The 52,556-nt window shown below is 60.9% G+C and carries 51 protein-coding genes and 2 tRNA genes (1 of these 53 cut by a window edge); 28 read left to right on the plus strand and 25 right to left on the minus strand.

Annotated features, from left to right (window positions below; translation table 11 throughout):
- From NKH63_RS25835 to ggt (NKH63_RS25845), 3 genes are all read left to right on the plus strand, one after another.
- A protein-coding gene (locus NKH63_RS25835; RefSeq protein ID WP_352919187.1) for a bifunctional rhamnulose-1-phosphate aldolase/short-chain dehydrogenase crosses the window boundary here: on the plus strand, nucleotides 1-1,366 show its 3' portion. The gene continues 737 nt to the left of window position 1, outside the view; the window shows 1,366 of its 2,103 coding nt (coding positions 738-2,103); its start codon lies beyond the left edge, outside the window; the stop codon is at nucleotides 1,364-1,366.
- A 173-nt stretch (nucleotides 1,367-1,539) separates the two neighbouring features.
- On the plus strand, nucleotides 1,540-2,832 hold the full coding sequence (gene rhaI, locus NKH63_RS25840; protein WP_023719463.1) for an L-rhamnose catabolism isomerase: 1,293 nt from the start codon (nucleotides 1,540-1,542) through the stop codon (nucleotides 2,830-2,832).
- 360 nt (nucleotides 2,833-3,192) lie between these two features.
- A complete protein-coding gene (gene ggt / locus NKH63_RS25845; protein WP_352919190.1) occupies nucleotides 3,193-4,923 on the plus strand; it encodes a gamma-glutamyltransferase in 1,731 nt (576 codons plus the stop codon).
- A gap of 68 nt (nucleotides 4,924-4,991) precedes the next feature.
- Here the strand turns inward: ggt (NKH63_RS25845) and NKH63_RS25850 are convergent, their stop codons facing one another.
- The 3 genes from NKH63_RS25850 to NKH63_RS25860 all read right to left on the minus strand — a co-directional run bounded on the left by NKH63_RS25850 (nucleotide 4,992) and on the right by NKH63_RS25860 (nucleotide 6,386).
- Entirely contained in the window at nucleotides 4,992-5,336 is a 345-nt protein-coding gene (locus NKH63_RS25850; RefSeq protein ID WP_198030499.1) for a hypothetical protein, read from the minus strand.
- 176 nt (nucleotides 5,337-5,512) lie between these two features.
- The gene (locus NKH63_RS25855; RefSeq protein WP_352716940.1) at nucleotides 5,513-5,953 is read right to left on the minus strand and encodes a hypothetical protein; all 441 of its coding nucleotides are present in this window, start codon (nucleotides 5,951-5,953) and stop codon (nucleotides 5,513-5,515) included.
- Between the two features lie 133 nt (nucleotides 5,954-6,086).
- On the minus strand, nucleotides 6,087-6,386 hold the full coding sequence (locus NKH63_RS25860) for a DUF1236 domain-containing protein (protein ID WP_023719460.1): 300 nt from the start codon (nucleotides 6,384-6,386) through the stop codon (nucleotides 6,087-6,089).
- Between the two features lie 424 nt (nucleotides 6,387-6,810).
- On the opposite strand from NKH63_RS25860, the gene NKH63_RS25865 reads away from it, so the two are divergent.
- The 11 genes from NKH63_RS25865 to NKH63_RS25915 all read left to right on the plus strand — a co-directional run bounded on the left by NKH63_RS25865 (nucleotide 6,811) and on the right by NKH63_RS25915 (nucleotide 17,479).
- On the plus strand, nucleotides 6,811-7,002 hold the full coding sequence (locus tag NKH63_RS25865; protein WP_023719459.1) for a DUF3606 domain-containing protein: 192 nt from the start codon (nucleotides 6,811-6,813) through the stop codon (nucleotides 7,000-7,002).
- Nucleotides 7,003-7,106: 104 nt separating this feature from the next.
- Nucleotides 7,107-7,373 carry a DUF6894 family protein gene (locus NKH63_RS25870; RefSeq protein WP_352493800.1) on the plus strand — a complete coding sequence of 89 codons (267 nt, stop codon included), beginning with the start codon at nucleotides 7,107-7,109 and terminating at the stop codon, nucleotides 7,371-7,373.
- Between the two features lie 798 nt (nucleotides 7,374-8,171).
- A complete protein-coding gene (locus tag NKH63_RS25875; protein ID WP_031194161.1) occupies nucleotides 8,172-8,522 on the plus strand; it encodes a VanZ family protein in 351 nt (116 codons plus the stop codon).
- Between the two features lie 510 nt (nucleotides 8,523-9,032).
- Nucleotides 9,033-9,704, plus strand: a complete 672-nt coding sequence (locus NKH63_RS25880; protein ID WP_352482437.1) for a GntR family transcriptional regulator — start codon at nucleotides 9,033-9,035, stop codon at nucleotides 9,702-9,704.
- 86 nt (nucleotides 9,705-9,790) lie between these two features.
- A complete protein-coding gene (locus NKH63_RS25885) occupies nucleotides 9,791-10,636 on the plus strand; it encodes a transporter substrate-binding domain-containing protein (RefSeq protein ID WP_352919193.1) in 846 nt (281 codons plus the stop codon).
- A gap of 69 nt (nucleotides 10,637-10,705) precedes the next feature.
- Nucleotides 10,706-11,419, plus strand: a complete 714-nt coding sequence (locus NKH63_RS25890) for an ABC transporter permease (protein ID WP_023719453.1) — start codon at nucleotides 10,706-10,708, stop codon at nucleotides 11,417-11,419.
- Nucleotides 11,416-12,135, plus strand: coding sequence for an ABC transporter permease (locus NKH63_RS25895; protein ID WP_352919246.1), 720 nt, complete (start codon nucleotides 11,416-11,418; stop codon nucleotides 12,133-12,135). The genes NKH63_RS25890 and NKH63_RS25895 overlap by 4 nt, the downstream gene beginning before the upstream one ends.
- Nucleotides 12,136-12,156: 21 nt before the next feature.
- The gene (gene ggt, locus NKH63_RS25900; protein ID WP_352919197.1) at nucleotides 12,157-13,749 is read left to right on the plus strand and encodes a gamma-glutamyltransferase; all 1,593 of its coding nucleotides are present in this window, start codon (nucleotides 12,157-12,159) and stop codon (nucleotides 13,747-13,749) included.
- A gap of 1,068 nt (nucleotides 13,750-14,817) precedes the next feature.
- Nucleotides 14,818-15,348 (plus strand): hypothetical protein, encoded by a 531-nt coding sequence (locus tag NKH63_RS25905; RefSeq protein WP_352919200.1) that lies wholly within the window; start codon nucleotides 14,818-14,820, stop codon nucleotides 15,346-15,348.
- Nucleotides 15,345-16,412, plus strand: a complete 1,068-nt coding sequence (locus NKH63_RS25910; protein ID WP_352919203.1) for a serine/threonine-protein kinase — start codon at nucleotides 15,345-15,347, stop codon at nucleotides 16,410-16,412. Before NKH63_RS25905 ends, NKH63_RS25910 begins: the two co-directional genes overlap by 4 nt.
- Before the next feature lie 29 nt (nucleotides 16,413-16,441).
- Nucleotides 16,442-17,479 carry a serine/threonine-protein kinase gene (locus NKH63_RS25915; RefSeq protein ID WP_352919206.1) on the plus strand — a complete coding sequence of 346 codons (1,038 nt, stop codon included), beginning with the start codon at nucleotides 16,442-16,444 and terminating at the stop codon, nucleotides 17,477-17,479.
- Nucleotides 17,480-17,801: 322 nt separating this feature from the next.
- Here NKH63_RS25915 and NKH63_RS25920 read toward each other — a convergent pair whose 3' ends face one another.
- Nucleotides 17,802-18,566, minus strand: coding sequence for a hypothetical protein (locus tag NKH63_RS25920; RefSeq protein ID WP_352919209.1), 765 nt, complete (start codon nucleotides 18,564-18,566; stop codon nucleotides 17,802-17,804).
- Between the two features lie 154 nt (nucleotides 18,567-18,720).
- Nucleotides 18,721-19,404 (minus strand): hypothetical protein, encoded by a 684-nt coding sequence (locus tag NKH63_RS25925; protein ID WP_352919212.1) that lies wholly within the window; start codon nucleotides 19,402-19,404, stop codon nucleotides 18,721-18,723.
- 517 nt (nucleotides 19,405-19,921) lie between these two features.
- Here NKH63_RS25925 and NKH63_RS25930 point away from each other — a divergent pair.
- From NKH63_RS25930 to NKH63_RS25950, 5 genes are all read left to right on the plus strand, one after another.
- Entirely contained in the window at nucleotides 19,922-20,713 is a 792-nt protein-coding gene (locus NKH63_RS25930) for a hypothetical protein (RefSeq protein WP_352919215.1), read from the plus strand.
- 39 nt (nucleotides 20,714-20,752) lie between these two features.
- On the plus strand, nucleotides 20,753-21,061 hold the full coding sequence (locus NKH63_RS25935) for a gamma-glutamyltransferase (protein WP_352919217.1): 309 nt from the start codon (nucleotides 20,753-20,755) through the stop codon (nucleotides 21,059-21,061).
- Nucleotides 21,062-21,523: 462 nt separating this feature from the next.
- Entirely contained in the window at nucleotides 21,524-21,979 is a 456-nt protein-coding gene (locus NKH63_RS25940) for a hypothetical protein (protein ID WP_352791676.1), read from the plus strand.
- Nucleotides 21,976-22,731, plus strand: a complete 756-nt coding sequence (locus NKH63_RS25945) for an AAA family ATPase (RefSeq protein WP_023719449.1) — start codon at nucleotides 21,976-21,978, stop codon at nucleotides 22,729-22,731. Before NKH63_RS25940 ends, NKH63_RS25945 begins: the two co-directional genes overlap by 4 nt.
- 217 nt (nucleotides 22,732-22,948) lie before the next feature.
- Nucleotides 22,949-23,563 carry a class I SAM-dependent DNA methyltransferase gene (locus NKH63_RS25950; RefSeq protein WP_352482429.1) on the plus strand — a complete coding sequence of 205 codons (615 nt, stop codon included), beginning with the start codon at nucleotides 22,949-22,951 and terminating at the stop codon, nucleotides 23,561-23,563.
- A gap of 213 nt (nucleotides 23,564-23,776) precedes the next feature.
- On the opposite strand, the gene NKH63_RS25955 is transcribed toward NKH63_RS25950, so the two are convergent.
- The 10 genes from NKH63_RS25955 to NKH63_RS26000 form a co-directional block, all read right to left on the minus strand.
- Nucleotides 23,777-23,852, minus strand: a tRNA-Phe gene (locus tag NKH63_RS25955).
- A 375-nt stretch (nucleotides 23,853-24,227) separates the two neighbouring features.
- Nucleotides 24,228-24,419 carry a DNA gyrase inhibitor YacG gene (yacG, locus tag NKH63_RS25960; RefSeq protein WP_023719447.1) on the minus strand — a complete coding sequence of 64 codons (192 nt, stop codon included), beginning with the start codon at nucleotides 24,417-24,419 and terminating at the stop codon, nucleotides 24,228-24,230.
- The gene (locus tag NKH63_RS25965; protein ID WP_023719446.1) at nucleotides 24,416-25,045 is read right to left on the minus strand and encodes a Maf-like protein; all 630 of its coding nucleotides are present in this window, start codon (nucleotides 25,043-25,045) and stop codon (nucleotides 24,416-24,418) included. Before NKH63_RS25965 ends, yacG begins: the two co-directional genes overlap by 4 nt.
- A 25-nt stretch (nucleotides 25,046-25,070) precedes the next feature.
- Entirely contained in the window at nucleotides 25,071-25,289 is a 219-nt protein-coding gene (gene infA / locus NKH63_RS25970) for a translation initiation factor IF-1 (RefSeq protein WP_006200926.1), read from the minus strand.
- Between the two features lie 89 nt (nucleotides 25,290-25,378).
- Nucleotides 25,379-25,789, minus strand: a complete 411-nt coding sequence (locus NKH63_RS25975) for an arsenate-mycothiol transferase ArsC (RefSeq protein WP_023719445.1) — start codon at nucleotides 25,787-25,789, stop codon at nucleotides 25,379-25,381.
- 58 nt (nucleotides 25,790-25,847) lie between these two features.
- Nucleotides 25,848-26,333 carry a UPF0262 family protein gene (locus NKH63_RS25980; RefSeq protein WP_023719444.1) on the minus strand — a complete coding sequence of 162 codons (486 nt, stop codon included), beginning with the start codon at nucleotides 26,331-26,333 and terminating at the stop codon, nucleotides 25,848-25,850.
- 2 nt (nucleotides 26,334-26,335) lie between these two features.
- On the minus strand, nucleotides 26,336-27,628 hold the full coding sequence (hisD, locus tag NKH63_RS25985; RefSeq protein WP_023719443.1) for a histidinol dehydrogenase: 1,293 nt from the start codon (nucleotides 27,626-27,628) through the stop codon (nucleotides 26,336-26,338).
- Nucleotides 27,629-27,632: 4 nt separating this feature from the next.
- On the minus strand, nucleotides 27,633-28,067 hold the full coding sequence (locus NKH63_RS25990) for a DUF2948 family protein (protein WP_352482425.1): 435 nt from the start codon (nucleotides 28,065-28,067) through the stop codon (nucleotides 27,633-27,635).
- Between the two features lie 93 nt (nucleotides 28,068-28,160).
- Entirely contained in the window at nucleotides 28,161-29,453 is a 1,293-nt protein-coding gene (gene murA, locus NKH63_RS25995) for a UDP-N-acetylglucosamine 1-carboxyvinyltransferase (protein ID WP_352919219.1), read from the minus strand.
- A gap of 160 nt (nucleotides 29,454-29,613) precedes the next feature.
- The gene (locus NKH63_RS26000) at nucleotides 29,614-29,796 is read right to left on the minus strand and encodes a hypothetical protein (RefSeq protein ID WP_352493808.1); all 183 of its coding nucleotides are present in this window, start codon (nucleotides 29,794-29,796) and stop codon (nucleotides 29,614-29,616) included.
- Nucleotides 29,797-29,956: 160 nt separating this feature from the next.
- Between NKH63_RS26000 and NKH63_RS26005 the strand changes: the two genes are divergently transcribed.
- Nucleotides 29,957-30,031 (plus strand) — tRNA-Thr (locus tag NKH63_RS26005).
- Between the two features lie 203 nt (nucleotides 30,032-30,234).
- Nucleotides 30,235-30,498 carry a hypothetical protein gene (locus NKH63_RS26010; RefSeq protein ID WP_023719439.1) on the plus strand — a complete coding sequence of 88 codons (264 nt, stop codon included), beginning with the start codon at nucleotides 30,235-30,237 and terminating at the stop codon, nucleotides 30,496-30,498.
- Between the two features lie 1,370 nt (nucleotides 30,499-31,868).
- On the opposite strand, the gene NKH63_RS26015 is transcribed toward NKH63_RS26010, so the two are convergent.
- A complete protein-coding gene (locus NKH63_RS26015) occupies nucleotides 31,869-32,486 on the minus strand; it encodes a cupin domain-containing protein (protein WP_352919222.1) in 618 nt (205 codons plus the stop codon).
- Nucleotides 32,487-33,585: 1,099 nt separating this feature from the next.
- A complete protein-coding gene (locus tag NKH63_RS26020; RefSeq protein WP_352482421.1) occupies nucleotides 33,586-33,771 on the minus strand; it encodes a hypothetical protein in 186 nt (61 codons plus the stop codon).
- 134 nt (nucleotides 33,772-33,905) lie between these two features.
- Here NKH63_RS26020 and NKH63_RS26025 point away from each other — a divergent pair, with 134 nt between their 5' ends.
- Nucleotides 33,906-34,457, plus strand: coding sequence for a group I truncated hemoglobin (locus NKH63_RS26025; RefSeq protein ID WP_352547877.1), 552 nt, complete (start codon nucleotides 33,906-33,908; stop codon nucleotides 34,455-34,457).
- Between the two features lie 127 nt (nucleotides 34,458-34,584).
- Here the strand turns inward: NKH63_RS26025 and NKH63_RS26030 are convergent, their stop codons facing one another.
- The 7 genes from NKH63_RS26030 to NKH63_RS26060 all read right to left on the minus strand — a co-directional run bounded on the left by NKH63_RS26030 (nucleotide 34,585) and on the right by NKH63_RS26060 (nucleotide 40,415).
- On the minus strand, nucleotides 34,585-35,436 hold the full coding sequence (locus tag NKH63_RS26030; RefSeq protein WP_352547875.1) for a transglutaminase-like domain-containing protein: 852 nt from the start codon (nucleotides 35,434-35,436) through the stop codon (nucleotides 34,585-34,587).
- Nucleotides 35,437-35,524: 88 nt separating this feature from the next.
- Nucleotides 35,525-36,406 (minus strand): transglutaminase family protein, encoded by an 882-nt coding sequence (locus tag NKH63_RS26035; protein WP_352919225.1) that lies wholly within the window; start codon nucleotides 36,404-36,406, stop codon nucleotides 35,525-35,527.
- Between the two features lie 73 nt (nucleotides 36,407-36,479).
- A complete protein-coding gene (locus tag NKH63_RS26040) occupies nucleotides 36,480-37,073 on the minus strand; it encodes an SOS response-associated peptidase (RefSeq protein ID WP_352493814.1) in 594 nt (197 codons plus the stop codon).
- 78 nt (nucleotides 37,074-37,151) lie between these two features.
- Nucleotides 37,152-37,409 carry a hypothetical protein gene (locus NKH63_RS26045; RefSeq protein WP_352493815.1) on the minus strand — a complete coding sequence of 86 codons (258 nt, stop codon included), beginning with the start codon at nucleotides 37,407-37,409 and terminating at the stop codon, nucleotides 37,152-37,154.
- 278 nt (nucleotides 37,410-37,687) lie between these two features.
- Nucleotides 37,688-38,326, minus strand: a complete 639-nt coding sequence (locus tag NKH63_RS26050) for a hypothetical protein (protein WP_352919228.1) — start codon at nucleotides 38,324-38,326, stop codon at nucleotides 37,688-37,690.
- A gap of 410 nt (nucleotides 38,327-38,736) precedes the next feature.
- Nucleotides 38,737-38,937, minus strand: a complete 201-nt coding sequence (locus NKH63_RS26055; RefSeq protein WP_023677416.1) for a CsbD family protein — start codon at nucleotides 38,935-38,937, stop codon at nucleotides 38,737-38,739.
- A 194-nt stretch (nucleotides 38,938-39,131) separates the two neighbouring features.
- Nucleotides 39,132-40,415: an ROK family transcriptional regulator gene (locus NKH63_RS26060; RefSeq protein WP_352592370.1), complete on the minus strand. Its 1,284-nt coding sequence runs from the start codon at nucleotides 40,413-40,415 to the stop codon at nucleotides 39,132-39,134.
- Nucleotides 40,416-40,609: 194 nt separating this feature from the next.
- On the opposite strand from NKH63_RS26060, the gene NKH63_RS26065 reads away from it, so the two are divergent.
- The 4 genes from NKH63_RS26065 to NKH63_RS26080 all read left to right on the plus strand — a co-directional run bounded on the left by NKH63_RS26065 (nucleotide 40,610) and on the right by NKH63_RS26080 (nucleotide 46,049).
- Nucleotides 40,610-43,168 (plus strand): ATP-binding cassette domain-containing protein, encoded by a 2,559-nt coding sequence (locus tag NKH63_RS26065; RefSeq protein WP_502896361.1) that lies wholly within the window; start codon nucleotides 40,610-40,612, stop codon nucleotides 43,166-43,168.
- Nucleotides 43,165-44,154 carry an ABC transporter permease gene (locus tag NKH63_RS26070; protein ID WP_352919234.1) on the plus strand — a complete coding sequence of 330 codons (990 nt, stop codon included), beginning with the start codon at nucleotides 43,165-43,167 and terminating at the stop codon, nucleotides 44,152-44,154. The genes NKH63_RS26065 and NKH63_RS26070 overlap by 4 nt, the downstream gene beginning before the upstream one ends.
- Nucleotides 44,155-44,199: 45 nt before the next feature.
- Nucleotides 44,200-45,201, plus strand: a complete 1,002-nt coding sequence (locus NKH63_RS26075; protein WP_352919237.1) for a rhamnose ABC transporter substrate-binding protein — start codon at nucleotides 44,200-44,202, stop codon at nucleotides 45,199-45,201.
- 86 nt (nucleotides 45,202-45,287) lie between these two features.
- Nucleotides 45,288-46,049 carry a glutamine amidotransferase gene (locus NKH63_RS26080; protein WP_352919239.1) on the plus strand — a complete coding sequence of 254 codons (762 nt, stop codon included), beginning with the start codon at nucleotides 45,288-45,290 and terminating at the stop codon, nucleotides 46,047-46,049.
- 114 nt (nucleotides 46,050-46,163) lie between these two features.
- Here the strand turns inward: NKH63_RS26080 and NKH63_RS26085 are convergent, their stop codons facing one another.
- A complete protein-coding gene (locus tag NKH63_RS26085) occupies nucleotides 46,164-47,045 on the minus strand; it encodes a YihY/virulence factor BrkB family protein (protein WP_023719423.1) in 882 nt (293 codons plus the stop codon).
- A 222-nt stretch (nucleotides 47,046-47,267) separates the two neighbouring features.
- Here NKH63_RS26085 and NKH63_RS26090 point away from each other — a divergent pair, with 222 nt between their 5' ends.
- A complete protein-coding gene (locus NKH63_RS26090) occupies nucleotides 47,268-51,113 on the plus strand; it encodes a caspase family protein (protein WP_352919242.1) in 3,846 nt (1,281 codons plus the stop codon).
- Between the two features lie 99 nt (nucleotides 51,114-51,212).
- On the plus strand, nucleotides 51,213-52,529 hold the full coding sequence (locus tag NKH63_RS26095; protein WP_352791931.1) for an NAD(P)H-dependent oxidoreductase: 1,317 nt from the start codon (nucleotides 51,213-51,215) through the stop codon (nucleotides 52,527-52,529).
- The last annotated feature ends 27 nt before the right edge of the window (nucleotides 52,530-52,556 follow it).

Genomic DNA, 52,556 nt, shown 5'->3' on the forward strand with positions numbered 1-52,556 from the left:
GCTCGATGCGCCGGCGCGTCGCGCCGTCGCCGCAAAACTGATGCCGAGGATCCGTGGCCTGATCTCGGAGAACAGCCACAAGCTCGGCCATTTCGACGATTCTCCTGCCGTGCTCGAATTCGTCAATTCCAGGGATTTGCGGCCGCTGGCGGCACTCGGCACGTCCTGCCCGGACCACTTCCTGCGCACCAAGATCCGGCCGCTGGTTATCGAGTTCGACCCCAAAAATCCCGACGTCGATGCCGTCATTGCCCGTCTAGCCGACGACGTGGCTGAGTATCGCGTCGGCTATCAGGCTTATTATGATCGCTGCAAGCACGCGGATTCGCCGCCCGTGCGCGATCCGAACGCCGTCGTCTATCTGATGCCCGGCGTCGGCATGTTCACCTTCGCCGGCGACAAGGCGACGGCGCGCATTTCAGGCGAATTCTACGTCAACGCCATCAACGTCATGCACGGCGCCTCGACGGTGTCGACCTATGTCGGCCTGCCCGACCAGGAAGCCTTCGATATCGAATACTGGCTGCTCGAAGAGGCAAAGCTGCGGCGCCTGCCGAAGCCAAAAGCCCTTGCCGGCCAGATCGCGCTGGTCACCGGCGGCGCCGGCGGCATTGGCCGCGCGACCGCCAACCGGCTGCTGCGCGAGGGCGCCTGCGTCGTGGTGGCCGACATCGACGAGGCAGCTCTTGCCAGCGCCAATGACGAGCTTGCGAAAGCCTATGGCAAGGATTTCGTGCGGCCCGTCGTTATCAACGTCACATCCGAGGATCAGGTGGTCTCCGGCTTCGCCGAGACGGCGGTCGAATTTGGCGGCATCGACATCCTCGTGTCCAACGCTGGCCTGGCCTCCTCGGCGCCGATCGAGGACACCACGCTGGCGCTGTGGAACAAGAACATGGACATCCTGTCGACGGGATATTTCCTGGTTTCGCGGGAGGCGTTCCGGCTGTTTCGGGCGCAGAAGATCGGCGGCAATGTCGTCTTCGTCGCTTCCAAGAACGGTCTTGCCGCATCGCCCAACGCCGCCGCCTATTGCACAGCCAAGGCCGCCGAAATCCATCTGGCACGCTGCCTGGCACTGGAAGGCGCGGAAGCGCAGATCAGGGTCAATGTCGTCAACCCCGACGCCGTGCTGCGCGGCTCGAAGATCTGGACCGGCGAATGGAAGGAACAGCGCGCCGCCGCTTACAAGATGTCGACCGACGATCTCGAAGAGCATTACCGCTCGCGCTCGATGCTGAAGCGGTCGGTATTCCCCGAGGACATCGCCGAAGCGATCTATTTTTTCGCCTCCGACATGTCGGCAAAATCGACCGGCAACATCATCAACGTCGATGCCGGCAACGCGCAGAGTTTTACGCGATAAGCGACCGTCTTTGAGGGTTGCGCTGCCCCTCATCCGCCTGCCGGCACCTTCTCCCCGTAATAGTGACGCCGAGAAGGGAAGCGCTCCAACGCCGGTGATCTCCCCGTTCTTTACGGGGAGAGGGGTAAGGGTGAGGGGCAGCGCCGACCAACGCAAATTGGGAGGAAACCACCATGTCCGAAACCATCATCTCCGCCGACCTCGTCGACAGGCACAATGCCGCGCGCAATGCCGACCTCAAGCGCGACTACGAGTCCCTCGGCGAGCGCCTCGACCGCCGCGGCATCGCCATCGATGCCATCCGCGACAAGGTCGAGAAATTCGCCGTCGCCATCCCGTCCTGGGGCGTCGGCACCGGCGGCACCCGCTTTGCCCGCTTTCCCGGCGCTGGCGAGCCGCGCGACATTTTCGACAAGATCGAGGACTGCGCCGTCATCCGCCAGCTGACGCAGGCGACGCCGACCGTCTCGCTGCATATTCCCTGGGACAAGGCCGATCCGAACCGGCTGAAGCAGGCGGCATCCCGCTTCGGCCTCGGCTTCGACGCCATCAACTCCAATACCTTCTCCGACGCCAGGGACCAAAAACTTTCGTACAAGTTCGGCTCGTTGTCGCATGCCGATGCCGCAACACGCCGGCAGGCGGTCGAGCATAATCTCGAATGCATCGAGATCGGCAGGACGCTGGGCTCGAAAGCGCTGACGGTGTGGATCGGCGACGGCTCGAATTTTCCCGGCCAGGTTAATTTCGCCAAGGCGTTCGAGCGTTATCTCGACGCGATGAAGGAGATTTATGCCGGACTGCCGGACGACTGGAAGCTGTTCACCGAGCACAAGATGTACGAGCCGGCCTTTTATTCGACCGTCGTGCAGGATTGGGGCACCAACTACATCATCGCCAAAGAGCTTGGCGACAAGGCGTTCTGCCTGGTCGACCTCGGCCATCACGCCCCCAACGTCAACATCGAGATGATCGTGTCGCGGCTGATCCAGTTCAAGAAGCTCGGCGGCTTCCATTTCAACGATTCGAAATATGGCGACGACGACCTCGACGCCGGCTCGATCGATCCCTACCGGCTGTTCCTGGTCTTCAACGAACTGGTCGATGCCGAGCTTTCCGGTGCCGAAGGGTTCGATCCGGCCCACATGCTCGACCAGAGCCACAACGTCACCGATCCGATCGAAAGCCTGATGCTGTCGGCGGTTGAAGTGCAGCGCGCCTATGCCCAGGCGCTGCTGGTCGATCGCAAGGCGCTCGAAGGCTTCCAGGACGCCAATGATGCGCTGATGGCAACGCAGACGCTGAAGATAGCCTATCGCACCGATGTCGAGCCGATCCTCGCCATGGCACGACTAAAGACCGGCGGCGCCATCGATCCGGTCGCAGCCTACCGCGCCGCCGGCTACCGGGCGAAGGTCGCAGCCGAACGGCCGGCGGTGGCGAGCGTCGGCGGCGGGATTGTTTGATGTCGGGGTGAAAATGAAAAACCCGCCAGAGGCGGGTCGTTGGAGCCAATTAGCACCACACCCAGATTAGTAGCATAGCTGCCGGCACAAAGCAAGAACAAAGTTGCTCGCCAGCGTTGAATCGCGCCTTCATTTCAGCTTGGATTCCTCGCCCCCACGAAAGTGGGGGAGAGGTGGCTCGGCGAAGCCGAGACGGAGAGGGGGAGCCGCGCTCTACGAAGGCCCCCTCTCCGGCCGCTTCGCGGCGAGGAACCTCAGGTGTTGATAGAAGGTGCAAGCCTCGCCGATCCCATTATTGTCAGTAGACTCAACCGCTCCAAGCGCGTTTCCTAGGCTCACCTCAAGCCACGGAGAACGGCCATGCACCGCCGAACCCTAATCGCCGTCAGCCTTTCCCTCACCCTGACCTTCGTGCCGTTCCTCGCCTTCGCCGCTTCGCCGCAGCCGGCGAAGGGCGAGCACGGCATGGTGGTGACCGCCCAGCATCTTGCGTCTGAAGTCGGCGTCGAGGTGCTGAAGAAGGGCGGCAATGCCGTCGATGCCGCGGTCGCCGTCGGCTATGCGCTGGCCGTGGTCTATCCGACCGCCGGCAATATCGGCGGTGGCGGCTTCATGACCATCCGCTTCAAGGACGGCCGCTCGACCTTCCTCGATTTCCGCGAGCGCGCGCCGCTCGCCGCAACCAAAACCATGTATCTCGACAACGACGGCAAGCCGGTAAAGGGCGCCAGTCTCGACGGCTATCTGGCCGTCGGCGTGCCGGGTTCGGTCGCCGGCTTCGAGATGGCGCGGGAGAAATACGGCACGCTGACGCGGCAGGACTTGCTGGCGCCGGCCATCCGCTTTGCCAGGGAAGGCTTCGTACTGGAGCAGGGCGATGCGGCCTCGCTCCAGGGCGGCGCGGAGCGGTTGGCGAGGGACCCGGCGGCGGCGGCCGTTTTCCTCAAGCCGGACGGCAAGCCTTACACCGTCGGCGAGCGCCTCGTTCAGCCCGATATCGCGGCTTCGCTTGCCGCCATTTCCGAACGCGGTGCGGATGCCTTCTACAAAGGCGCGATCGCCGACGCCATCGTCAAGGCGAGCGGCGAGAAGGGCGGCATTCTGGCCAAGGCGGATTTCGAAAACTACGCGGTGCGCGAGCTCAAGCCGGCGACCTGCAATTATCGCGGCTACGAGATCACGTCCTCGCCGCCGCCGAGCTCCGGCGGCGTCATCATCTGCGAGATCCTCAACGTGCTTGAGTTCTATCCGCTGTCCTATCTCGGCGCTGGTTCGGCCGAGACGGTTCACGTCATGGTCGAGGCGATGCGCCACGCCTATGTCGACCGGAATTCGGCGCTCGGCGATCCCGGCTTCGTCGACAATCCGGTCGCAAAACTGCTCGACAAGAATTACGCCAGGGAAATCCGCGAAAAGATCGATCCGTTCCGGGCCGGCGTGTCGCAGGAATTGATGCCGAAGGGTTTTGGCGAGAGCAACGAGACGACGCATTATTCGATCATCGACAATGACGGCAACGCCGTCGCGGTAACCTACACGCTGAACGGCTCTTTCGGCGCCGGCGTCGTCGCCGACGGCACCGGCATCCTGCTCAACAACGAGATGGACGACTTCACCCAGAAACCCGGCGTGCCCAATCTCTACGGCCTCGTCCAGGGCGAGGCGAATGCGATCGCGCCGAAAAAGACGCCGCTGTCGTCGATGAGCCCGACCATCCTCGCCAAAGACGGCAAGCCGTTCATGGTCATCGGCAGCCCTGGCGGTTCACGCATCATCACCATCACGCTGGAGGCGATCGTCAACGTCATCGATCACGGCATGAACATCCAGGAAGCGATCGACGCTCCGCGCATCCACCACCAATGGTTACCCGACACGGTCTATATCGAACCCTTCGGCCTGTCGCCGGATACCGAAAAGCTGCTTACCGGCATGGGCTACCGCCTCGATCTCGCCGAGGCGAATTGGGGCCAGGCGGCCGGCATCCTGGTCGGCGGCAAGAGCCTGGCGGAAATCGAGAAGGGCGGCGGCGCCCGCTACAACGGTGCCATCGACAGCCGCGCCGCATCCGGCGAGGCTATCGGGTATTAGACCATGGTCCCAAAAGGTGGAACCGGTTTTCGGATAAGGTCACGGTCAATAGGAAGATTCGCCTTGCTTCAGGTGACCAGCGCGATGGTCGACGCAATCAGCATCAACGCCGCGACGCCGACGAACAGGGCGTAGATGCGCGGCCGATCGAGCAGGAGCGCGTTGCCGGATATCCATGCCGCGGTGGCGCCGCCAAGCGCGAAAAAGAAGGTGCTGCGGCGCCCGAAGCTCAAGCCGGCGGCCATCAGGCCGCCGATGATCAGGGCGCCGAATACGATGATCACGGCTACCGCGTATTTTTCGAAATCGTTGCTGCCGGCGCTCGGGCCGATCGCGTTCAACCTCGACAGATCGTCCGGATCGAACGGGCTGGTCGACCCATATTCGTCTTGACCGACAGGCTCATGCATCATTCGTTCTCCGCAAACCGACAGCAAATCATCAAGCCTCGCCGAGCGCAACCGCTCGCCGAATGTGATCGGCACGGTGTTCAACACTTTCTGGCGGCGACTTGCCAGAGATTTTTGGGTGCGTGCTTTGATCGCCCTGCTGCTCGGTCTGATCAAAGTGCTTTGCCCGAGCTTGATCTTCAAGCCGCCCTGGCCAAAGACTGCGTCGCCTGAACGGAAGCTCCAAGCACCGCCTGTGCGGTGTCGGCCTGTCTTTCATCGACATGCGCCAGCACCAGGATCACACCTTGTGCGGCATCCGGCTGGCCCGGCTGCTTGCCGATACGGGACAATGTCGCGCCGGCAACGCCGCCCAAGACTGCACCGACGACGGCCGATGCCAGCCATCCCGCGCCGAGGGGATCGATGCCGGGCATATCAAAGGCGCCGAGGCCGGCCAACAAACCGGCTGCCGCGCCAAGGACGGCACCCGTACCTGGATCGCGCAAGACGGCGCCGATTTCATCATCGTAGGGTCCGATGACGCTGATCTCCTGGCGAGCAATTCCTGCTGCCTGAAGCGTTTCGACGGCACGCGCCGCCTGGTCATGGGAATCGAAAAGTCTGCTGATTGTTCGCATTGAAACTGCCTGTGAGGCCCCCCGGCCCTCGACGGTAAGGCGGGTCCCAGCTGAGCGCCGAGGAACCGCCTGACGCAAACGTCACCCGCCGCTCATTTCTGAGCGACGGGCGACGGCTGCCCGAGTTTTCACGTCACTCGATGACCTTGATGACCTTGCGCGTGCCTGGGTCCACGACAACGGTGCGGTTGTCAATGACGACATAACGATATTTGACGTTCGGGACCTCATGAAGCTCGACGGTGTCGGGGAGCGTCGAGCCGATGTTGAGCTCCACCCCAGGGATTTTCACCGAGGCCAGCGGCTGCTTTTTCACATACTCCCTGATGACGGTTTCCTGCTGCGGTTCGATGACAACGTCTTGCGCCGCAGCGGCGCCGACGCCTGCCAGCAGCAAAAGTCCCGCCGCCGCGGTGGAAAGATGCATTCTCATGGTCGTCTCCTTTGCGAACTCGGTCCGCTCTTCGCGCCAAGGCTCATTCGAACGGAAGCCAGCTGAAAACGTTCCGTCGACGGGGCTTCGGTCCCACCCGGCGGGGACCAATCGACGTGTTGCCGCAGGACCTAAGTCTGATCCTCGCGGGCAAAGGGTAGGTTTGTCGCGAAGCCCGGAACCGCCGCCGCTCAAACTCGTTGCTGGCTGCACGTTCCGGGAGGATTCTTTGGAAAATGTCGACGGTTGCTCGCACCGATCTTGGCTGTTTCCATTCCGATCGAACCTGGCATCTGCGCAGCCCTGTCCCTTCCTGCGCCGATAGGGTTCGCGCGTCACTTTTGTGGCGGGCGAACCCTCAATTGCAGCGTGCTTCTGACCAAAGTTGACCCTGAGGCGAGGAGAAGAGACGAGGAGAAGAGAAATGGCCGATGACAAGAGCAAGCGAGACTTCAGCGACCGCAACCGCGTGTCGGCGGATGAGTATTATGAAGTCGAATATTTCGCGCGGGAAAATGGTGTCTCGCCCAGCCAGGTGAGCAAGCTGATCAAAAGGACCGGTGGCGACCGGATGATCCTCTCGCAAGCGGTGAAAGCATTGCGCGAGCGCAAGTGAGACGGCGGCGGAGCCGGCGGTTGGAAAGGCACTGATCACAATCTGCCGAGAATTCCGGTCAGCTATCGACAACGTGCCCGGATCCCGCTGCTTCGGCCAAGCCAATGCCCCTTTATTTCTTCGATTCCGATGAAGACGGAATCGTCTATTCCGACGATCAGGGAACGTCATGTGACGATTTCCCGCTGGTCAGGAAAGAAGCCCTTCGCACATTGGGCGAGATGGCCAGGGATGGCCTTCCTCACCGAAGGATCACAGTCAAGGTCCGGAACGACCATGACGGTCTGGTGCTTGAAGTGGCTTTGACCTTTGCCGTCGAAACGCGGCATTTCGACGAACGGATTTTCCAGATCAACATGCGCATGAGTTGACGGCCCGATCGTTGTCGTGCCGACCATGAGATTTCTGGAGCAGCCGGCATCTTCCCCAAGGGAACATTAGAAGTCTCTAATTGTTATCTTAAGCAGCGGGAACCTCCCGGGTTTCTGCTGCAGATCGGGGTGCAACCCGGTCGGCCCGCGCCCTCCGCCAGAGGCGCGGGCTTCGTTTGTTTAGCCGATGCGCAACGCCATGCGGCGGCAGCATATTGGAAACCTGCGGGAGCATAAGCAGCAGAAGTCGCTACCGCGGCGCCCTGGCGCCCAGGCAACGGAGCCCGTCGTCCGACAGGGCGGCGGGCTTTTTGATGCGGGCCGGGTCATCGCGCAACCGGTGGAAATCCAATGCATGTCGCGCAAAAGTGTGAAGCGGTTTTGCGATAACGACATGCATCAAGACAAGAACTTTAAGCACGTCGCATGAGGCCGGTCGAACGCGACGCGCTTTAGCTGGGAGAGATGGCCGGCGCTGCTTCGTGAGGCGTGGGGTAAGGTGCCTGATGCAGCGCCGGCCAAGCGGAAATCAGGTCCGCCGCAGCCAGATAGTAGCTGCGTTGGCGCGGCGGGTAATTGCGTGATCGCGGAAGCCACACCATTGCAGGCCACTTGCCACGAGCCCGGCCTGTGCAGCGGCTGACCCGAAGCATTCATTCATTCTGACGATGCACCGGACGCCCGGACGGCGGAAATTGGACGCCGCGTTCGCTCTCGATTCAGCGGCCAGCGGTGTTCCCTGCAGATTTCGGACGAAAGGCCATTTCACCCTTGTTGCGCCTGGATTCTTATCAGATCGTGGCAAGGATTGCTTTTCCCGCCGCGTTTGCCGGCGTTCTGCTGTTTGCCCTTTTGCCGGAGCAGCTCCTGCAGGGTCTTGGCCTGGCTTTCACGTTTGGTCACGACAAGCTCAATCACGCCGCCGCCTTCGTCGTGCTGGCGGCTCTCGGAAGTCTCGGCTGGCCGGAACACAAGGCGAAGCTGATCGTCCTCCTCGTGCTCACGGGCGCGGCGATCGAGGGCCTTCAGGCCGTGCAGCTGATAGGGCGCCACCCGGATCTATTCGACTGGGTGGCCGACTGCGCCGGAATGGCCTTCGGGCTGACAATTGCAGGCTGGACAAAGCGGCTCGCCGGCGGATTGCCATAGCTCGAAAGCGCATAACGGAATCGGCGCGCCCGTGCTGCAATATGGGGAAAATGGCCGGCGTCACTTGGGGGGGCGCGTTGGGGTAAGTTGCCTGACGGACGCCGGCCAGGCGGAAAAATCAGGTCCGCCGCAAAGTAATGTAGCAGCAATGGCAAAGCGCGGCAGTAGCGTGATCGCGGAAGGTCCGCCTTCTTGCCTCCGATGCGGTGACCCGTTTTGGGTCAATAATTCTGGCACCTGAATTGCGCTGTAAGCAATGCCGGGGAACACTCCGGCGATCGTCCCCGAATATGGGCCTCGCCGCTTCGCAAATGGAGCGGCGGGCCTTTTTGCCGGACGTTGAAAGCGGCCGATCAGCGGCTTAGCTGATCACGGTGTGCTTGCCCATTTTCCCGTCCAAGTGGTTATTCTCACAAGAGAAATTCTAACGCGCACAAGCTTCGATGCTTGACACAGGTCGCGACAACTGGATAAGTGGATACACAGATACGCTCTGATTGGACCAAGGACATGGCAGCAGACGCAATCGAGCCGCTGGGCATCACGACCGCCGAGGAGGAGGCTTATCGCCACATTCAGCGTGCCTTGAGGATGGGGCGCTACCGCGCCGGGGACCGGCTTATCCCGGAAGAGATCGCGACCGAAATCGGCATGAGCCGCATGCCGGTTCGCGAAGCATTCCGCCAGCTGGCCGCGGAAGGTCTTGTGGTCATTCGCCCGAACCGTGGCTGCATCGTCGCCGGCCTTACCCTCGATGAGATATACGAAACGTTTGAAATGCGCTCGGTGCTCGAAGGGCTGGCGGTGAGGCTTGCCATGCCGCACATCGATATCGAAGTGCTTGAAGAACTGGAACGCCAGCTCGACCGCATGGAGCGCGCCAGCCAGACCGGCAGCAGCGACTGGGTCGTGCGCCATCAGGCCTTCCATTTGCAGATTTGCCAATTGAGCAACCGACCCAAGCTGGTCCGGCAGATTGCCAGCCTGCACGTCGTGATCGAACCCTACCTGCGCATCTGGTTCGACTATGTCGACAAGCCCGCCAGCGCGCGCGCCGAGCACGAGATCCTGATTGAGGTGTTGCGGTCAGGTGATGCCGGCAAGGCAGAGATCGTCATGCGGGATCATATCGTCGAGACAGCGCCCCTTCTGGCCAACTTCGCAAGTCCCGGCCGCCGCTAGAAAACGCCATCTAACTCGTTGAAGCCGGAAGATAATCCGGCACGACGAAAGGGAACTGCCATACCGGCAAAAAAGAGGAGAATGACATGAAAATTAGCCGCATCGCAGCCATTGCGTCGGTCCTGTTCGGCCTGGTCCAGGCCGCCGTCGCACAAGAAACACCAAAGGCAATTACCATTGCCACCGAAGGAGCCTACGCGCCCTGGAATTTCACAACAGCCGACGGCAAACTGGACGGCTTCGAAGTCGATCTCGCCAATGATCTGTGCGGGCGAATGAAGATCGAGTGCAAGATCGTCGCACAGGACTGGGACGGCATGATCCCCGCGCTGACCGTCGGCAAGTTCGACGTGATCATGGCGAGCATGTTCATCACTGAAAAACGTCTGAAGATCATTGACTTTACCCAGCCATATGCGGTGGATCCCTCAGGTTTCGCGGTCGCAAAGGATAGCGAACTGGGCAAGGTCGGCATTTCCAACGAGCGGTTCAAGCTGGAGAATGAAGCCTCTGCGCAGGCGGCAATCGACAAGCTCAAGCCATTGCTGAAGGGAAAGATCATTGGAGTTCAGGCTGCAACGGCGAACCTGGAATTTGTGAAAAAATACTTCTCGGACGTCGCCGAGATTCGCGAATACAAGACCACCGAGCAACACGATCTCGATCTTGCCGCGGGTCGCATCGACGCGCTCTTCGCACAGCAGACAGCGCTGGCCGCCACGCTGAGCAAGCCGGAGTTCAGCGACTATACGCTTGCCGGGCCGGGATTTGTCGGGGGGCTCTTCGGTCTTGGCTCCGGTGCCGGTATCCGCAAAGAGGACATCAAGCTGAAAGATATGCTCAACGGGGCCATCGACGCCGCGATCGCCGATGGCACGATCAAAACCCTGTCGCTTAAATGGCTCAAGAGCGACGTCACTCCAGTCAAGTAGGCGCTTGTCGGCGAACGGCCATTCCTGACCCGTTCCGGAGCTGAGCCGTTCGCCCTGCCGGGGGTATCGATGGTTGACGCATTCCGGCTACTTGGTTTCCAGCACGGAGGTTGGGGGGCTGCTCTTCTCATGGCGGCCTCGGTTACAGTGCTTCTGTCTGTGCTGGGCTTTGCGCTTGGCGCTGTATTCGGTGGGCTGGCAGCGGCCGGCCGTCTCCGCAACTCCAAGGTGTTGAGGTTCTTGGCCCTTGGCTATTGCACGGTTTTCCGAGGCGTGCCCGACCTTCTGACCATTTATCTGCTTTACTATGGAGGAAGTGTCGCCCTGACCTCGCTTGGTCATAGCCTGGGCGGATCCGGATTCGTCGGCGTTCCGGCCTTTGCCACTGGAACCCTGGCCATCGCCATCATCTCGGGCGCCTATCAAGCCGAGGTCTATCGGGGGGCTTACCTCGCCATCGACCAGGGACAGCACGATGCCGCTTGCGCGCTTGGTCTCAACCGGCTGCAGCGGCTGCGACAGGTTATTTTCCCCCAGCTCCTGAGCTACGCGCTGCCAGGTCTCGGCAATGTGTGGCAGTTGGTTCTGAAGGACTCGTCGCTGATATCGGTAATCGGCCTCGTTGAACTGATGCGCCAGGCACAGATCGCTGCCGGTTCGACCCGTGAACCATTCATCTTCTACATTGCTGCAGCCTTGCTCTATCTGGCTATCGCTTCCGTCACCGGCCATGCCTTTTACCGTCTGGAACGAAAGGCGCCGTGGCGCGTCCGGTCGGCATGATAGATTTCAGTTTTTTCCTCGAAATCCTGCCGAAGCTCCTCGCCGGCCTGCCGCTTACGATAGAACTGGCCCTGACTTCCATTGTTGCCGGCTTCGTTCTTGCCGTCACATTGGCGCTTGCCCAGCAATCGGAATCGCCCTTCGTCGTTTTGCCGATCCGTGGCTTCGTTGCCGTCTTCAGGGGCACGCCCCTGCTGGTGCAGATTTTTCTGACCTATTATGGCCTCGGTCAGTTCCGGCACCAACTGTCGGCAATTGGATTATGGGCCGTTTTCCGCGAACCTTACTGGTGCGCAATCATCGCGCTGACACTCAACACCACCGCCTACGGCAGCGAAATCCTCCGCGGCGCGGTTCAGTCGGTGCCGCGCGGCCTTGTCGAGGCGGCCCGGTCTGTCGGCCTGTCCACCTATCTGACCTATCGGCATGTTATCCTGCCGCTGGCCTTTCGCCAGGCCCTGCCGAGTTACGGCAATGAAATCGTCCTGATGATCAAGGGCACGTCTCTGGCCTCCATCGTGACCTTGATGGAGGTGACTGGAATTGCCCAGGGATTGATCTCCCAGACTTACCGCGCCTTTGAAGTCTTCATCTGCGCGGGCGCCATTTATCTCACTTTGAATTTCGCGATCATCCGTGCCTTGGCGGCACTCGAATACTGGATGTCGCGGCATCTGCGGCACCGTCCCTCGACGATGAGGGACGCCGCCTCTTGAGCACGATCAGAAGGGCATAGCATGCGAAATTTTGAGAAACCAACGCGCTCGGTCGTCGTTTCACGCGAGGCCATGGCCGCCACCTCTCATCCGTCTGCGACCCTGACGGCGGTAGAGATCATGGCCGCCGGCGGCAACGCCATGGATGCCGCCATCGCAGCCTGCGCGGTGCAATGCGTCGTCGAGCCAGCCTCGACCGGCATTGGAGGCGATTGCTTCGCTCTTCTGTCCCGAAACGGATCCGGCGAGGTCATCGCCTACAACGGATCGGGTAGGACACCCGCCGCCCTCACAATTGACTGGTTCCTCGAACGTGGCATGGCGGAGGTAGTTCGCAATTCTCCTGGCTCCGTCACCATCCCGGGAGCGATCGATGCCTGGACCAGATTGCACGCTGATCACGGGCACATGCCCTTCGATCAAATCCTAGCCCCTGCTATACGCTTCGCCGAGGAAGGCTACGCCATTTCACCGCGGGTCCATCGTGACTGGGCGTTGGAGGAAGAACTTCTGGCCTCCGATGTTACGGCGAAACGGATTTTCCTGCCAAACGGTCGCGCGCCAGGCGTTGGCGAAGTGCATCGCCAGCCTGAGTTGGCTGCAACGCTGCGGCTGATCGCAAGAAAAGGACGAGAGGCTTTCTACGCTGGCCCTGTGGCCGAAGACATGGTCGCCTATCTTCGTGGGCTCGGCGGATTGCACACACTCGAAGATTTCGCCTCGGCAACAGGCGAGTACGTGACCCCGATCAGCACGGCGTTTCGAGGCTGCGATGTGTTCGAATGTCCGCCGAATGGCCAGGGTGTGATCGCGTTGCTGATTCTAAACATCCTCTCGCGCTTCGAAGCCAACGGCGACCCGCAATCCGCGGACCGGCTTCACCTGGAAATCGAAGCGACACGCCTCGCTTACGCCGCGCGTGACCTGCTCGTCGCCGATCCTGATGCGTCCGAGGTCCCGGTGGCCGACATGTTGTCGAATGCTTGGGCCGATCGTCTGGCCGGCATGATTGACCTAAAGCGCGCCCGCGCGGACCTGCCGGCGTTCGATATGCCGCTGCACAGCGACACGGTCTATATTTCCGTTGTCGACAAGGATCGCAATGCGGTCAGTTTCATCAACTCGGTCTTCGACAGCTTTGGCTCGGGCCTGGTCTCGCCACGCTCCGGTGTCGTCTTGCACAATCGCGGGCAAAGCTTTTCCCTTGACCCCAGGCACCCCAATGCAGTGGCGCCGAACAAGCGACCTCTGCATACCATCATACCCGGGATGCTTGCGAGAGGCGGCCGGGCAGAGATGCCTTTCGGCGTTATGGGTGGCTACTACCAGGCAATGGGCCACGCGCACCTGCTGACGAAGGTGCTCGACTTCGGGATGGACCTGCAGGAGGCGATCGATCTGCCGCGGGTCGCCCCCGTCAGCGGCACGATGAAGGTCCAGGCCGAACACGGGCTCGCTCGCGAAACCGTAGCTGAACTTAGCCGGCGCGGTTTCGAAATTATCCCTGCGACGGACCCGATCGGCGGTGCGCAGGCCATCCGCATCGATTGGGCAAACGGGACGCTGCTGGGTGGTTCTGAACCGCGCAAGGACGGCTGCGCCCTCGGTCTTTAGAGCGGTTGTGGCCGGAGCGGAATCCAAGATGCTGAAGGCGTTCTTCATCGCCATTTGGCCGGCGAGCAGGAGCCTCTGGCGCCATGGTCCAGATAATTCTTGCACGCCATCGACAATCCGCTCGGCGCGAGATTGTCGCCCATGTCTAGGTATAAACTGTTACCTATGTCTCCCGGCCGTACAGGGAAAAAATGGTGCCCAGAGGCGGCTTAGGGGACCAAAATCGAACCGTAGGCGAAAGCCCGAATTTCTCTTGGATTTACAGGCGATTAGCCTGAACCTATGTTGCGGCCAAATTCCGCTGTTGTGGACCTCTCGCGGCGCGAATGTGTACCGCGAAATTGACGATAGGACAGTGAGTACGTGTTGCCAAGAGACAGTGGATACACGCGACCGATTGGTTCGGGAGGTCCGGGCTCATATTGAATAATGCACTCCGGAAGAACGGGTAGATTCCGCTGGTTGTAGCAAGCCGCAATTGTGGCTACTACCTAAGGGCTATCATCCCGCGCCATTGGAGCACTTGTGACAACAGGACTTATCAAGCGCATAGAGCTCTTCCTTTCTGGAGAGTTCCCAGGACGAAGCACCCAAACGAGCCCCGGATTGGCTCTTGGGACATTGAAGGGGCCGGTCCGGGAAGATAACCAAGATCGCGGAGTGGTAGCGACTCTCTCAATGCCATCCGGTGAAACATTTCTTATTGCTCTGCTCTGCGACGGAATGGGCGGGATGACGGCGGGAGGTGAGGCGGCGGCCTGTGCCGCTAGTCACTTTCTTGGCCAATTCGTCTCCGGCCCGCGCGGGGGCCCCATAGAACGGACTATATTTGAGGCGGTTTCCGCCGCGAACGGGGAGGTCTTTCGCCGCTTCCGGGGCGGCGGCGGAACCACTCTCACGGCTATCGTCGCGACAGGCATGAAAGACGCTTGGGCGGTTCACGTGGGAGACAGCCGCCTTTATGAATGTGGGATTTCGGAAGGGCTTAACCTTCTCACTCGAGACGATACAATTGGAGGGCAGTTAAGCCCACCTAGTAATGTTGACGAGGATACCCTTGACAACCGATTGCTCCAGTTCGTCGGGATCGGGGCGCCCATCGAGCCGCATATTTTTCGCCTCCCGAAAGGCGTGAGACCAACCTATCTCCTAACATCCGATGGCGCACACAGCATCGGGAAGAAGGCGCTGGATGGGATAGCCAAACGATCCCGCAATCCGGCGGAGTTGGTGCGTAAAATTATCTATGTGGCAGAAGCGATTGGCGTAGAAGACAACTCAACAGCAGTTTCGGTAACGGGGTCTGATGTGATTTGGGCGCCCCCTTTTGGTGACGGGATCGAACTGACGCTATGGGGGCTGGGCGACAAGCTTGTGATGTGGTTGGAGGGACATCAATCACGCCAGCCGGTGGTACCAAAAACGCCCAAAGACAGCAAGTTCGCCGTCACAGCAGAAAAGCCGAAGAGACCACCCCGTGTCCGCCCAAAAGCAGGCAAAAAGGCCGACAGCAGTGTCGCGAAAAAGAACGATGGCGACGTAGGAGTTAAGCCGCAGCTAAACATTGAATTTGGAAGCCAGGACAGCGAAGAATCATGATCAAGCTTCCAAGTCGGTACGCCACCGTCTTGCAGACTCTGTCCGGCGGTGGAATGTCGGATACATTGGTTTGTCGCGACGCAAATCTTCAGCGCAAGGTAGTCGTCAAGTCGCTCAAAGCAGGTATCGAAAAGCACCGCCTGATGGATGAGCTATCTGCGCTTGCAGATATAAGGTCCAAGTACGTTGTGCAGGTGTTGGACGTGTTACGGGATGGAACAGATATTGTTGGGTTCGTTGAGGAATTTATCGAAGGCAGTGATTTGAAGCCCTTGGAAGCTTCGTCAGATGAGGTGAGATGTCTGGGGAGCCTGTATTCGATTATTTCCGGAATTCGCGACATTCATGCCGCCGGCCGAGTGCACCGCGACATAAAGCCGGACAATATGAAGCTCGATATGGCCGGAGTATTGAAGATATTCGACTTCGGGTTAGCTAAGATTCAGAAGAACGCTAAAACAAAGCAGCTGTATTTCACACAGTTTTATACCGCGCCTGAAGTATTTAAGCCGGACAAAGACGGAAATCATAATTTTACCACTGCAGTTGACGTGTACGCATTTGGTGCGACGGCGCTATGGCTGCTCAACGGGGGTAATCTTCCCCCCGAACTGGGCTACGTACCGCCCGCCGTTCCTGCCCTGCCGACGGCCTTTGACACGATACCGCTGAAGGTATCCGCCAGCATAACTGCTTTGCTTAACCGTTGTCTAAGCTGCGATCCGCCTGCCCGGCCGTCTTCCGAAGAGTTGAAACTGGCGATAGGGAAACAGCTCCTTTTTGGCAAGCATCGTATGCTTCTAACCCATGCCGGTGCCGACCATGTGGTGGACGCCACGAAGAAGCAGGTAAAGCTAAGCTCCGGTTCAGATACAGTGACAATAAGTTACAATGGCCTCGATTTTGTTGTTACTAATTTCTCCGGACATGTCCGGCACAACAATAAACAGGTAGTCGTCGGCTATATTCTGCGTGGATCATCCGTTATCGTACTGGGTGATCCGTCATCGCGCGGACGGACATCGATTACAGCCGATATATCCCATCCGGAGGTGATGAATTGAAAGGCCCAATTTCGACAGGGATACCTCCATTGGCCGGACGTTATGCACCGAAGGGCTGGATCGGTGCAGGGGGCATGCAACACGTATATCTTGCATTCGACATTTTGTTTGAACGCAATGTGGCTTTGAAGACGCCCAAAGATGATGCCGGTGCCAAGCGATTCAAACAGTCGGCGGCTGTTAGCGCCAAGGTCAATCATCAAAACGTGGCGAAGACACTTGATTACTTTGAAGAGGGCGGTAGGCCATATCTCGTTGAAGAACTGGTCCCCGATACTGATCTATTTTCGGTAATGAATGGTAAGCTACCATATCTGCCACCCTCCACCTGTGCACGAATTTTCCATCAACTGGCTAAAGGCTTGGCTGCTTCCCATGCGGCCGATGTTGTCCATCGAGATTTGAAGCCCAGCAATATTATGGTTGTCGGAGGGCCGGAGTTTCACGATGTGAAGATCACCGACTTCGGCATCGCGAAAATGGCTGAAGACGAAATCGGACAGTGGGCGGAGGTTGGCGGTGCAACCTCATCCAAGACCGTTCTCGGCGCGATACCTTACATGTCGCCAGAGGCCATCCACGATTTTAGGGTCGCCAAGAAGTCGTCTGACGTATGGGCGATCGCTGCCATTATCTACGAGCTGATGTCCGGCGAGCTTCCTTTCGGAACAGGACTTAAGTCGATACCAAAGATTGTTGAAGCAGCTCCCCCAAAGAAGCCCAGCTTGGTGAACGCGGCGCAGTTCAAAACTCTTGGTGGCCAGATATATGAGATTATTTTGCAGTGCTTGGATAAGGAGGTTGCCAAACGTCCAACTGCCGAGCAGCTAGTCAAGTTATGTGAGGCGCTCTGCTACGGGACATCACATTACAGCTATGGAACAGTGACGGACCTGCCCGGCATCACGGGACGCATCCAAGACGACAAAGGCAAGACCCTGATGTGGCATCCTAAGTGCTTCTATGGGGCGTCGTTGGTAAAAGTCGGCTCCCGCGTCTGGTTTGGGCGGGATTCCGGCCAACCTTGGGATCGCGCTTTTCCGATTGTGAAAGCCCTGGCCAAATAGCCAGCCCATCTCCGGGTAACGACGCGGGCAAAGCGAGACGACTAAAATATACCAAAAAATATGAGCCCTCGACCTCGACAAGTTGAGCGGCGAGATTCCCCTGTGCCCCTCCCGTCGTGATAGGCCTTGGGCTCCGTCGTGAAAGACCGCAAGGCCACGGTGCACTCCCTTCGGCACAACATGAAGGACCGCCTCCGCATTGCGGGAGTGCCGAAGGCCACCCAAGACATGATCCTCGGGCATGCAAGCGGGGGTGTGGGGGAGACCTATGGGAGCGACGAGGCGCGGCTTAGGGTGGCGATGGGTGCCATGACGAAAACGATCAATTAGGCGGTTCACTCGGCCTCGGGACGACGGCGGGGGTATCGCCCGTCAAATCGACAAAGAACGTAAAGTCCCTATAGGCGCCCACGAAAATCCAAACAGCCAGAAAGTTGGCTAGGGAGACGACGCCGAAATAGATTATGTAAACGGCGCCCATATCACTGTGCACGTAGGTTTGGTTCAAGGACATTGCTGTCAGAATGAAATGAAGAATCGGAAAAAGGATGCACAACGCATTGAACAGTATGGCCGTTATCCACGCGTATGTGGAAAATGCTCGTCCGGGCTCATGAAAATCCACTCCCCAAATATTAAATTTCTTCCTAAGTAGTTTCATAGTCAATTCTGTCTGCTTTTCAGCGGCCTGTATAAAATCAGGATCTATAAATGTTGGCTGGGCGTCCCGAATTGCAAATTGGTTTAGAATTGTATCATAAGAAGCCCAGTTAATGAACGCTATGACCACAAATACTGCGGCGATTGCGCCTGTCGCAGTGACTATTTCTAATATGGCCGGAAGATCGGAGGTCGCTATGTCAAAAAATGGCACCTTTAGCGATTTACCGGAAACCAATATCGCAAGCGCAGCATCAATATAAAACAAAGACCGAATCGTTGCATCGCGCTTCTGCTCGGCGACAACCAGTCTCTCAATGAATTTTCCTCGCAGGTTGTTTAGAGTGCCCTGCTTGTCGATCTCTAGTTCGAGGTCGAACGTGGCATAGAGCCGCGTCATCGGCGATAGCCGAATTTTCGTTTTCATATGACCAGACCCCAATGCCGGGGGCGCTATTTCTTCGAGCCGCCGCTCGCCGTGGTCGGTCTTGCTACTGGCTGCTTGGCCCCCGTTGCGCCGTTCTGGACGATGACCTGGGCAGGACGAGTTGTGGAGATGATGGGCTTTTTCATTGCGTTGCTCACTTCGGTTTAGAGGGGTCGACTGGATCAACAACTGTGGGAGGGGGGCTGCCGGGGCGAGTCGCCGGCGGCTTCGACCCTGTTGCTCCGGCTGGGTCCAAAGGCGCCGGCGAGTTCGGCGTAGCCGGGACGGGCTGCATGGGGCCGCTGGAATCGGCCGGCTTGGCTACCGCCTCGATAGCGGCGGCCGGCACGGACCCGCCGGAGCTAGCCGAGGAGTTGGCGGGCAGTTCGGCTTGAGAAGCCCCTATCGCGTCCTCAAAAGCAAAAATGAGAAGGAATACCACGCCGCAGATGAACGCAAGCACACCGCCGCCCGTTAGACGAAATGCCCACGCCCTTACCCAGTTCAAACCCGGTACACTTTTTCCTTCCATTTGGGCGTCTAGGTCGTCCATATCAATCTCGATTGACTTGGCAGCCACCCAATACGAAAGCAAGTTTTGAACAATCGCAACCACGAAAAAGGCCCACGCGATCCATAGCGGCACGATACCAACAGGATTGTGAGCCTTTACAAACGTGGTGAATAGAACAATCGAAAATCCGATGGCGCTGCTGCTAAGTGTTAGGACGGCCCTGTCCAGCGTCCCAAGTTGCTCAATCCGAAGTTTATCGAGACCCTCGCGGTGCTTAAGGTAGTCGTCATATTTGGCGTTTTCTAATGCAGTCTCGATGTCCACGATGATTCCCCGCCGTACAACGGGACGATATCACAATCCACAAACTCGACCTATCGACCTTCCTGCCGGGCTTGTGATGTGCCTGGCGGTGTAGGAACATACTCCTAGGTGGGGCGATTCTCAAAGGAGGTCGCAGTGGTCAGATACAAACATCCTAAACAGCTACCGCAGGCAGATTTGCAGCGGTTCCTAGAGGCAGCCGAAGGGCTACATAAGAGCATCGCGCAGCCGCTGATATCGCCGCAGTGCGATCACTGCAGGTCCATGCAGAGCCTCCATGAGGCGCTTTTGAGGACGGTGCGGGAAGTCACTGGGAAGGAAGTGGCGTTCATCCAGTGGAACGGGATGGGGCCTGTGAAAAAGATCGGAACATGGGTGACCCGCTTATCACCGTGACACGGGATTTGGCGGTCAAGCCTTCCCGGCGAGAGGCATTCGAGATGAAGGACCCTTGCTATTTACCCATACCGTCAAGGGTCCCTTTTGGTATAGCTTCGCGGGAAGGGGATCGCCAACCATGTCTCTTTTTTCTCGCTTGTTTCGATCCAAGGCGCAAAAGGCAGTTGACGCACTTCAGGATGGACTGAACCGTCGTCTGTTGGCGATCCAAGCCGGCCTTGAACTGTTCACAAGGACGAACAAGGCATTCGCGGTGTCTGGCATCGACGAGGGTTCATCGGAGGCCACATCGTTCAAACTTGCTCAAGGGAAACACGGCTACTTCACAAATGCGCTTATTGACGACCTCACAGGTGCGGAGGAACTCATCAAGGCGATGCACCGTGCGCTTGAGTTCAACAATGGGCGCCCAAGTCCCGGCTTTGAGAGAGAAGCGATCGAGGCCGAGCAGGCCCTTGAACGCACTGATGCCAATATTGATCGGCTAGCGGGCGTATGCCGGCAATTGCTCGATGTCGTAGGCGATATTTCCCCAGAACTGGAGAAAGACCGCGCGACTCTCAAAATGCTCCTCGACCATGCAAAGGTTCGCAAGGATGAACTCGATGACACGCTATCTCAAATGGACAAATCGCTGGATGACATGATTGCTCAAGCGGAGGCGGGCACGTTCTCAGACTTCGATCTAGCGCAGAAAGCGTCATCCTTTATGAAGGCAGGGACGGCACTTTCATTGGCAGAGGGCGAGTGGATCGACTTCCTTCAGAGGGCCATGAGAGCCCCTTCGCTTGATCCGTACCGAGCAGAGTTGCCGCGTAAGAAGGCGTGGATGGACGAACGTTTCAAAGTGTATGAAGACGCTAGGGCAGAGTTGCGGGCTATCACCGTAGACGGCGGCGGCGCGGCATAGCGACAATTCAGCGACCGTTTGTGGTGCAGAACCCCCCGCGTGAGATCTCGTGGAGGCTCACACACCCGCGCCCACGCGCACCTGCTGACGAAGGTGCTCGACTTCGGGATGGACCTGCAGGAGGCGATCGATCTGCCGCGGGTCGCCCCCGTCAGCGGCACGATGAAGGTCCAGGCCGAACACGGGCTCGCTCGCGAAACCGTAGCTGAACTTAGCCGGCGCGGTTTCGAAATTATCCCTGCGACGGACCCGATCGGCGGTGCGCAGGCCATCCGCATCGATTGGGCAAACGGGACGCTGCTGGGTGGTTCTGAACCGCGCAAGGACGGCTGCGCCCTCGGTCTTTAGAGCGGTTGTGGCCGGAGCGGAATCCAAGATGCTGAAGGCGTTCTTCATCGCCATTTGGCCGGCGAGCAGGAGCCTCTGGCGCCATGGTCCAGATAATTCTTGCACGCCATCGACAATCCGCTCGGCGCGAGATTGTCGCCCATGTCTAGGTATAAACTGTTACCTATGTCTCCCGGCCGTACAGGGAAAAAATGGTGCCCAGAGGCGGATTCGAACCACCGACACGCGGATTTTCAGTCCGCTGTCGGTGATTGATATTGTTCAGATTTTAGGCCGAATGTCGCGTTTGTGTCGCGTCAAGCCAAAACCGCCCGCTCGGCCTGAACTCGTTGCCCTGTTCAGCGCCCAAACGCGCGTGCCGTGGTGCCGACAGTCATTCAGATGGATGATGGTATGGTTCGGCACTCATAGTAAGCACTGATCCCCAGGCAATTTAGAGACTTTCTGAGGTCCATGTTCCCTATGGGCGCAAGCGGCGCGACGACGGAGGTGTTGGCGCAGGCGGCGGGGTCGGCGTCGTCGAGGCTCGCACGCCTGGAAGCCACGACGACCGACGTCGACCAACGGGCAACCGTGGGGCGCTCGATCGATCAGGAGATGGCACGGGCGACGAGCCAGTTCGACAGCGACAGGCGTGTCAACCAGCCGCAAGCGCAGGCGATCGAGAAGCAATTGCAAGTTCTCAAGTCAACCGGCAACGCTGTCGCGGCTCAACAGGCGGGACTGCACGCCATGGAAAGGCAGTCTTCCACCGCATCGCATCTCCTCCAAAGCTTTTTGCGGCGTCAGCAGGATGCCAGCGAGCGGGGTCAACTCGGCCAGGCGGATGCCAGAGTGTTTACGCTCGCCACACCGCCGGAGCGGGCGAGCTCGCTTCATCCGATCTTTCTGCTTCCTGTTCGGGAGATCCCTACATGATTATCGAGTTGTTCGGTCCGCCTGGTGCAGGCAAGACGACCCTTCTCCGCGCCCTTTGCCGTGAGCTGGCGAAACACGACATCCGTGTGAAGACAGTCAATGGCTATCGCCGGATTGATTTTGTGTCTGTCGGCAGCGAAGTCGATTCGGTCGAGGATGAAAGCCCGGAGACACGCCATGGTATCCAGCGTCTGGTGCACAAGCTCGCCACCGCGAGTCCGGTCTTGTTCTCGACCCCGCCGAGCGAGGGGGCCGCTGCGCGGCTTTTGGCATCGATCCCTCCAAAAAGCCGAATATGGGCGTTGCGTCTGAAGATCGACGTCGTTTTGCTCTTCGAAGCCTGGAATACGGCGAAGGCCTCAGAAGGGTACTTCATTTTCGAAGAGGGCATCGTTCAGGCGTTGTGTGCGCTCGTCCTGTTGGGACGAAATCCAAGTATCGACATGGTTCGTAATTGCCTGACGTTCCTGCCGCGACCGGATCTCCTCATTCAAGTCGACGCGCCCGGGGAAACGCTGCGCCACCGCCTCATTGAGCGGTATGCGCGGCAGCCGTACCTCGAGCGCCTTCTCGAAGTCGGAGTGGTCAGGGGCCTGAAGCAAGCGGATATCGCGAGGGAGATCGGCCAATGCCTGCAAGACAAATGGCCGCTGATGCGTGTCGACGGCCTCGACCCACGCAATTTCGAACAGGTCGTCGCGCGCATCGTGGGGCACGGATTGCCCGCGACGGCATGCGTCGGGCCAGACTAGAGGCGCGAGTTGCATGGTGTTCACGGTGAGATCGTTCGTTGGCATTCGCAGATTTCTGCGGGCGCAGCGGCGACCGTTCGGGAGCGTCCATGAGAACCCTGCACCCGCTCGTCGGGATTACCGAGCAAGCCACCAGACGGCTGGGTACGGTGCCCATTACTCCGACACGTACCGGTCCGGCTACTATGCAGCTCTGTGGTCGGGTATCGAAAAGCCTTTGGTCGAACGTATTCTCCTGCCTGTCGGCGGGCCGAACCGGAAATGCCTGGACTTCGCATGCGGCACAGGCCGCATAGCAAATATCGCAGCTCCATTTTTTGGTGAAGTCGTCGGCGTTGACATCTCCCAATCTATGCTGGCTAGCGCACGGGTTCCGAAGAACGTGAAATTGGTCCGCGCTGATCTTACGTTCTCTCCGCTTGCCGAAAGGTTCGACGTGGTCACGGCATTCAGATTCTTCCTCAATGCTGAAGATGAGCTCAGGAAGGATGCACTGTCGGCCATCAGCGCGCATTTGAACGAAGGTGGATTGCTAATCTCGAATATCCACATGAATGCGACCTCCCCAATAGGGCTGGTCTGCCGCATTCTGAACCGTTATGCAGGAGGGACAGTCCGCCACACTTTGAGCATTAAAGGATACGAGCAGACGCTCATTGCAAATGGCTTTATTGTCGAGCGGATAGTTGGGTACGGTTTTTTGCCGCGACCCGGGAAATTGCTGCCAAGACTGTGCGAAATATTGATGGTGCCGTTTGAAAGGATCTGCGCAAGTGCCAGGATTCCGGCGGAGCTTGCGCAGAATTTCCTGGTGGTTGCCAGAAAGCGGTAAAGCCGGCGGGCACATGAAATTTGAAACCGAGCATTTGCCATGAGGCTGGTCTTTGTTGAAGCTCATGTCGCGTTCATGTCGCGTGGAGTTGCCGACAGTCGCAGGAAACCCTTGAAACTCAACGGTAACAGTTCGCAACACGGCGCGACATGAAATGCCGTAAGTCGCCAAGCTGGCGACACCGCAAGCCATTGACTTTATATGAGGAAGTAGTGGTGCCCAGAGGCGGATTCGAACCACCGACACGCGGATTTTCAGTCCGCTGCTCTACCAACTGAGCTATCTGGGCCTGCTCCGGCGGGCGGCAATCTGCACACCGGGTTCATGAAAGCGCCGTCGGCACCCCTTGAAAGCGCGTGGGTTATAGCACGGGAATTCGGCCTGTCCAGCGCTTAGAGCATGATCCCGAAAAGTGGAATCCGGTTTTCGGAAAAGATCATGCTCAAACAAAAAGCATGATCCCGAAAAGTGGAATCCGGTTTTCGGAAAAGATCATGCTCAGGCAAAACGCCAGAACCTGTTCCATCCGACTCTACCCGGATGGAACAGCTTCTGGACATTGAGTTCAGGCGGGAAGCGACAGGCAGTCGGCAAGGCCGATCATCGGTCACAATCGCGGCCGCGAAACCGTCCCGAGCTTGTGGAAAACTGCAGGCGGACGGCGCTATTTCTGGTGGTCGTCGTCGTCCTCGTCGTCGCGGCCCGGGATGACGTAGACGCCCTTCAGCCAGCGGTTGAGGTCGATGTCCTTGCAGCGCTTCGAGCAGAACGGGTAGGTTTCGCGCGCCGATGGCTTGCCGCATTCGGGGCAGGGCCGCTTGGGTCGCAGCGGCGTGACCTTGTCGTCCGGGCTCATATCCGCGCACCCGCCAGCCAGTTGACGTGCACCTTGAAGCCTTCGCCGCTCAGCAGCGCCACTGTCTCGTAGAGCGGCAGGCCGACGACGTTGGTGTAGGAGCCGACGAGCTTGACGACGAAGGCGCCGGCAAGCCCCTGGACGGCATAGCCGCCGGCCTTGCCGCGCCATTCTCCCGACGCGATATAGGCGTCGATCTCCTCGCGCGGCAGCCGCTTGAAGCGCACCCTGGTCTCGACCAGCCGCAAGCGCTGCTTGCCGCCCGGCGTGATCAGGCAGATGCCGGAATAGACCCGGTGCGAACGGCCGGACAGCAGCCCGAGGCAGTTGGCGGCATCGTCGAGCGTCTCGGCCTTGGGCAGGATGCGCCGCCCGACGGCAACCACCGTGTCGGCGGCCAGCACGAAGCTCGGCAGGTAGTCCGTCTCGGTTTTCAGCGAGACCAGCGCCTTCTCGGCCTTCTGCGTCGCTAGCCGCTTGGCCAGCGACCGCGGATGCTCGGCACGCAGCGGCGTCTCGTCGACATCGGCCGGCAGCACGCGATCCGGCTCGATGCCGGCCTGCTGCAACAGCTCGATCCGGCGCGGCGAACCCGAGGCAAGCACGAGCTTCTGCAAAATGCCCATCGCGATCCCGGCCGGGTCCTTGAACTTACTTGAAGCGGTAGGTGATGCGGCCCTTGGTCAGGTCGTAGGGCGTCATCTCGACCAGGACCTTGTCGCCGGTCAAAACGCGGATGCGATTCTTGCGCATGCGGCCGGCCGTATGGGCGATGATTTCATGTTCGTTTTCGAGCTTGACCCTGAACATCGCGTTGGGCAGCAATTCCGTCACGACACCCGGAAACTCGAGGACTTCTTCCTTCGGCATTCGATACCTTTGCTTGGATGGGTACTTCCAGCGCCCCGGCCGGAAAGTTGCGCGGAACCTATATGATAAACGTCCGCTTGTGAACACGCTTAATCCGCGGCGTTTTCAGCCTCGTTGCCGAGAAAACGGCGGCCGATCCGCGCCTTCAGCCGCTCGCGCACGTCGCGATAGGCAGCCATGATCTGTTCGCGCGTGCCGCTGACGCCGGTCGGGTCGGGCATCGGCCAATATTCGACTTCGACGGCCAGCGAGCGGGTGAGTTCGAGCGCGGTGTGGTGGGCTTCCGGCGCCAGCGTCACGATCAGATCGAAATAATCGTCTTCGAGGTCGTCCATCGTTCTCGGGTGCCGTTCGCCGAGCGACAGCCCCTCTTCGGCCAGCACGGCATCGACGAACGGATCGCGTTCGCCGCCGCGCACCCCGGCCGAGGCGACGAAAGTGGTAGGCGGGAGCACCTTGCGCGCCAGCAATTCGGCCATCGGCGAGCGCACGGCGTTCATGCCGCAAACAAACAGGATCGAGCGGGGCAGGATCGAGCGGGGCAGCGGGGCGGCCAGTTTAACCTCGCCAGTGCAGCACGCAAACCAGCGTGAACAGCCGGCGCGCCGTGTCGAAATCGATGTCGATCTTGCCGGCAAGCCGGTCCATCAGCGTCTGCGAGCCTTCATTGTGCAGGCCGCGCCGGCCCATGTCGATCGCCTCGATATGGCTGGGCGTCGCGGTGCGGATGGCGTCGTAATAGCTTTCACAGATCATGTAGTAATCCTTGACGATGCGCCTAAGCGGCGTCAGCGACAGGATATGGGTGACCACGGCTGCGCCGTCCTCGCGCGCCACCGCGAACACCAGCCGGGATTCGGCCAGCGACAGTTTCAGTCGGTATGGCCCGGCACCGTCGTCATTGACCGGCTGGAAACGGTTCTCCTCGATCAGGTCGAAGATCGCCACCGCCCGCTCATGCTCGACATCGGGCGTCGATCGGCCGATCGTCTCGTCGAGCTCGACATCGATCAGCCTGGCGCGGGTTTCGTCGTAGTCGGACATTTCTACATGTTCAGCCGGATGGCGACGGAGCGTCCATGCGCATCGAGTCCTTCCGCCTTGGCCAGCGTGATCGCCGCCGGCGCCAGCGCCCGCAACTGTTCCGGCCCGAGCTTCAGGATCGAGGTACGCTTGACGAAATCGAGCACCGAAAGCCCGGACGAAAAGCGCGCCGAGCGCGCCGTCGGCAGCACGTGGTTGGAGCCGGCGACATAGTCGCCGATGGCCTCCGGCGTATGCCGGCCGAGAAACACCGCACCGGCATTGCGCATCCGCGCCAGGAAAGGCTCTGGGTCGTCGATGGCAAGCTCGACATGTTCGGCCGCGATGCGGTCGACCAGCGGCAGTGCTGCCTCGATCGTCGGCACCAGGACTATGGCGCCGAAATCGCGCCAACTCGCCGCCGCCGTCGCGGCGCGCGGCAGGTTCTGCAATTGGCGTTCAACCGCCTGTTCGACCGCGTCGCCGAAGGCAGGGTCGTTGGTGATCAGGATCGATTGCGACGACACGTCGTGCTCGGCCTGGGCCAGCAGGTCGGCTGCGATCCAGTCGGGGTCGTTGCTGCCGTCGGCGACGACCAGCACTTCCGAAGGCCCGGCGATCATGTCGATGCCGACCGTGCCGAACACCTGGCGTTTGGCCGCCGCGACATAGGCATTGCCGGGGCCGACGATCTTGGCGACGGGCTTTATCGTCTCGGTGCCATAGGCAAGGGCTGCGATCGCCTGGGCGCCGCCGACGCGGTAGATTTCGGAAACGCCGGCAAGGTCGGCCGCGACCAGCACCAGCGGCGGCACGTCGCCGCCGGAGGCTGGCACCACCATGGCAATGCGCTCGACGCCGGCGACCTTGGCCGGCACGGCGTTCATCAGCACCGAGCTCGGATAGCTCGCCGTGCCGCCCGGCACATAGAGCCCGACGGCCTCGATCGCCGTCCAGCGCGAGCCGAGCTCGACGCCGGCGGCGTCGGTATAGCGATCGTCTTTAGGCAGCTGCCGCTGGTGATGGGAGCGGATGCGCTCGCGGGCGAATTTCAGCGCCTCGACCGTCTGCGGATCGGCTGCATCGTAAGCCTTGGCAATGTCATCCTTGGACACCGCAATGCCGAGCCTTGTCAGGTCGCCGCCGCCGAATTTCTGCGTGTAGGCGACGAGCGCCGCGTCGCCGTCGGCGCGCACCTTGGCGATGATCTCGCGCACCACGGCGTCGACGTCGGCCGAGACTTCCCGCTTGGTCAGCAGGAACGCGGCAAAGCGCTGCTCGAAATCGGCGTCGGACTGGCGAAGCGTGATGGCCATCGGCTCAGACCCTGTGGACCGGGCGCGACGTCGCTTCCCAGGCACCGCCGACATCGGCAAGCCGCGCCTCGATGCATTCGACATCGAGCATGATGGCGCCGCCTCCCGCAAAGATCAGCTCGACGATGCCGGCCGGCTTGTCTAGCGCGAGAAAGCTGATCGCCAGCAGCGACAGCACCTCGTCCGGTTTGTCGCGGGCAATGCCGCTGGTCTTGGCGGCGAGCACCCGGTCGAAATGCAGCACCGCTTGCCGCCGCTCATTGTGCTGGCGCAAGAAGCCCGATTTCGCCTCCCAGACGAAGCGGTTCATGGTCAGCACGAAGCGCTTGACCGAAGGCAGGTATTCGAGATCGCTGACCTTCATCACGGCATCCTGGACATGCGCCGAGATGATGCTCAGATCCTGATCGTCGAGCGCGACAAGCTTAAGGCCATTCATGCGGAATTCGCACCTGCGAAGGTTTACATTTGGCCTTCTGTTAGGCGGTCTTGGCGATCCGCGCAACCGGACCGCAAGCCTTGCGGAAAGGCTTTAGCCCGAAATGCGCTCGATCTCCGCGCCGCAGCCGGACAGCTTTTCTTCCAGCCGCTCGAAGCCGCGGTCGAGATGATAGACGCGGTTGACCGTGGTCTCGCCTTCTGCCGCAAGGCCGGCGATGACCAGCGACACCGAGGCGCGAAGGTCGGTTGCCATGACAGGCGCGCCCTTCAGCTTCGCCACGCCGTCGACGATCGCCGTCTGGCCGGACAGCGTGATGTGGGCGCCGAGCCGGGCGAGCTCCTGGACGTGCATGAAGCGGTTTTCGAAGATCGTCTCGGTGATGCGCGACTTACCCTTGGCGATCGTCATCAGGCCCATGAACTGCGCCTGCAGATCGGTCGGGAACGCCGGGAACGGCGCCGTCGTCACGTCGACCGGCGAAATGCCGGCGCCGTTGCGCCTGACGCGGATGCCGGAATTGGTCTGCGTGATCTCAGCACCGGTCTGCGAAATGATGTCCAGCGCCGTCTGCAACAAGTCGGGCCGCGCGCCTTCCAGCACGACGTCGCCGCCGGTCATCGCCACCGCCATCGCATAGGTGCCGGTCTCGATACGGTCGGGGATCACCCTGACGCGGGCGCCCGACAGCGCCTCGACGCCGTCGATGGTGATGGTCGCGGTGCCAGCGCCGGAGATCTTCGCACCCATGGCGTTGAGGCATTCGGCAAGGTTGACGATCTCGGGCTCGCGGGCGGCGTTTTCGAGCACCGTTTCGCCCTTTGCCAGCGAGGCCGCCATCATCAACACATGGGTGGCGCCGACCGAGACTTTCGGGAACACATAGCGGTTGCCGACCAGCCGGCCGTTCCTGGTCTTGGCGATGACATAGCCGGTGTCGACGTCGATATCGGCGCCCAATGCCTGCAGGCCTTCGAGGAAGAGGTCGACCGGGCGCGTGCCGATGGCGCAGCCGCCGGGCAGCGATACCTTGGCCTCGCCCATGCGGGCCAGCAGCGGCCCGATCACCCAGAACGACGCCCGCATCTTCGACACCAGTTCGTAAGGCGCCGTCGTGTCGACGATGTTGCGGGCGGAGAAATTGATGGTGCGCGAATAGCCCTCATGCTGCTTTTCGCGGCGGCCATTGACCGAATAGTCGACGCCGTGATTGCCGAGGATGCGGATGAGCTGCTCGACGTCGGCCAGATGCGGCACGTTTTCCAGCGTCAGCGTGTCGTCGGTCAAAAGCGCGGCGATCATCAGCGGCAGCGCGGCGTTTTTCGCGCCCGAGATCGGGATGCTTCCGGCAAGCTTGTTGCCGCCGACAATTCTGATGCGATCCATGAAAGAGCGTCCCCTCGGCCGAAAAGCCGGTTTAAATCGGTTGAGTCAGTTGCGGCCCATCTAGACCATTGGCCGGCTTGGTTCAAGAAACAGGCTATTTCCCCGCGTTGGCCCACGACACCTTGGCCAAAATACCGGCGACCAACATAGCCGATTCGCGTTAATCCTTCTGCTTTGCCGCCTGCAGCCCGTCCGGCCGCTGGTCGGCCCCGCCGGTTCGCCGTGAGCGCAATTGCGCCTTGCGCTTCTGCAGATTGGCACGCAACTGCTCGGCCAGCCGGTCCTTGCGGCCAGCCTTTTTTGGTAGACCATCCTTGTTCGGAGAAATTGTCTTATCGTTCATCGTCCCGTCCCCGGCCGGCGACCCGCCGGTGCGTATCAAGGGATAGCCAACATTGTGGCACGGCCATGTCCGCAACGATCGCCTAGTGCGGCCTTTCAACCCGTCTTTGTCTTGGCCTTGCGCTTGCCGGTTCGATATGGCAGAAGCCCCGCCATCGGCGGCTGCGGTAGCTCAGTGGTAGAGCACTCCCTTGGTAAGGGAGAGGTCGAGAGTTCAATCCTCTCTCGCAGCACCAGATCGTTTTCGCTAGCGCACCTTCCAAGGCCGCTTGACCTGCTCGATGATGATTGTGCACGGTTGGCGAGGTTGCCGAAAAATAGGCGCCCCGCGACCTGCCGAGTGCCACGCGCGCAGGCTTGTCAAAAATGATCGTCTTGCACGCTCACCTCCCGAGTCTCGAACGCGACTCAATCCTCTGTGATGTGATAGCTTACCGCCATGTCGGATCATATTCTGCCTGGCCAGAAGCAGCCCAAGCTGATCGTCGTCGTGGCGTTCGATCGTGGCGAGGACGGCGAACTGTTTCCCACCTTTGGTCCGGCTGATCAGCAAAGCGAGGAACGCGCCATCCGCACCGCTAAGACGCTCGCAGGGAAGCACGTTGGCGTAATCGCATGGAGCCGTGACGCGAACCCGGCGCTTGGTGACTACGGCCCGCCGACCGTGCTATTCACCAGCGGTGACGTGCCGGATATGGAGTAAATTCAGTCGGGGTCTATCTCACGGTGCTCGATGGGACGTGCTTTACAAGGACGATGAGCCTTTTTGCTCGATTCATCCTCGCCCTTTCAGTCTGCTTGATCTGTCTGCCTTTGGAATCCAAAGCGGCTCCAGGCTCCACAGCATCCCGCGATGTGCAGGAGGCCGAGGCGTGCAGTCCTCTAAACAAAGCCAACGAAAGAGTATTAAGGACGCCCGCCATTCAGGTTACGGACCACTTAATTAGGTATGGTGACCAACCTGGGTTTCTGCATCAAGAAGAGATCTACATAGGCGATATGGTATACTCACGACGCCAGCCTTTTGGGCGCTGGATCGCGACGGCACGTCCTCCGGGCAGCGACTTGAATCCGGACGGGACGCCGATAAACCGAACTTGCAGCCGCGTCGGTGAAGAGAAGTTGGACGGCATAAATACCGTGGTCATCAGATATGATAAAATGATCAACGACCAACACCAGTCGTACCGCTGCACCACTTGGCTTGAAACTCCAAAATACAGACCCCTAAAGATGGTGTGTAAAGGACCCTTTGAGTGGACAAGATATTGGTTCTACCGGACCGACATTAAGCCGCCGATGCCACCACCGAAGTGAGCGCCTCTCGCCGTTTCACCTCTCAAGTTCCGTTCATGCCGCATCATCGCATCCGCGATGACCTCGCGGTGGCGTGTATAGATGCCGGGGCTCGACACAATTGATGCAGGCGTGCCGAAGACGCACGGTTGATCGTTCCAAGCGATTGTGGCGGGACGGTCCATGTGCCAATTAATTGCGGTACACTGACGTGCCCGATTTGGAGAGCCTCATTTGAAATGCGCCGGCAAATTGATCGTCGCAACAGCACTGCTGATTGCTGGCTGTCAAAGCGATGGTAGAACCCAGTTTGAAGCAGGCAGAGCGAAACTGCAGAGTCCGGAACAGAGGCGCGCTGCAATTCAGCACTGCCTCAAAGGCGTAACATCGAAAAAGAGATGGGTTCGAGGACGACCTCCTCCCGGAGGCGTGAAGTGGTGCACCGACTTTGTCAATGCTTGGGCCACCGGCCGCTGGACCTATAACGACTATCGCAACGGAACTCCGAAGACCGGCTATGACTACAGAAGAGACAAGATCGTGAAACTTCCCGCCCCATGAAGGCCTGGACCGTCGTTGTCAGGCCTCGCTGGAAATATGAGCCCCGAGCGGGAAATGGACGGCTATGCAGGTCAGGCGAACCCAATCCGATGGCGTTGGGGTCAAAACCCACCACGCTGAACGACCCGAGTTCGACCCAGGGCAGACATTCACAGCTCGTTGACCGACTGTCTGCAACAGGTGGAGAGCGGAAGTACCACCCCGGGAAATGTCGCCTCAGTCGAGGCTGGCCGGCGACGAGAACGGCTGCTTGGGGTCGACCACGAAGATGGCCAGCTCATCGAGATCGGTTGTGCCGGCGCTGAACACCTCCATCGGCGTGTTGGCCCCGTGTCCGATCATGGCTGTGCCAGCTTCAGCATAGGTCACTCCGTGGGGCGTCCTCTGGCCGACCTTGCCGGCCAGCACATAGAAGGCCTCCGGTCCCGGATGCGTATGGATCTTCGTCTTGACGCCGGGCGCTCCACCGGCGCGGTTGACGCGCAGCAAATACTCGCTTGCACTGATCGGAGGGATCGGTCCGATCTCGATGACCTTGGTTCCGCCGGTTGTCGAGCCATCCTTCGGTCCAAGCGTGAACAGCCAGACCTTGCCTGCGATCTCCGCCGCAAGCGAGGTCGGGCCCGCCGCGCTTTGGGCCTGCGCCAGCGTTGGCAGATTATCCAGCCGCCAGTACAACGGTCCGGAGGGCAGTTCCGTCACCTTTTTCTCAACCACCGGCTCGACGGCGAATTTGCTGTCTGCGGGCATTGAGACTGACGTCATCAGCCCGAAAGCACACACCGAGAATATAAGCAGGCTAATACGGCGGGCGCTGAGGGAATGCGGCTTCATGGTTGGTCCTCCCTTTTCATGGTCGCCCCCTCGACCCAATATTAGCTATTAGCATATGTACCGCCTTACGGCGCGGACCAATTTCGGGCCACCCTAGTGCGCCTGCCGCCAAAGAAGACTGTTCATGATGCCAAACCGTCTCGGGAGAGTTTTCAAGTATTGGAACTAGGTCGTCGCGGTGGCATTGGCTGCGATGACGAGTGCCAGCAGCGAAACGCGTGGCTCCTCCGCGTCGTCAAATGGGTAGCCGGCCCCGTTTATGGTTCGAAGCGGTCTTGCCCCCAGGCTACTGTGTCTGACGTGAGTCCAACGGTCCAGCCGTCCAAAATCGGTCCGCGCATGGTAGCCAGAGCCGTTCAGGCGGGCGCTCGAAAATGTCTGAGATGCCAAGGTCGGCGCACAGCTCCGCTCGCATGCGCCATGATGCGTGCGGGGAAAGGCTTCTGGTCTGCCCCTGCTGCAGGCGGCTTAGCAAAGCTTGCAGCCGGGAACAACCACTCAACGACTCGCGTTTCTTGCCAGGGCCCGCTTCTTTTGCAACAGGGCGGCGGGCGTCGAAGGCTCGCAAATGTCGCGCCGGCGTTTCAATAGCACTCGCCTCAGCCCTCACGATTTGGCTATTTGTGAACGCGTGTTTGATCAGGTTTGCGCAGATGAACACATTGACCTTTTAAGCCTGGATGCCGAAGCCTTAGCGGTGATGATTGTCGCAATCTTCCGAAACTTGACTACCAATGAGCGCGAACTGCTGGAGGAAGTTAGGTCTCTTCGTCGCTCAAAAGGCAGAGAGAAGGCGCACTAGCTTTGCGGCGTTCCGAGGTGAATTGGTCTAATCCCGCTTTGGCACAGCCGTTTGGCATCTGAATTGCCCATTGAGAATCGCCAGAGTGTAGCCACCGAGCTTGCGAAGGGGATGGAAATGGGCTTAGCCAAAGACTTATCGGATGTCGCGCTCACATTCGAATGTCCGGATTGCTCGCATCCGGCGGTAAGAAAGGGCTCTGCACTCAGAACAATCGCGCACTTCAAATGCGACGGGTGCAACGCAAAGGTGCGGATCACCTATCCGCAGAAGCTAGCGATTTTTGAAAAGCACAGGCTATTGGCCGCAGGCGACCGCCGCCAGCGAGGCCAGGAACACTACGGTGCCCGCAACATCGATCGGGCCGATGCGGCCGAAGTGGCTTCGCGACCTCTGCCGCGTGCAGCGACGCGTGCTTAAGCCTTCCTCATCCGCGCGGCCTTCGCCCTTTTTACGCATGTTGACCGTGAGAATGCCGTCCATCGGAATAATTCGGGCGAAGGGCTCGTTTGTTCCTTAGACGATGCTAAAATATAGCAAAGTGTCCGAATGTCACTTCATGAAGCCCGCCAGACAGGCTGCGGCTTGCTCTGGCCTAACCTCGAAGGGAACCAGGGATGAAAACGGCTGTTTCAACCTCTTTGACAAGACGAAGTGTTGTTGCCGCGCTGGCGCTGGCCGCCGCGTCGACGGCGGTATTGCCCGCCGACAACGCACTCGCCCAGGCCAAGAAAACCACAGCTGACAAAAGTCTGTATGAGCGGCTGGGGGGCGTATTCGCCATCGCAGCGGTGATCGATCATTTCAGCGACGCCGTCGTGAAGAACCCGATCGTCGGCAAGAAGTCGAAGAACCCACAATTGCGCAAATGGCACACCAAGAACCTTGAAAGGTTGCCCGGCCTCAAGTTCATGCGCACGCTGTGGGTCTGCGACGTTTCTGGCGGGCCCTTCAAGTTCGTCGCCACCAAGCCCGGCACGACGCCGCTCGGCCTCGAGGAGGCGCATCGCGACCTGCGGATTTCCCCCGCGGAATTCGATGAGGTCGCAGCGGAACTCGGGCGGACCCTGGATCATTTCAAAATTCCGAAGCCTGAGAAAACCGAAGTCTTGGAAGCTTTCGCCGCCCACAAAGACGAGGTCACCGCCGGCAACGTCAAGCGGGGCTGAAGCGCTTATATCGTGCGGGCGGATGCATTCGCATGGCGCCAGCGTCGCCCTGAATGCAGCGCGGCCCTGACCTCGAGGTCAGAGGGGCCTCGGGACATCGTCGACCCACCTCTACGAACCTTGCAGCTCAAGGTGAGAACGCGGAATTTTCGACAGACGCCAGGGAAGGTTCGGCCTGGACCTCCTCCGTCACGACTTCGAAGCGGGTAAGCCGCGAAAAACCGAAACTGGTTGAGATGGCGACGTCGGTCGCGTCGCGCCCGGTTGCCATCAATATCCGCCCGATGCGCGGGCGGTTGTGGCGAGGATCGAATGTGAACCAGGTGCCGGCGAGATAGGCCTGGAACCAGGCGCTGAAATCCATCGGATACGGCGCCGGCGGTACCCCGATGTCACCGAGATAGCCGGTGCAGTACCGCGCGGGAATATTCATGCAACGGCATAGCGCGATCGCCAAATGGGTAAAGTCCCGACAAACGCCGGCCTGGTCGGTGAAGCTGTCGTGAGCCGTCCGCAGCGGGTCGGCTTTCTGGTAGTCGAAGACGATGTGATTGTGAACGAAATCGCAGATCGCCTGGACACGCGCGCATCCAGGCGCGGTATTGCCGAATTTCGCCCAGGCAAAATCTCCAAGACGATCGGTATCGCAGTAGCGGCTGCCGAGAAGAAAGACGAGCACTTCGTCCGGCAGGTCCTTGATCTTGTGCTGCACAGCCTGCTCGGCGACCGCATCGGGCTCGCCGCTATCGTAGATATCGAAGGTGGTTGAGATCGTCGTCAGGCCCGAGGGCGCCTCGATCCTCGTGCAGGCGTTGCCGAAACCGTCGACGTAGCCGCGTGCTTCGACGGGACGATCGAAATCGATGACCTGTTCCGTCAACAGATCGACCCGGCGCGATGGATGGATTTCGAGCGCCAACAGCATCGGCGTTGGCTGCGGACATTCGTAGGTGAGGGTGTAACCTGCGCGGATCCGCATCGACGCTCCGATTGTTGTCATTCAGCAACCGGGCAAACTCCGCGTCGGCCAAACAGTTCCGGGAAAACATCAGCGGATGCTAATTTTCCTACGCACCGATCTCCTTCGCCACATTCACCTCGACGGTCATTGCAAGAAAGCTCGACGCGCTTCCCGAATAACTCCCGGAAAGCGGAATGGCTTGACGAGGATGCCGGGCCACGGCCACCCTGATCAAATCCCGATTGCCGACAATGCCATTGGTGGGGTCGAACTCGACCCAGCCGGCACCCGGCAGGTAGACCTGGCACCAGGCATGCGTCGACCCGCCGCCAAGAACCGTCGCGCTGTCGCGGCTCGGCACATAGACGTAACCAGTCACAAAACGGGCGGCAAAGCCGAGCGAACGAACCGCCTCCATCATGAACAGCGCAAAGTCCCGGCATGTGCCGCGACGCAGGTGCAACGTCATCAGCGGCGGCTGCGTCCCTGGCTCGCTTCGACGGGAATACACAAAGCTCTCGTGGATGGCATAGCAAAGCGTCATCAACAGATTGCCGGTCCCGGTGTGCCCTGCGGCACTGAGGAACTGTCGTGCCCACTTGCCAACCTCGTCACTGTCATCCTCGTATTGACGTTCCATCGTCTGGGAGAGATCTGCGGCTTCGTCGGGATCGTAGGAAAACGGATAGTGAAGCGCAGCTTCGTCGATACGGAAATCGGGCGCATGCTGCGGCGTGTGGTCCAGCCGAATGTCTGTCGCAAAGCGCAGTTCTTTCGCGGGGTTCTCGAAATCGATCACCGCCACGCAGTTTCCGAAAACGTCATGGATCCAGCAAACCTCTTTCGGCTCGGGATCGACAGACAAGGCGTGGTCCAGGAGTCTTTGATCGAAGCTGTCGCGCGGTCTGAACATCAGCCGATGCTCGCCGAACCTCACCGGCCGGCTATAGCGATAGACCGTCGTATGCTGGACTGAGAAGATCGGCATCAGTTTTGGTCGACAAGTTTACCTGCGATGTTGGCGCAATCATATAATCTTTTCCACGCTCATTCGATGGTTCCTACTCGGAACCTGCGCGAACTGTTTCCGCTCTGATCGACCCTTCCGGCAGCGGCCGCATGAGTTCAGCCTCGGACTTCGTCAGATGGATCCATGCCGCCCAGTCCGATGGCGGGAGCACAACCACTTGCCGATTGTGATATGGCGCCACGTCCGGCCCCGGATCGGTCGTCAGCATCGTGAACGTCGGCGGCTTGTTGCCGACACCCTCGCGCCAAAGCCCGGCAATCGCCATGAACGAATGGCCATTCAGCGTGAACTTGTGCTTGGCTTTCGGATATTTCGTTCCCGTGAATTCGAAGAATGCCGACGCCGGGACGAGGCAGCGTTTGCTGTTGCCGAATTGTCGACCCTCCGAGCGAAAGTTGAATACAGGTCCGCCTTTTGGTCCGGCCGGAGGAAAGCCGAACGTCATCGACGCCAGTTCGATTGTGTTGCCGGCAGCCCGCATTACAGGCGCGGGGTCGTTGATGTGGATGTCATCCGCCTGCGGCAGGTCCAGTTCGGTTTGATGGCTGGGAATATTGAGCGCCAGCAAAGCCATCATCCGGCAGTACTCGGCCCAGGCGATGTGCTGCTCGTAGTCATTGCACATTAAATGGCTCCGGACGCTCGATCGAGATCAGTTTCAATATAGCGTTTTCGGTTCGCGCCGATTGCTGCCGGACTTGCCCTATTTGGGCCGGCGTGCGGCGGCGATGGCCTGCAACAGATTGATGCTGTTCATGTCGGGTTCGCTGGATGCGGCAACGGCAAGTGCGGCGGCCTCGGCTATTGTCGCGACGTCGTCGCTGCTGATTGTTCCGCGCTTTTCCAGCAGATTTATAAGTTCGACAACGAGAAGAAAGGCGTTCACGCCATATCGTTCGGCTTTGAGCTCGAACTCGCCTCGAGCCAATCTCTCCGCGTCTCCTTCAGCCCGTTTGTCCATCTCGGCGTCCTCTCCTATGGCGACAAGCTGTGAACGCTTAGCACGAATGGTTTAATCCTTCGAACTGGCCACACCTTTCGCCAGTTGCCGATTGCCCGAGCTTGGCACCGTGTCGCCGGCGGCAAGGGCACGGCTTCAGCCAAGGATGAGACCTGCCAATAGAACCGTAAGGATAAGGGACAGCACGACGGCAAGCAGCCCGCATGCCTCCAAGGTGTTGGTTTGCCAAACTTTCGTCGGGCGCCTCCGGTTTGAATTCCCGTTTCGCGAAACAAACTTCATCGGGCACCAGATTGGACGCGGAGCCGGCTTGAATTTGTGTAAGCGCTCGTCTTCATCTGTCCGGAACGGCAGATGCGCCGCGGCATCTCCACGGAACTCCGAAGCACTGCCTGCGCGGCGCCGGCCTGCTTTTCATCGACGCGGGCCATCACCAGAACGACACCCTCTGCGATCTTCGGCTTGCCCGGCTTCTGGGCAAAATTGGCGAAGGTTCCGAGAAGCCCGCCGCCAAAGCCGCCCCACGCCGCACCGACCAGAGCCATGCCGGTCATCCCCGCGGGATCAATGCCCTGAGCTCCAAAAGCGCTAAAACCGGCCAGCAGACCAGCCGTCGCGCCAAGTGCGGCCCCTGCGCCCGCACCCCGCCAGAGACCGCTCATCTCATCGTCGTAATATCCAGCAACGCTGATCGGTTCATCGTTGTCATTGTAAGATCCGACCACGCTGATCTGCCGGCGACGAATCCCGCCGGCCTGAAGCCTGGCAACAGCACGTGCTGCCTGGGCATGGGAATCGAACAGTCGGCTGATCGTTTGCATTTGCGCCCAAACCCGACGCTCGTTCGGAACGTCGGGCTTCTCCTCTCTGGCTTGAACTCTTCCGCCCAGACGCATCTTGGTCGCGCCAAAGCTCACTACAACGTGAGCCAGCCGGCTACGTTCCTCAGCCGGGGCTTCGGTCCATTCCTGGAGCGTCTTGCTTGGGACCTAAGTCTGACCAGCTTGGGTGTGCTGAGGCCATGCCGACCGGGCCGCCGGCTCGAAGAGAGGGCTCAGATGTGCTATCGCAGACCCAAAAAGCTCAAAATAGCGATTACGATCACGATGGCGCCGACCAGCCAGATAATGTTGTTCATGATTGCACTCCTTCGCCTCCGGGCTAGGCGCACGTCGGGGTGAAGCCCGCCACGCAAGTAGAACATTAGATACGGCTAAAGGTTCCTCCCGGGCCTCGCTGTCGAAAGGGCCCGCCGCACCAGTCGGCACGGCGGGCGACGCAGAGTTCACCCCGGTGGTGGGGCAGCAGACGGCGTTGCGTCCAAGACTCAGCTGATGCTTCTGGACCAGTCATCTACCTGGCGCTCTGCCTCTTCCTTGGCGATGCCATATCGCTCCTGGATACGTCCCAAGAGCTGGTCTCGGTTGCCTTCGATGCGATCAAGATCATCGTCGGTGAGGTCACCCCACTGCTCTTTCGCCTTGCCTTTGAACTGCGTCCATTTTCCCTTGATTTGATCCCAGTTCATGTGTTCCTCCTTGCTTCCTGGGGCCCGCACTAAAGCGGAGCGCGGACCGATCGAGCATTTCGATGTCGGTAACGAATGAAGATCAGCAGCCGCTAAAAGTTCCGGTGCCGGCGCAAAAAGCCCGCCGTGTCAGTGCCGGACTGTGAGCTGATGTTGATGATGTCCAGAGCTTGATGCTCGTTCGCAGCACCATCTTATCCCGTTGAAGGCGCTGAGCTTCTTGCTGGTTGGCCTTGGCTGGCAAGCCTCGAAAGGCTGCCCAGCAGCATTGTTCTGTCCTTGCCGATCATCAGCACGCCGCTGTCGGGCGCCAACAGTGCCGAGAACGGCAGCATCGCCGCGCCGATCGGCGAAGCCTCGGGGCCGAATTGTCCCGACACGATTTCCGGCGCCACGATGCCGATGGCGCTGATCCTGTTGAACTGGGTCTGCACCTTCGCCAGCAGCTCGAGATGGATCGGCCGCGGCAGGATGCTGTCGAGGACGATCGCCTCGATGTCGATCACGGAGGTGATGGCGATGATCGCCTCGACCAGCGCATTGGCACAATCGTCGATCCATTCCGACAGCGGCTCGCGCGCCCCCGGCGGCAAGGGATCGAGTTCGCGCGCACGATTGATCTCGACGCCGCGCGATTTGAGATGATTGACCAGAACATAGATCGAAGCGCGATGCAGCAGGCTCTGGTAGCGCGCCGGCTTGGCCGCCACCGAATCGAGGCTTGAAGGCGAGACCGGCAAAGGACCGAGCGCGGCGCTGTTGCCGTGCGGCCCGGTGTGGACCTTGCCGCCTTGCACCAGTCCGCCGCCGACAAAGGTGTCGATCGAGATATGCATGAAGTCGCGGAACCGTGCGCCGGTCCCCTGGATGAGCTCGGCGAGTGCGGCCGATGACGCGTCGTTTTCCACGAAGACCGGGGTCTTCGGTTTTGTGGCGAAGAATGTCGTCAGATCGATTGCTTCCCAGCGGCTACCGAGGTCGTCGGGAAAGCCGAGCTCCTCGCTCCAGCCGCCGAGGAAATATGGCGAAGCGATGCCGACGCCGACGATGCTGGCATCGCCAAGCCCCTCGACCAGCTTGTCGAAAGTGGCCAGCGACATGTTGCCGGCCTTGAGCACCAGATCGGGGTCCGGAAAGCGATATTCGTGCGACTCGCGCGAGCGGACCTCGCCGGCGAAGTCGACGAGCACGGCTTCCAGCGCGCGCCGGCCGATCTTGATGCCGACGCTGTAGATGCGCTCCGGTGCAAGTCGGTAGAGAGTGGACGGCGACCCCCGTTGTCCGAACCTTTTTCCCACTTGCTTTACGAATCCAGACGATTCCAGCCCGTCGACAATGGTGGCGACCGCGGCCGGCGTCAGATTTGCGGCGCGCGCCAGATCGGACTTGGATGCCTCCTTCAGGCGGCGGATGGCATCGAGCACGAAGCGCTCGTTATAATGCCGAACCTTGACCGAATTGCTGCCTTTTCCGGACAAACCGGCGCCTCCCCATTTCATTGCCGCGGAACTGCTCTAGTCGCCTGCAGCTTTGAAGTTGCCGCAGTCGAGCGCTCCAGCTGCACCCGTGCGCGAAGCGACAGTGCCCTTCGGGGCCACGGAAGTCAATTTTCCAGTTGCGGCGCCGGCCCATTTAATATAGCAAATTGAAGAAACAGGACCAGGGAGGAAGGGTGCTGCACTTGGGCGCATTAGGCGAAGCCGATGCCATGGTGAAGAGCGACGTGGCGGTCCCCGTTGCCCTGGTTCAGGCGACAAAGGCCTTCGGCGGCACCATTGCCCTCAAGGACGCGTCCTTCGAATTGCGCCCAGGCGAGGTGCTGGCTCTGCTTGGCGAAAACGGCGCCGGCAAGAGCACTTGCGTAAAGCTGCTGGCCGGCGTGTATCTCCCGACCGGCGGCCATGTCGAAGTCGATGGCAAGCCTGTGGTCTTCCATTCGCCGCACGACGCCCAGGCTGCCGGCATCTCGGTCATGCACCAGCATCCCGGTCTGTTCCCGGATCTTTCGGTGGCGGAAAACATCTATCTCGGCCATATGCCGCGCGATCGCTTCGGCGGCATCGACAACGCCGCCATGCTTGCCGGCGCGCGTAAGGTGCTGGCGACAGTCGGCCTCGACGTGCCGGCCGAAACCCGGCTCGGAACGTTGCGCACCTCCGAACAGCAACTGGTCGAGATCGCCCGCGCCCTGTCGCTCGACGCGCGGGTGCTGATCATGGACGAGCCGACGGCCGCCCTGTCGCAGCGCGAGGTCGAGCGGCTGTTCACCGTCGTCGCCGACCTGCGGCTGCATGGCGTGGCGATGATGTTCGTCGGCCACCGCATGGACGAGATCTTCCGCATCGCCGACCGCATTGCGGTGCTGCGCGACGGGCGTCTCATCGGCGTCAAGCCGAAGGCCGAGCTTGGCCGCGCCGCCGCCATCGGCATGATGGTCGGCCGCGAGGTGACCGACCTCTATCCGCAACGAAACCACGCCACCGGCGCGCTGGTGCTGGAGGCGAGGGGGCTGTCGCACGCCGGCGGCTTTTCCAACATCGACCTCAAGCTCCACGCCGGAGAGGTGCTCGGGCTCGGCGGCCTGGTCGGCAGCGGGCGGACCGAGATCGCGCGCGTGTTGTTCGGCATCGACCAGCCCGATGCCGGCGAAATCCTGATCGACGGCGAGGCTGTGCGCTTCGCATCGGCACGCGACGCCATGGATGCGCGCATCGCCTATGTTTCGGAAGACCGCATGGGCCAGAGCCTGGTGATGGATTTTTCCATCCTCGACAACGCCGTGCTGCCCGTCCTCGACAAGGCAGCCCGCTCCGGCTTCTACGGCACGGACCGCGCGATCGATCTGGTTTCGGACTGGCTGAAGCGCATGAAGCTTCGCTTTTCCGGCTACGCGCAGCCGGTGAAGGAACTGTCCGGCGGCAACCAGCAGAAGGTGGTGTTGGCCAAATGGCTGCGCACCGAGCCGCGCGTCCTCATCCTCGACGAGCCGACGCAAGGCATCGATGTCGGCACCAAGGCGGAAGTGCATGCGATGATCGCCGACCTTGCCGCGCAGGGCATGGCCATCATCCTGATCTCCTCCGAAATGCCCGAGCTCATCGGCATGTGCGACCGCATCATCGTGCTGCGCGAAGGCCATCGGACGGCCGAATTTACCAGGGGCGAAGCCACCCAGGAAAAGGTGCTGGAAGCAGCGACGAAGGCCGGTGAAAGCGCCGACCCGGCAGCACAGCCTGCCAGCGAGGAGAAGAGAAAAGGACCGCTCGACATACTGAAGCGGCGGGAGTTCGGCCTGCTCGCCGCGATGCTGGCGGTCGCTATCCCGGTCACCATCATCAACCCGCGCATGGTGAGCGCGGCAAACTTGACCGCAGTGTCGATGGATGCCGCCCTGCTCGTGGTTGCAGCGCTCGCTCAGATGCTGGTGCTGATCACCCGCAACATCGACCTTTCGATCGCCGCGGTGATCGGCTTGTCGGCTTACATGGCGGCGAGCATGGTCCAGGCCTATCCAGGGCTCGACATCGGCATCGGCCTGATGAGCGCATGCGTGGTCGGTGGTGTCGCTGGCCTGATCAACGGCCTTGTCGTTACCAGGGGAAAGATCCCGGCGATCGTCGTCACGCTGGCCTCGATGTCGATCTTCCGCGGCTTCAACTCGATCTGGGCAGCCGGCGACCAGATCAGCGCCGACGAAGTCACGCAAGCCTGGCTCGACATGACCGGCCTGAAGATCGCCGGCGTGCCGCTGATCGTCATTATCGCGATCGTCATCCTGTGCCTGGGTTATGTGCTGCTCTATCGCACCGCCATCGGGCGCGAACTGTTTGCCGCCGGCTCCAATCCCGACGGCGCACGTCTTATCGGCATCCCCGTCGACCGGCGGATTCTGCTGGCCTTTGGCATGGCCGGCCTGCTCGGCGGCCTGTGCGGTGCGCTGTGGGCATCCCGCTATGCGACCATCGATGCCCGCGTCGCGCTCGGTTTCGAACTCACCGTGATCGCGTCGGCGGTGGTCGGCGGCGTCGCCATCCGCGGTGGTTCGGGCACGCTGCTCGGCATCATCCTCGGCGCGCTCACGCTGCTCGTCATCAAGAACGGGCTGACGCTGGTGCGCGTCGACCCGCTATGGCTGCAGGGCGTCTACGGCCTGGTGATCCTGGTCGCCATCGGCATCGACACGTTCATCGTGCGGCGTGCCGAGCAGGCAAGACAGGCGAGGGCGCGGTGAGAAAGTTCCTCCGTTCGATCGACTTCTGGGATCTGCTGCTGGCGACCTCCTGCGTGGCCATCTTCCTCTACGCGGCGATCTTCGTGCCGAATTTCGTTTCCGGCTTCAATCTCTCGCAACTGGCCGCCAGCGCCTCGGAAAAGGCATTGCTGATCCTGCCGATGACGCTGCTCATCATCACCCGCGAAATCGACCTGTCGATCGCCTCGGTGCTGGCGCTGACGTCCGTCGTCTTTGGCTTGCTGGTCCAGGCCGGCGTGCCGACGCTTGCCGTAATCCCGCTGACGCTCGTCGCCGGCGGCCTGCTCGGCGCTTTCAACGGCTACCTGGTCTCGGGCCTTGGACTGCAGTCGCTGGTGGTGACGCTCGGCACGATGGCGCTCTATCGAGGTATTGGCTACATCCTGCTCGGCACCGGTTCGGTCAACATCCTGCCGCCCGCGGTCGTGGATTTCGGCATCAACAATCTGCCGGGCACCGAGATACCGTGGACCATCGTCCCCTTCCTGGCGCTGGCGCCGGTGTTTGCGGTCGTGCTGCAGAAGACGCCGACCGGCAAGCGCATCTACGCGCTCGGCGGCAGCCCCGAGGTGGCGCGCTATTCCGGCATAAACACGCGCCGGATGGTGCTGAACCTGTTCGTCGTCTCGGGCGTCGTCGCGGCGATAGCCGGCATCGTCTATACCGCGCGCCTGTCCAATGCCCGCGCCAACAATGCGCTCGGCATGGAGCTCGACGTCATCACCATCGTGCTGCTCGGCGGCGTCAGCGTCTTTGGCGGCAAGGGCCGCCTGACCGGCGTCATGCTGGCGTTGGTCCTGATCGCCATCATCCGTAACGTGCTGGCGCTGAACCAGATCGGCGGCGACGCGCAGGGCATGATCATTGGCCTGCTTCTGATCGGCTCGCTGCTGGTCGGCAATTACTGGCGCTCCACACAGGAGCTGCTCAGCAGATCCCGCGCAATGCGCGAGACAAAGGGGTGATCTCGGGCCCCTTCCTTTAGCCCGAATTTTGACGGAGGAGTCACAATGAAAGCGTTTAGATTAGCCCTGCTCGCATCCGCGGTTCTGCTCGCGCCAACCTCGCTGGCCTTCAGCCAGGAATGCGCCAAGGAACCCGTAACGGTCGGTTTCCTGCCCAAGCTCGACACAGACCCCTACTTCAAAGTGGCTTTTGGAGGCGCACAAGAGGCAGCCAAGGAAATTGGCGGCACCGCTACCCAGGTCGCCCCATCGCAGGCGACCGCCGAGGCGCAAATCGAATTCATCAACAGCCTCGTGTCGCAGAAGGTCGGGGTCATCGCAATTGCCGGCAACGACGCCAATGCCGTCGCGCCGGCCCTGAAGCGCGCCGTTCAGCAGGGCGTCAGGGTGATTTCGTATGACTCCGATGTGGCCGCCGAGGCCCGCGCGGCATTTGTCAATCAGGTCAAGGGCGACAGTCTCGCCGAGATGATGCTGGAAAGTGCATTCGCCCTCAGCGGCGGTGAAGGCGAATTCGCGATCCTGTCGTCGACGCCGACGGCGACCAACCAGAACGCCTGGATCGAGTTCATGAAGGCGAAGATGGCTGCCGAGCCGAAGTTCTCCAAAATGAAGCTGGTGCAGGTGGCCTATGGCGAAGAAAGCGAACAAATCAACCAGCAGCAGGCGCTGGCGCTGGTCCAGGCGTTTCCCGATCTCAAGGTGATCATCGTCCCGGCAGGCATCGGCCTTCCGGCGGCCGCGCGTGCGCTCGAGGAGGCGGGCATGATCGGCAAGGTCAAGCTGACCGGCCTCGCGCCGGCTACTCTGATCTCGAAATACATCAAGGACGGGGCGGCCCAGGATATCTGGTGGAACGTCACCGATCTTGGCTATCTTACCTACCAGACGGCCCAGGCGCTTGCGCAGTGCAAGATCACCGGAAAGGAGGGTGAGAAGTTCACGGCAGGCAGGCTCGGCGAATACACGATTGGCGCCGGCGGCGAACTGATCCTTGGTCCAGCCAAGATCGTGACCCCCGAAAATCTGGCCGAGTTCAAGTTCTGATCCTTTGGAGTTCGAACTCCGCGGGGGCGCCGGGCCAACCGGCGCCCTTCCTAAACCTCTCGAATGAAAACAGTGCGGGGGCGGCAATGAAGATATTGCTTGCGGGCGAAACCTTTGCGGCGACGACGTCGGTCGCCGTCGGTAGCGATGTGCTTACAAGTGCGACCTCGACAAATGGCGCGACGGCCTTCAATGCCGCGCTGGCCACTGAGGGCATCGCCGTCACGCAGATCGGCGGTGAGCGTTGCAGCGCGGAGTTTCCCTATGACCTCGATGGGCTCGCCCAATATCAGGCGGTGGTGATCTCCGACGTCGGCGCCCTGACATTGCTGGTGACGCCGGATGCCCGCGCCGGGCGTGTCGGCGTCAACCGCCTCGATCTGCTCAAGGCCTATGTCGAAGGTGGCGGCGGGCTGATGCTAGCCGGCGGCTATATGGGCTTTCAGGGCATGTTCGGGACGGCGCGGTTCCACGACACCCCGGTCGAGGACGTTCTGCCGGTCCGTTGCCTACCCTACTGCGACGGCATGGAGGTGCCGCAAGGCCTGCAGGCCTCCATCCTGCAGCCGTCACATCCGATTTTTTCCGGGGTGGAGGGGCCTTTGCCGCCGATCCTCGGCATGAACAAGCTGGAATTCAGGCGCGACGGTTCATCCCGGCTTCTGGCGACCTGCCACCACCGCGGCACCGACTGGCCGCTCCTTGCCGTCGGCAGCCACGGCCGCGGCCGCACGATTGCCTGGGCAACCGATATCGGCCCGCATTGGCTCTCGCAGGATTTTCTCGCATGGCCGTTCTACGGAAAACTGACGGCGAACATGGTCCATTGGCTCGCCGGCAATGAATGAGAAAGCCGGACACCAGGTTTGACCACTGCAGTCCGCCTGCCGCTGCCTCCGATGCCGCGCGAGGCGCCGGTGACCAGCACCACCTTGCCGGCCAGGTCGAATTTCGGCGTGAACTCATTTGTCATGCAATTCCACCTTGTTCTTCAAATCGGACCGGCTGCCGTGTCGAACCGAATAGGCTCGCGTGAATTCGGCGCCCAGCAGAAATATCTCGGCCGAATAATAGACCCACAACAGCACGACGAGCAGGGCGCCGGCCGCGCCGTACGACGATGCGAAAGCGCTGGTTCCGATATACCAGCCAATCAGCGACTTGCCGATGGTGAACAGAAACCCGGTGACGACGGCGCCAAGGCCGACATCGCGCCATTGCAGACTGCGGTCGGGCAGCACCTTGTAAATCGCGGCAAACAGCAGCGCGATCAGGGCAAACGAGACAATCCCGTTGACCGCGCTCAGGATGATAGTGCCGAACGGCAGATAGGCGTTGATGACGTCTCCGAGCGCCGAAATCGCGGCGCTTACAACCAAGGACACCAGGAGCAGGAAACCGAGAGCGGCGACCAGGCCCAGGCTTGCAATGCGTGCCCGCACCAGCCGTGAGATCGTTGCTGCCCTCGGTTTGACTTTCCAGATTTCGTTCAGCGCCAGCTGCATTTCGCCGAACACGCCGGATGCGGCGACGAACAGCGTGACCAGCCCCAGAATGCTGGCAAGGGTTCCCGCTTCCTTCTGCGAAGCGTTTTCGATCGTCGCCTGCAGCAGCTCGGCACTTTGCGGTCCCATCAGGCCGGCGATCTGTGCCGAAAGGGCGAGTTGTGCCGCCTCGTGCCCGAAGGCCATGCCGGCGATAGCGACGACGATCAGCAGGATCGGCGCAAGCGAGGTCGTGGCATAAAAAGCTATCGCCGCCCCATGGCTCAGCGCATTGTCATCGATGAAGCCGAGGACGCTCTGCTTGAGGAGCCTCCAGCTCTCTGCTGCCAAATTCCACATGTGGGCCTCGCATGCTGTCAACAAACAAGTAGCGGCGGCGCAGCGCTGGGCGAGGGAGGGGCGCGAAGATCGCAACGGAGCGGCACGACAGGCCACGACAAGAACACCTCTTGCCCGAACACTTGCCAAGCGCCGGCCATCATGATGCCATGGCGCTGTGGAAGATTGCACGCTGGGTTGGGGTGGGCGATGTTGTTTCCAGGTGCAACAGGGCGCATAGGCGTGGCGTTTGCCGCGCTGCTTTTGTGCGCGCTGGTTCCTGCTCGGGGCGAGGAGCCGAAGGCGCTAAAAGGCGTCGCGCTCGTCATCGGGCAGTCCGACTATGAGCATGTCGGCAAGCTGCCCAATCCGGAAAACGACGCCCGCGCCATCGAGGAGATGTTCGACAGGCTCGGCTTCGAAACCGATGTCGCCGTCAATCGCGACGCGCGCAAATTGCGGCGCGACCTCGAAGGCTTCGTCGACGATGCCGAGGGTGCCGACGTCGCCATTATCTACTATTCCGGCCACGGCATCGAAGCCGGTGGCGAGAATTTCCTGGTGCCCGTCGATGCCGACATTGCGGCGCTCGAGGATGCCGGCGAGAAGCTGGTCCCGCTGTCGTCGATCGTGGCCGAACTGAAGGCCAAGGTGCCGGTCACCATCGTGCTGCTCGATGCCTGCCGCAACGACCCGTTTCCGCCGGGCACGCTTTTGAAACTCAAGCCGGGTGAAGCGGGCAAGCCGATCGGCGCCGGCGGCCTCGGCGAAACGCGCAGCGTCGTGGCGCTGAACGACAGCGCGCCGGCCAAGGGTTCGGCTGGCGACAGCGGTTCTGCCGACGACAGCCTGGGCCAGGTCATCGGCTTTGCCGCCGAGCCCGGCAAGGTGGCGCTCGACGGTCCCGCCGACGGCAACAGCCCCTACGCGGCAGCCATATTGCGTCACATCGACACGATGGGCGGCGAGGAATTCGGCACCGTGCTGCGCATGGTCGGCGAGGAGGTCTATCTCAAGACCGGCGGCCGGCAGCGGCCATGGGTCAATGAGAGCCTGCGCCGGCTGCTCTATTTCGGCACGCCCGCCGAGGTGCCGAAAGGCGAGGAAGGCGAGATCCTCTCAGAGCGCCGCCGGTTGCTGCTGACGATTTCGACGCTGCCCGACCCGCAACGCCGCCAGATCGAGACGATTGCCCGCGACGGCGGCGTACCGATGGACGCGCTCTACGCCATGCTGAAGACGCTGGGCACCGAGACACCCAGGGATGCGGCCGAGCTCGACAAATTGCTGCGCGGCCAGACCGAGCGGCTGAAACAGGTACTGGCCGAGCAGGCGACACTGAAGAGCCAGGATCCGGAAATCGTCCGGCTTTCAAAACTGGCCGAACAAGCGGTGCAGGAAGGCGCGCTCGAAGCAGCGCAGAAAATCCATGAGCAGGCCAAGGCCCGCGTTGGCGAACTGTCGAAAACCGTCGACCAGGCCGAGGCCGATCTCAAGGCGCGTCGTTTCGAGTTTGCCGAGGTTTTCGGCGACAGCGCCAAAACCTACGAAATCTCCTTCAGCTATCAGGCGGCAGCCCAGGACTATGCCAAGGCCTATGAGCAGGTCGAGAAATGGGACGACCATGAAGCCTGGTTCTACAAGGCAGCCGAGGCCCAGGCGCTCTCCGCGCATGGTTCTTTCTCGGGCGACAACGCCTTTCTGGTGCAGGCGGTCGCTGCCTATGAAAAGGCGCTGACCTATGTGTCGCGCGAAAACAGCCCGCGGCAATGGGCGGCCACGCAAAACAATCTCGCCACCACACTGTCGACGCTGGGCGAGCGCGAGGCCGGCCGCGAAGACCTCGACAAAGCGGCAGCCGCCTTCGATCAGGCGCTGAGCGTCTACACGCGCGACGCCAATCCGGACGACTGGGCCTCGACGCTAGGCAATCTCGGCACCGTCTATTGGCGGCTCGGCCAGCGCGAGAACGGCACGACGTTGCTCGACAATGCCGTTGCTTCGTTCCGCGCGGCGCTCGAGGTGCAAGTGTCGAAAAAGCTGCCGCTCGAATGGGCGGCGACTGAGAATAATCTCGGCATCGTGCTCTCCGAACTGGGTGAGCGCCAAGCCACCAGCGACAGCTTTCGCGCCGCCATCGAAGCGCATCGCGCCGCGCTGACCGAATACCGCAGGGAGCGCGTGCCGCTCGACTGGGCGTTGAGCCAGGTCAATCTCGGCGCGGCCTTGTTCCGCCTCGGCGAGCGTGAACAAGACGTACCGACGCTTGAGCAGGCCGTTGCCGCCTATCAGGCGGCGACGGAGGAAATGACGCGCGAGCGCGCGCCGGCGCAATGGGCGACGATCCAGAACAATTTGAGTTCGGCGCTGGAATCGATCGGCCAGATCAATGGCGACATTGCTACGCTGCAACGCGCTCGGAAGGCGGCAGAGGCCGCACTGACGGTGTGGACGCGCGAGCACGCGCCGGCGAGCTGGGCAAACGGCCAGTTGACGCTTGGCAATGCCTTGCAGCGCCTCGGCGCCAGGCAGGACGGCGATGACGCACTGCTCAAGGCGGTCGCTGCCTATGAGGCCGCACTTTCTGAATATCCGCGCGAAAAGCTGCCGCTCGACTGGGCTTCGTTGAACCAGAATCTGGGCTCGGTCTATGCGACGCTTGGCGATCGGGACACCGGCATCGACTATCTCCGGAAGTCGGCGTCCGCCTATCGCGAGGCCTCGCAGGTCTATACCGTCGCCGCCGCGCCGCTCGAATTCGCCTCAATAGAGCACAGTCTCGGCAACACGCTGTCGACCTGGGGCGACCGTGCTCGCGACAAAGCGGTCCTTGAAGAAGCGGTCGCCGCCTATGATGCAGCGCTCACCGTGCGAACCAAGGAGAGCGCCCCGAAGGACTGGGCGAAGACGCAGTACCGGCTGGGTGCAGCACTTTCCATGCTCGGCAAGGCCGATGGCGGCTCGGACGAGGCGCTCCAGCGCTCGGCGGCGGCCTATCGCGCGGCGCTCGAAGTGCAGAGCCGCGACAGCGACCCCGACGCCTGGGCGGCAACGCAATGGGGTCTCGGCCATGTGCTCCTGTTGCTGGGCGACCGCACGCAGGACGGTGAAGCCTTCCGCCAGTCGGCGACGGCGCTTGAAGCGGCGCTGCCCTTCTACGACCTCGCCACGGTGCCGGAAGATCACGCCCAGCTGCAGAACGAACTCGGCAGCGCCTATTACTACCTTGCCGGCAGCGCCAATGACCCGTCGCTCTACCAGAAGGCGGCGGCCGCGCATGAAAAGGCACTGGCCGTCTATGCCACGCTGCCCGACCGCTCGCTCTGGGCTTCGGTCGAAGGCGACCTCGGCAATGCCCGCATGATGCAGGCAAACGCCAGTTCCGACCCGGACGCCATGGCCAAGTCTGTCCAGGCCTATGAGGCGGCACTGACGGTGATAAGCCGCGACAGGGATGCCGACGAATGGCTGCGCAACCAGACCAATCTGGCCAGCGCGCTTTCGACGCTGGGCTACTGGCGCGACGACGTTGCCCTGCTGAAGCGTTCGGCCGGCATCTATCGTTCGATCCAGAGCGTGCGCACGCGCGACCGCGCCCCCGAACGTTGGGCCAGCACGCAGGCAAGCCTGGCCAATGTGCTTGGCATGATCGGCGCGAAAGAGCCTTCGCCGGCTTTGTTCCACGAGGCGGTCGCCGTCAATCGGGCGTTGGCAGACCAGGTCGACCGCGACCGCGACCCCGAGCGCTGGGCGAGCCTGCAAAACGAGATCGGCTATCAGCTGACGCTCGCCGGCCGCGCCGAAAACGACGTCGCCAAAATCGAGGAGGCGGTGCCGATCCTGCGCGAGGCCATCGCCGTGCAGAAGAAGATCGGTTCGGTGCCGGGCATTGCGTTCACCGAGGACAGCCTGTGCGACGTGCTTACCGATCTGGGTGCTGCTCGCAAGCAGAAGGCAATGGCCGAGGAAGCGATAGCCGCCTGCCAGCATGCGCTCGTCATCTTTCGGGATGGCAAGATGGACGACCTTGCCGCCGGCTCCGCAAAGAACCTTGCCGAGGCACAAGCGTTGCTGGCCGAATTGCAATAGCGCACAGGAAAAGGTGGCCGCGACCGGTTTCGATTGGCAAAGGGTTGCCGTTCCCTGCTATTCCCGCTTCAAATCAAAAAAGCAGTGGACGTTTCCAGCATGACCAATGTCGCCTTGACTGGGCTTGCCCGGGATCTTGCCAAGCGCGCGGCGGAAGGCCGCCCGGTGCGCATCGGTGTCATCGGTTCGGGCGAGATGGGCACCGATCTGGTGACACAAGGCATGCTGATGCCGGGCATTTCGGTTTGCGCGATTTCGACCCGCCGGCCGCATACAGCGCGTGACGCCATCCGCATCGCCTATGGCGACGAGGCGATGGCAGCCGAAGCGGACAGCGCTTCGAAGGTCAGCCAGGCGATCGAGAGCGGCAAGATCGCAATCACCTCGAACGAGATGCTGGTCACCAATCCGCTCATCGATGTTGTCATCGATGCCACCGGCAAGCCCGGCGTCGCCGCCGATTTCGACCTGATGGCGATGCAGCACGGCAAGCATCTGGTGATGATGAATGTCGAGGCCGACGTCACTATTGGCTGCTACCTCAAGCAGCAGGCCGACCGGCTCGGCGTCGTCTATTCGGTCGGCGCCGGCGACGAGCCGTCGAGCTGCATGGAGCTGATCGAGTTCGCCTCGGCGCTCGGCTACACCATCGTCTCCGCCGGCAAGGGCAAGAACAACCCTCTCAACCACGACGCCGTTCCCGACGACTACCGCGCGGAAGCGCTGCGCCGCAACATGAATCCGCGCATGCTGGTCGAGTTCGTCGACGGCTCGAAAACCATGGTCGAGATGTGCGCCATCGCCAACGCCACTGGGCTGGTACCCGACGTTCCCGGCATGCACGGCCCCAAGGCCGACCGTGACGAGCTGGTCAAGGTGCTGATCCCGCGCGAGCAGGGCGGCATCCTGTCGAAGAAGGGCGTTGTCGACTATACCGTCGGCAAGGGCGTGGCGCCCGGTGTCTTCGTCATCGTCGAGGCGACTCATCCGCGGATCATCGAGCGCATGGACGATCTGCATATCGGCCACGGCCCCTATTACAGCTTCTTCAGGCCCTACCATCTTACCTCGCTGGAAGTGCCGCTGACGGCCGCCCGTATCGCGCTTTACGGCAAGCCCGACATGGTGCCGCTGCCGAGGCCGGTGGCCGAGGTCTGCGCCGTGGCCAAGCGCGATCTGGCGGCAGGCGAGACGTTCGACGCGATCGGCGAGACCTGCTACCGCTCCTGGACCATGACCGTCGAGGAGGCTCGCGCCCACCACGCCGTGCCCGTCGGCCTGCTCGAAGGCGGCAAGGTGCTGAAACCGGTGAGGAAAGGCGAATTGCTCACCGCCGACAATGCCGCGCCCGACCCGACGACCAGGCTATTCGCCTTGCGCCGGCTGCAGGACGAGATGCTGTATGGGGCGGGTTAGGTGCGGTGCAGAAACTTTGACGTCGGC

Source organism: Mesorhizobium sp. M0960, from assembly GCF_040319055.1.
Classification (GTDB): Bacteria; Pseudomonadota; Alphaproteobacteria; order Rhizobiales; family Rhizobiaceae; genus Mesorhizobium.

Excerpts from the sequence above, each read along its gene's own strand:
- NKH63_RS25880 (WP_352482437.1), top strand. The coding sequence starts at position 9,033 with ATGGCAGCAGACGCAATCGAGCCGCTGGGCATCACGACCGCCGAGGAG.
- NKH63_RS25850 (WP_198030499.1), bottom strand. The coding sequence starts at position 5,336 with ATGATGCATGAGCCTGTCGGTCAAGACGAATATGGGTCGACCAGCCCG.
- hisD (WP_023719443.1), bottom strand. The coding sequence starts at position 27,628 with ATGGCCATCACGCTTCGCCAGTCCGACGCCGATTTCGAGCAGCGCTTT.
- NKH63_RS25930 (WP_352919215.1), top strand. The coding sequence starts at position 19,922 with ATGTCTCTTTTTTCTCGCTTGTTTCGATCCAAGGCGCAAAAGGCAGTT.
- infA (WP_006200926.1), bottom strand. The coding sequence starts at position 25,289 with ATGCCGAAGGAAGAAGTCCTCGAGTTTCCGGGTGTCGTGACGGAATTG.
- NKH63_RS25890 (WP_023719453.1), top strand. The coding sequence starts at position 10,706 with ATGGTTGACGCATTCCGGCTACTTGGTTTCCAGCACGGAGGTTGGGGG.
- NKH63_RS26045 (WP_352493815.1), bottom strand. The coding sequence starts at position 37,409 with ATGGACAAACGGGCTGAAGGAGACGCGGAGAGATTGGCTCGAGGCGAG.
- ggt (WP_352919197.1), top strand. The coding sequence starts at position 12,157 with ATGCGAAATTTTGAGAAACCAACGCGCTCGGTCGTCGTTTCACGCGAG.
- NKH63_RS26035 (WP_352919225.1), bottom strand. The coding sequence starts at position 36,406 with ATGCCGATCTTCTCAGTCCAGCATACGACGGTCTATCGCTATAGCCGG.
- NKH63_RS25940 (WP_352791676.1), top strand. The coding sequence starts at position 21,524 with ATGGGCGCAAGCGGCGCGACGACGGAGGTGTTGGCGCAGGCGGCGGGG.
- murA (WP_352919219.1), bottom strand. The coding sequence starts at position 29,453 with ATGGATCGCATCAGAATTGTCGGCGGCAACAAGCTTGCCGGAAGCATC.
- NKH63_RS25885 (WP_352919193.1), top strand. The coding sequence starts at position 9,791 with ATGAAAATTAGCCGCATCGCAGCCATTGCGTCGGTCCTGTTCGGCCTG.
- NKH63_RS25975 (WP_023719445.1), bottom strand. The coding sequence starts at position 25,789 with ATGAACGCCGTGCGCTCGCCGATGGCCGAATTGCTGGCGCGCAAGGTG.
- NKH63_RS26000 (WP_352493808.1), bottom strand. The coding sequence starts at position 29,796 with ATGAACGATAAGACAATTTCTCCGAACAAGGATGGTCTACCAAAAAAG.
- NKH63_RS26030 (WP_352547875.1), bottom strand. The coding sequence starts at position 35,436 with ATGCGGATCCGCGCAGGTTACACCCTCACCTACGAATGTCCGCAGCCA.
- NKH63_RS25865 (WP_023719459.1), top strand. The coding sequence starts at position 6,811 with ATGGCCGATGACAAGAGCAAGCGAGACTTCAGCGACCGCAACCGCGTG.
- NKH63_RS26040 (WP_352493814.1), bottom strand. The coding sequence starts at position 37,073 with ATGTGCAATGACTACGAGCAGCACATCGCCTGGGCCGAGTACTGCCGG.
- rhaI (WP_023719463.1), top strand. The coding sequence starts at position 1,540 with ATGTCCGAAACCATCATCTCCGCCGACCTCGTCGACAGGCACAATGCC.
- NKH63_RS25855 (WP_352716940.1), bottom strand. The coding sequence starts at position 5,953 with ATGCGAACAATCAGCAGACTTTTCGATTCCCATGACCAGGCGGCGCGT.
- NKH63_RS25870 (WP_352493800.1), top strand. The coding sequence starts at position 7,107 with ATGCCCCTTTATTTCTTCGATTCCGATGAAGACGGAATCGTCTATTCC.
- NKH63_RS26015 (WP_352919222.1), bottom strand. The coding sequence starts at position 32,486 with ATGAAGCCGCATTCCCTCAGCGCCCGCCGTATTAGCCTGCTTATATTC.
- NKH63_RS25945 (WP_023719449.1), top strand. The coding sequence starts at position 21,976 with ATGATTATCGAGTTGTTCGGTCCGCCTGGTGCAGGCAAGACGACCCTT.
- ggt (WP_352919190.1), top strand. The coding sequence starts at position 3,193 with ATGCACCGCCGAACCCTAATCGCCGTCAGCCTTTCCCTCACCCTGACC.
- NKH63_RS26075 (WP_352919237.1), top strand. The coding sequence starts at position 44,200 with ATGAAAGCGTTTAGATTAGCCCTGCTCGCATCCGCGGTTCTGCTCGCG.
- NKH63_RS26025 (WP_352547877.1), top strand. The coding sequence starts at position 33,906 with ATGAAAACGGCTGTTTCAACCTCTTTGACAAGACGAAGTGTTGTTGCC.
- NKH63_RS25895 (WP_352919246.1), top strand. The coding sequence starts at position 11,416 with ATGATAGATTTCAGTTTTTTCCTCGAAATCCTGCCGAAGCTCCTCGCC.
- NKH63_RS25910 (WP_352919203.1), top strand. The coding sequence starts at position 15,345 with ATGATCAAGCTTCCAAGTCGGTACGCCACCGTCTTGCAGACTCTGTCC.
- NKH63_RS26055 (WP_023677416.1), bottom strand. The coding sequence starts at position 38,937 with ATGAACTGGGATCAAATCAAGGGAAAATGGACGCAGTTCAAAGGCAAG.
- NKH63_RS26080 (WP_352919239.1), top strand. The coding sequence starts at position 45,288 with ATGAAGATATTGCTTGCGGGCGAAACCTTTGCGGCGACGACGTCGGTC.
- NKH63_RS25980 (WP_023719444.1), bottom strand. The coding sequence starts at position 26,333 with ATGTCCGACTACGACGAAACCCGCGCCAGGCTGATCGATGTCGAGCTC.
- NKH63_RS26095 (WP_352791931.1), top strand. The coding sequence starts at position 51,213 with ATGACCAATGTCGCCTTGACTGGGCTTGCCCGGGATCTTGCCAAGCGC.
- NKH63_RS25965 (WP_023719446.1), bottom strand. The coding sequence starts at position 25,045 with ATGGGCATTTTGCAGAAGCTCGTGCTTGCCTCGGGTTCGCCGCGCCGG.
- NKH63_RS25990 (WP_352482425.1), bottom strand. The coding sequence starts at position 28,067 with ATGAATGGCCTTAAGCTTGTCGCGCTCGACGATCAGGATCTGAGCATC.
- NKH63_RS26020 (WP_352482421.1), bottom strand. The coding sequence starts at position 33,771 with ATGGACGGCATTCTCACGGTCAACATGCGTAAAAAGGGCGAAGGCCGC.
- NKH63_RS26085 (WP_023719423.1), bottom strand. The coding sequence starts at position 47,045 with ATGTGGAATTTGGCAGCAGAGAGCTGGAGGCTCCTCAAGCAGAGCGTC.
- NKH63_RS25920 (WP_352919209.1), bottom strand. The coding sequence starts at position 18,566 with ATGAAAACGAAAATTCGGCTATCGCCGATGACGCGGCTCTATGCCACG.
- NKH63_RS26010 (WP_023719439.1), top strand. The coding sequence starts at position 30,235 with ATGTCGGATCATATTCTGCCTGGCCAGAAGCAGCCCAAGCTGATCGTC.
- NKH63_RS25860 (WP_023719460.1), bottom strand. The coding sequence starts at position 6,386 with ATGAGAATGCATCTTTCCACCGCGGCGGCGGGACTTTTGCTGCTGGCA.
- yacG (WP_023719447.1), bottom strand. The coding sequence starts at position 24,419 with ATGAGCCCGGACGACAAGGTCACGCCGCTGCGACCCAAGCGGCCCTGC.